This is a genomic window from Pseudomonas sp. WS 5532 (assembly GCF_012985445.1).
Taxonomy (GTDB): Bacteria; Pseudomonadota; Gammaproteobacteria; order Pseudomonadales; family Pseudomonadaceae; genus Aquipseudomonas; species Aquipseudomonas edaphica.
In genome coordinates, this window is sequence record NZ_JAAQWK010000003.1 from 287,230 (window position 1) to 343,138 (window position 55,909).

56 protein-coding genes, 1 tRNA gene and 2 pseudogenes (2 of these 59 running past the window's edge) are annotated in these 55,909 nt (G+C 59.6%); 31 read left to right on the forward strand and 28 right to left on the reverse strand.

Features of this window, described 5'->3' with window-relative positions:
* Nucleotides 1–171 carry the 5' portion of an EAL domain-containing protein gene (locus HBO23_RS07985; RefSeq protein WP_017138861.1) on the reverse strand. 1,167 nt of this gene lie to the left of the window's left edge, so the window shows 171 of its 1,338 coding nt (coding positions 1–171); its start codon is at nt 169–171; its stop codon lies off the left edge, out of view.
* 90 nt (nt 172–261) lie between these two features.
* Nucleotides 262–1,980, reverse strand: coding sequence for a hydrogenase maturation protein (locus HBO23_RS07990; RefSeq protein ID WP_170037527.1), 1,719 nt, complete (start codon nt 1,978–1,980; stop codon nt 262–264).
* Between the two features lie 211 nt (nt 1,981–2,191).
* Between HBO23_RS07990 and HBO23_RS07995 the strand changes: the two genes are divergently transcribed.
* The 3 genes from HBO23_RS07995 to HBO23_RS08005 are packed head-to-tail and all read left to right on the forward strand — an operon-like array spanning nt 2,192 to nt 3,766.
* The gene (locus HBO23_RS07995) at nt 2,192–2,806 is read left to right on the forward strand and encodes a 2OG-Fe(II) oxygenase (protein WP_170037530.1); all 615 of its coding nucleotides are present in this window, start codon (nt 2,192–2,194) and stop codon (nt 2,804–2,806) included.
* Entirely contained in the window at nt 2,799–3,068 is a 270-nt protein-coding gene (locus tag HBO23_RS08000) for a metal-binding protein (protein WP_099549701.1), read from the forward strand. Before HBO23_RS07995 ends, HBO23_RS08000 begins: the two co-directional genes overlap by 8 nt.
* Complete coding sequence (locus tag HBO23_RS08005) at nt 3,065–3,766, forward strand: 2OG-Fe(II) oxygenase (RefSeq protein WP_170037533.1); 702 nt, start codon at nt 3,065–3,067, stop codon at nt 3,764–3,766. Before HBO23_RS08000 ends, HBO23_RS08005 begins: the two co-directional genes overlap by 4 nt.
* 6 nt (nt 3,767–3,772) lie before the next feature.
* Here the strand turns inward: HBO23_RS08005 and HBO23_RS08010 are convergent, their stop codons facing one another.
* Nucleotides 3,773–4,642: an alpha/beta fold hydrolase gene (locus HBO23_RS08010; RefSeq protein WP_170037536.1), complete on the reverse strand. Its 870-nt coding sequence runs from the start codon at nt 4,640–4,642 to the stop codon at nt 3,773–3,775.
* 228 nt (nt 4,643–4,870) lie between these two features.
* Between HBO23_RS08010 and HBO23_RS08015 the strand changes: the two genes are divergently transcribed.
* Complete coding sequence (locus tag HBO23_RS08015; protein ID WP_170037539.1) at nt 4,871–5,476, forward strand: cysteine hydrolase; 606 nt, start codon at nt 4,871–4,873, stop codon at nt 5,474–5,476.
* 48 nt (nt 5,477–5,524) lie between these two features.
* On the opposite strand, the gene HBO23_RS08020 is transcribed toward HBO23_RS08015, so the two are convergent.
* The 3 genes from HBO23_RS08020 to HBO23_RS08030 all read right to left on the reverse strand — a co-directional run bounded on the left by HBO23_RS08020 (nt 5,525) and on the right by HBO23_RS08030 (nt 9,000).
* Nucleotides 5,525–5,917 carry a tautomerase family protein gene (locus HBO23_RS08020; protein WP_169986173.1) on the reverse strand — a complete coding sequence of 131 codons (393 nt, stop codon included), beginning with the start codon at nt 5,915–5,917 and terminating at the stop codon, nt 5,525–5,527.
* Between the two features lie 185 nt (nt 5,918–6,102).
* Nucleotides 6,103–8,169, reverse strand: a complete 2,067-nt coding sequence (gene treS / locus HBO23_RS08025; protein ID WP_170037542.1) for a maltose alpha-D-glucosyltransferase — start codon at nt 8,167–8,169, stop codon at nt 6,103–6,105.
* Between the two features lie 72 nt (nt 8,170–8,241).
* Nucleotides 8,242–9,000, reverse strand: a complete 759-nt coding sequence (locus HBO23_RS08030) for an AraC family transcriptional regulator (protein ID WP_017138870.1) — start codon at nt 8,998–9,000, stop codon at nt 8,242–8,244.
* A 321-nt stretch (nt 9,001–9,321) separates the two neighbouring features.
* On the opposite strand from HBO23_RS08030, the gene HBO23_RS08035 reads away from it, so the two are divergent.
* Genes HBO23_RS08035 through HBO23_RS08055 form a run of 5 tightly spaced genes read left to right on the forward strand, consistent with a single transcriptional unit; the run spans nt 9,322 to nt 15,763 of the window.
* Complete coding sequence (locus HBO23_RS08035) at nt 9,322–10,947, forward strand: APC family permease (protein WP_017138871.1); 1,626 nt, start codon at nt 9,322–9,324, stop codon at nt 10,945–10,947.
* An 11-nt stretch (nt 10,948–10,958) separates the two neighbouring features.
* A complete protein-coding gene (locus tag HBO23_RS08040) occupies nt 10,959–11,885 on the forward strand; it encodes a 4-hydroxyproline epimerase (RefSeq protein WP_170037545.1) in 927 nt (308 codons plus the stop codon).
* 38 nt (nt 11,886–11,923) lie between these two features.
* Entirely contained in the window at nt 11,924–12,871 is a 948-nt protein-coding gene (locus tag HBO23_RS08045) for a dihydrodipicolinate synthase family protein (protein ID WP_169986179.1), read from the forward strand.
* A 60-nt stretch (nt 12,872–12,931) separates the two neighbouring features.
* Nucleotides 12,932–14,503 carry an aldehyde dehydrogenase (NADP(+)) gene (locus tag HBO23_RS08050; protein WP_170037548.1) on the forward strand — a complete coding sequence of 524 codons (1,572 nt, stop codon included), beginning with the start codon at nt 12,932–12,934 and terminating at the stop codon, nt 14,501–14,503.
* 3 nt (nt 14,504–14,506) lie between these two features.
* Entirely contained in the window at nt 14,507–15,763 is a 1,257-nt protein-coding gene (locus HBO23_RS08055) for an FAD-dependent oxidoreductase (RefSeq protein ID WP_170037551.1), read from the forward strand.
* A 167-nt stretch (nt 15,764–15,930) separates the two neighbouring features.
* On the opposite strand, the gene HBO23_RS08060 is transcribed toward HBO23_RS08055, so the two are convergent.
* The 4 genes from HBO23_RS08060 to HBO23_RS08075 all read right to left on the reverse strand — a co-directional run bounded on the left by HBO23_RS08060 (nt 15,931) and on the right by HBO23_RS08075 (nt 19,802).
* Nucleotides 15,931–16,914: a GlxA family transcriptional regulator gene (locus HBO23_RS08060; protein WP_170037760.1), complete on the reverse strand. Its 984-nt coding sequence runs from the start codon at nt 16,912–16,914 to the stop codon at nt 15,931–15,933.
* Nucleotides 16,915–17,361: 447 nt separating this feature from the next.
* Nucleotides 17,362–17,967 (reverse strand): LysE family translocator, encoded by a 606-nt coding sequence (locus tag HBO23_RS08065; protein WP_170037554.1) that lies wholly within the window; start codon nt 17,965–17,967, stop codon nt 17,362–17,364.
* Between the two features lie 235 nt (nt 17,968–18,202).
* Nucleotides 18,203–18,667 (reverse strand): hypothetical protein, encoded by a 465-nt coding sequence (locus HBO23_RS08070; protein ID WP_017138878.1) that lies wholly within the window; start codon nt 18,665–18,667, stop codon nt 18,203–18,205.
* A gap of 424 nt (nt 18,668–19,091) precedes the next feature.
* Entirely contained in the window at nt 19,092–19,802 is a 711-nt protein-coding gene (locus HBO23_RS08075) for a CerR family C-terminal domain-containing protein (RefSeq protein WP_170037557.1), read from the reverse strand.
* 112 nt (nt 19,803–19,914) lie between these two features.
* Between HBO23_RS08075 and HBO23_RS08080 the strand changes: the two genes are divergently transcribed.
* The 6 genes from HBO23_RS08080 to HBO23_RS08105 are packed head-to-tail and all read left to right on the forward strand — an operon-like array spanning nt 19,915 to nt 25,080.
* Nucleotides 19,915–21,024 (forward strand): HlyD family secretion protein, encoded by a 1,110-nt coding sequence (locus HBO23_RS08080; protein WP_170037560.1) that lies wholly within the window; start codon nt 19,915–19,917, stop codon nt 21,022–21,024.
* Nucleotides 21,017–22,585 carry a DHA2 family efflux MFS transporter permease subunit gene (locus tag HBO23_RS08085; protein WP_099549688.1) on the forward strand — a complete coding sequence of 523 codons (1,569 nt, stop codon included), beginning with the start codon at nt 21,017–21,019 and terminating at the stop codon, nt 22,583–22,585. Before HBO23_RS08080 ends, HBO23_RS08085 begins: the two co-directional genes overlap by 8 nt.
* Entirely contained in the window at nt 22,582–24,003 is a 1,422-nt protein-coding gene (locus HBO23_RS08090; RefSeq protein WP_170037562.1) for an efflux transporter outer membrane subunit, read from the forward strand. The genes HBO23_RS08085 and HBO23_RS08090 overlap by 4 nt, the downstream gene beginning before the upstream one ends.
* 31 nt (nt 24,004–24,034) lie before the next feature.
* Nucleotides 24,035–24,568, forward strand: coding sequence for an N-acetyltransferase (locus HBO23_RS08095; protein WP_170037565.1), 534 nt, complete (start codon nt 24,035–24,037; stop codon nt 24,566–24,568).
* Nucleotides 24,569–24,820, forward strand: a complete 252-nt coding sequence (locus HBO23_RS08100) for a hypothetical protein (protein ID WP_099549685.1) — start codon at nt 24,569–24,571, stop codon at nt 24,818–24,820.
* Nucleotides 24,821–24,846: 26 nt separating this feature from the next.
* Complete coding sequence (locus HBO23_RS08105) at nt 24,847–25,080, forward strand: Pathogenicity locus (protein ID WP_017138885.1); 234 nt, start codon at nt 24,847–24,849, stop codon at nt 25,078–25,080.
* Between the two features lie 202 nt (nt 25,081–25,282).
* Here the strand turns inward: HBO23_RS08105 and arr are convergent, their stop codons facing one another.
* The gene (gene arr, locus HBO23_RS08110; protein ID WP_017138886.1) at nt 25,283–25,699 is read right to left on the reverse strand and encodes an NAD(+)--rifampin ADP-ribosyltransferase; all 417 of its coding nucleotides are present in this window, start codon (nt 25,697–25,699) and stop codon (nt 25,283–25,285) included.
* Nucleotides 25,700–25,817: 118 nt separating this feature from the next.
* Between arr and HBO23_RS08115 the strand changes: the two genes are divergently transcribed.
* On the forward strand, nt 25,818–26,459 hold the full coding sequence (locus HBO23_RS08115) for a hypothetical protein (protein ID WP_170037568.1): 642 nt from the start codon (nt 25,818–25,820) through the stop codon (nt 26,457–26,459).
* 64 nt (nt 26,460–26,523) lie between these two features.
* On the opposite strand, the gene HBO23_RS08120 is transcribed toward HBO23_RS08115, so the two are convergent.
* Nucleotides 26,524–26,865, reverse strand: coding sequence for a hypothetical protein (locus tag HBO23_RS08120; protein WP_225932992.1), 342 nt, complete (start codon nt 26,863–26,865; stop codon nt 26,524–26,526).
* Nucleotides 26,866–27,094: 229 nt separating this feature from the next.
* Here HBO23_RS08120 and HBO23_RS08125 point away from each other — a divergent pair, with 229 nt between their 5' ends.
* Nucleotides 27,095–27,349, forward strand: a complete 255-nt coding sequence (locus tag HBO23_RS08125) for a DUF3077 domain-containing protein (RefSeq protein ID WP_170037571.1) — start codon at nt 27,095–27,097, stop codon at nt 27,347–27,349.
* A gap of 118 nt (nt 27,350–27,467) precedes the next feature.
* Here the strand turns inward: HBO23_RS08125 and HBO23_RS08130 are convergent, their stop codons facing one another.
* The 7 genes and pseudogenes from HBO23_RS08130 to HBO23_RS08155 form a co-directional block, all read right to left on the reverse strand.
* Nucleotides 27,468–27,662 carry a hypothetical protein gene (locus tag HBO23_RS08130; RefSeq protein WP_170037574.1) on the reverse strand — a complete coding sequence of 65 codons (195 nt, stop codon included), beginning with the start codon at nt 27,660–27,662 and terminating at the stop codon, nt 27,468–27,470.
* A gap of 779 nt (nt 27,663–28,441) precedes the next feature.
* Nucleotides 28,442–29,422, reverse strand: coding sequence for an MBL fold metallo-hydrolase (locus HBO23_RS08135; protein WP_217858118.1), 981 nt, complete (start codon nt 29,420–29,422; stop codon nt 28,442–28,444).
* 105 nt (nt 29,423–29,527) lie between these two features.
* Nucleotides 29,528–29,722: pseudogene (locus HBO23_RS33800) on the reverse strand (kinase); the annotation flags it as partial.
* A gap of 116 nt (nt 29,723–29,838) precedes the next feature.
* On the reverse strand, nt 29,839–30,777 hold the full coding sequence (locus HBO23_RS08140; RefSeq protein ID WP_225932993.1) for a DUF481 domain-containing protein: 939 nt from the start codon (nt 30,775–30,777) through the stop codon (nt 29,839–29,841).
* 311 nt (nt 30,778–31,088) lie between these two features.
* Complete coding sequence (locus tag HBO23_RS08145; protein ID WP_017138893.1) at nt 31,089–31,841, reverse strand: alpha/beta hydrolase; 753 nt, start codon at nt 31,839–31,841, stop codon at nt 31,089–31,091.
* A 338-nt stretch (nt 31,842–32,179) separates the two neighbouring features.
* Nucleotides 32,180–33,484, reverse strand: coding sequence for a serine hydrolase (locus HBO23_RS08150; RefSeq protein WP_170037577.1), 1,305 nt, complete (start codon nt 33,482–33,484; stop codon nt 32,180–32,182).
* Between the two features lie 88 nt (nt 33,485–33,572).
* Nucleotides 33,573–33,671, reverse strand: a pseudogene (locus HBO23_RS08155) (hypothetical protein); the annotation flags it as partial.
* A gap of 123 nt (nt 33,672–33,794) precedes the next feature.
* On the opposite strand from HBO23_RS08155, the gene HBO23_RS08160 reads away from it, so the two are divergent.
* The gene (locus tag HBO23_RS08160; protein ID WP_017138895.1) at nt 33,795–34,757 is read left to right on the forward strand and encodes a LysR family transcriptional regulator; all 963 of its coding nucleotides are present in this window, start codon (nt 33,795–33,797) and stop codon (nt 34,755–34,757) included.
* Here HBO23_RS08160 and HBO23_RS34095 read toward each other — a convergent pair.
* From HBO23_RS34095 to HBO23_RS08175, 3 genes are all read right to left on the reverse strand, one after another.
* Nucleotides 34,737–35,153: a hypothetical protein gene (locus tag HBO23_RS34095; RefSeq protein ID WP_026013832.1), complete on the reverse strand. Its 417-nt coding sequence runs from the start codon at nt 35,151–35,153 to the stop codon at nt 34,737–34,739. The two genes, HBO23_RS08160 and HBO23_RS34095, sit on opposite strands and share 21 nt — an antisense overlap.
* Nucleotides 35,154–35,447: 294 nt before the next feature.
* Nucleotides 35,448–35,521: transfer RNA gene (locus tag HBO23_RS08170), tRNA-Cys, on the reverse strand.
* 212 nt (nt 35,522–35,733) lie between these two features.
* On the reverse strand, nt 35,734–38,013 hold the full coding sequence (locus tag HBO23_RS08175) for an acylase (protein WP_170037580.1): 2,280 nt from the start codon (nt 38,011–38,013) through the stop codon (nt 35,734–35,736).
* A gap of 239 nt (nt 38,014–38,252) precedes the next feature.
* Here HBO23_RS08175 and HBO23_RS08180 point away from each other — a divergent pair, with 239 nt between their 5' ends.
* Nucleotides 38,253–38,630 (forward strand): fe2+ zn2+ uptake regulation protein, encoded by a 378-nt coding sequence (locus HBO23_RS08180; RefSeq protein WP_099549681.1) that lies wholly within the window; start codon nt 38,253–38,255, stop codon nt 38,628–38,630.
* Between the two features lie 27 nt (nt 38,631–38,657).
* Here the strand turns inward: HBO23_RS08180 and HBO23_RS08185 are convergent, their stop codons facing one another.
* On the reverse strand, nt 38,658–38,852 hold the full coding sequence (locus tag HBO23_RS08185; RefSeq protein ID WP_017138898.1) for a hypothetical protein: 195 nt from the start codon (nt 38,850–38,852) through the stop codon (nt 38,658–38,660).
* 172 nt (nt 38,853–39,024) lie between these two features.
* Between HBO23_RS08185 and HBO23_RS08190 the strand changes: the two genes are divergently transcribed.
* Nucleotides 39,025–39,168 (forward strand): hypothetical protein, encoded by a 144-nt coding sequence (locus HBO23_RS08190; RefSeq protein ID WP_169986206.1) that lies wholly within the window; start codon nt 39,025–39,027, stop codon nt 39,166–39,168.
* Nucleotides 39,169–39,215: 47 nt separating this feature from the next.
* On the opposite strand, the gene HBO23_RS08195 is transcribed toward HBO23_RS08190, so the two are convergent.
* Genes HBO23_RS08195 through HBO23_RS08215 form a run of 5 tightly spaced genes read right to left on the reverse strand, consistent with a single transcriptional unit; the run spans nt 39,216 to nt 43,620 of the window.
* Nucleotides 39,216–39,977, reverse strand: a complete 762-nt coding sequence (locus tag HBO23_RS08195; protein WP_170037583.1) for an ABC transporter permease — start codon at nt 39,975–39,977, stop codon at nt 39,216–39,218.
* Nucleotides 39,974–41,173 carry an ABC transporter substrate-binding protein gene (locus tag HBO23_RS08200; RefSeq protein WP_170037586.1) on the reverse strand — a complete coding sequence of 400 codons (1,200 nt, stop codon included), beginning with the start codon at nt 41,171–41,173 and terminating at the stop codon, nt 39,974–39,976. The genes HBO23_RS08195 and HBO23_RS08200 overlap by 4 nt, the downstream gene beginning before the upstream one ends.
* Nucleotides 41,160–41,963 (reverse strand): ABC transporter ATP-binding protein, encoded by an 804-nt coding sequence (locus HBO23_RS08205; RefSeq protein ID WP_170037589.1) that lies wholly within the window; start codon nt 41,961–41,963, stop codon nt 41,160–41,162. Before HBO23_RS08205 ends, HBO23_RS08200 begins: the two co-directional genes overlap by 14 nt.
* Nucleotides 41,960–43,021 (reverse strand): acyl-CoA dehydrogenase family protein, encoded by a 1,062-nt coding sequence (locus tag HBO23_RS08210; protein WP_169986208.1) that lies wholly within the window; start codon nt 43,019–43,021, stop codon nt 41,960–41,962. Before HBO23_RS08210 ends, HBO23_RS08205 begins: the two co-directional genes overlap by 4 nt.
* Nucleotides 43,022–43,059: 38 nt before the next feature.
* Nucleotides 43,060–43,620 (reverse strand): carboxymuconolactone decarboxylase family protein, encoded by a 561-nt coding sequence (locus HBO23_RS08215; protein WP_170037592.1) that lies wholly within the window; start codon nt 43,618–43,620, stop codon nt 43,060–43,062.
* A 102-nt stretch (nt 43,621–43,722) separates the two neighbouring features.
* Between HBO23_RS08215 and HBO23_RS08220 the strand changes: the two genes are divergently transcribed.
* The 11 genes from HBO23_RS08220 to malQ all read left to right on the forward strand — a co-directional run.
* A complete protein-coding gene (locus HBO23_RS08220; protein WP_017138905.1) occupies nt 43,723–44,634 on the forward strand; it encodes an AraC family transcriptional regulator in 912 nt (303 codons plus the stop codon).
* A 324-nt stretch (nt 44,635–44,958) separates the two neighbouring features.
* Entirely contained in the window at nt 44,959–45,855 is an 897-nt protein-coding gene (locus HBO23_RS08225; protein WP_080593797.1) for a calcium-binding protein, read from the forward strand.
* 161 nt (nt 45,856–46,016) lie between these two features.
* Nucleotides 46,017–48,011: a methyl-accepting chemotaxis protein gene (locus HBO23_RS08230; protein ID WP_170037595.1), complete on the forward strand. Its 1,995-nt coding sequence runs from the start codon at nt 46,017–46,019 to the stop codon at nt 48,009–48,011.
* A gap of 90 nt (nt 48,012–48,101) precedes the next feature.
* Complete coding sequence (locus HBO23_RS08235; RefSeq protein WP_017138908.1) at nt 48,102–48,560, forward strand: SRPBCC family protein; 459 nt, start codon at nt 48,102–48,104, stop codon at nt 48,558–48,560.
* 112 nt (nt 48,561–48,672) lie between these two features.
* A complete protein-coding gene (locus HBO23_RS08240) occupies nt 48,673–49,119 on the forward strand; it encodes a DUF411 domain-containing protein (RefSeq protein ID WP_169986211.1) in 447 nt (148 codons plus the stop codon).
* Between the two features lie 3 nt (nt 49,120–49,122).
* Complete coding sequence (locus HBO23_RS08245) at nt 49,123–49,566, forward strand: YqaA family protein (RefSeq protein WP_017138910.1); 444 nt, start codon at nt 49,123–49,125, stop codon at nt 49,564–49,566.
* Between the two features lie 44 nt (nt 49,567–49,610).
* Nucleotides 49,611–50,627: an alpha/beta hydrolase gene (locus HBO23_RS08250; RefSeq protein ID WP_170037598.1), complete on the forward strand. Its 1,017-nt coding sequence runs from the start codon at nt 49,611–49,613 to the stop codon at nt 50,625–50,627.
* A 26-nt stretch (nt 50,628–50,653) separates the two neighbouring features.
* Nucleotides 50,654–51,604, forward strand: coding sequence for a D-2-hydroxyacid dehydrogenase family protein (locus tag HBO23_RS08255; protein WP_170037601.1), 951 nt, complete (start codon nt 50,654–50,656; stop codon nt 51,602–51,604).
* A gap of 603 nt (nt 51,605–52,207) precedes the next feature.
* Nucleotides 52,208–53,764 carry a glycogen synthase GlgA gene (glgA, locus tag HBO23_RS08260; RefSeq protein WP_169986213.1) on the forward strand — a complete coding sequence of 519 codons (1,557 nt, stop codon included), beginning with the start codon at nt 52,208–52,210 and terminating at the stop codon, nt 53,762–53,764.
* A gap of 39 nt (nt 53,765–53,803) precedes the next feature.
* The gene (treZ, locus tag HBO23_RS08265) at nt 53,804–55,549 is read left to right on the forward strand and encodes a malto-oligosyltrehalose trehalohydrolase (protein WP_170037604.1); all 1,746 of its coding nucleotides are present in this window, start codon (nt 53,804–53,806) and stop codon (nt 55,547–55,549) included.
* On the forward strand, nt 55,546–55,909 hold the beginning of the coding sequence (gene malQ, locus HBO23_RS08270) for a 4-alpha-glucanotransferase (RefSeq protein ID WP_099549667.1). The gene runs 1,721 nt beyond the window's last position; 364 of the gene's 2,085 nt are visible here — the first part of the coding sequence; it begins with the start codon at nt 55,546–55,548; the stop codon falls past the right edge of the window. Before treZ ends, malQ begins: the two co-directional genes overlap by 4 nt.

Genomic DNA, 55,909 nt, shown 5'->3' on the forward strand with positions numbered 1-55,909 from the left:
GGACTCGCGCAGCCAAGCCTCAACGGCGCTCAAGGTGCCAATATTGGCAATCGGAGTTACCCCCATGCTGCTCAAGGCGAAGGCGAGCCGATGCGCACAGGCAGCATCGGATGCCAACGTGACGACACGTAGCGCGCTGAACTCGTTGGGCACGACGGCATTTTGGATCATGACAAAAATTTCCCGAGATTGTTTCAGGAAAAAAGCTTATCAGCGCCAAAACAGAAACAAATAGGACTGGGACTAAAACCGCAGTACCGCTCAGTCGACCAGTTCGCCCTTACGCGCCAACGCCCACGGCGCAATCAACCGTTGCGGCGTCTGGCAGGCTTTACGCTTGAACACAAAGTTGCGGCACTTCTCGGCAAACTGCTGGCGGTTGTGCACCATGTCCAGTTCCATCTGGGCCAACTCGTTTTGGCGGCAGCGATCCATTGGCTCAAGGTCGATAGTGGCTTTGCGCATGCGTTGCGCGGCGTATTTCTCATCGCTCAGCGCGCCTTGGGCCGCTTGCAGCAACCATGCACTGAACGCAGTCGGGCAACGTGGCCCAATGTCCTGCACCATGCCCCACTGCTGTGCCTGAATGGCGCTGATCGGCAGGCACTCTTCAGTGAGCTTATGGGCAATTTCACTGCCCACCGCACGCGGCAGGCTGTAGGTCCAGTATTCGGAGCCATACAGGCCCATGCTCTTGTAATGCGGGTTGAGCACTAAGCCGGCACGGGCGAAGACGATATCGGCCGCCATGGCCAGCATTACACCGCCGGCACCGGCACTGCCGGTCAGGCCGCTGACCACCAGTTGCCGGGCGGTCAGCAGTTCCTGGCACACATCATCGATCGCCTGGATATTTGCCCAAGCCTCCAGCCCCGGCACGGGTGCGGCCTGGATGACGTTGAGGTGTACGCCGTTGGAAAAGCTGCCGCGCCCGCCTTTGATCAGCAGCACCTGGGTGTTCCGTGCCTTGGCCCAGCGCAGTGCAGCGACCAGCCGCTGGCATTGTTCAGTGCTCATGGCGCCGTTGTAGAACTCGAAGGTCAATTCGCCGACATCGCCGCATTCACGGTAGCGAATCGGTTGATAGGCCTGTTCATTGAAGGCTTGGTGGGCAATTGAGCTGTCCAGCACGGGCACACGCGCCAGGCGCCCGGCCAACACGTGACGGGCCGGCAACTTGAAGGTTTCCTCGCCTGGCTGGGCCTTGCGTTTAAGTGAGCCGACCCACACGCTCTGATCGCCGGCTGCGACCAATACCGCATCATCCTGTACCGCGAGCATTTCACCCGGCAGGCCCCGGCGTGCATCCAGGTGCGCGTCGTACAAGTAGTACTGCTCGCCTTGGATGCTGGCCAACACACCCGGCTGGCCGTCGGCGGCGTCGATGCTGCGTTTGATGAAGCCCGCGCAGTCGTGCCAGCTGAAAGCACGGTCTACCTGCTTCATGTTCGGCTGCAAGCGCCCGATAACGTTGGGCTGCGTGTAATCCAGTGGCGCAGGGAGCACACCACGGGTGAATTTTTCCACCACGTCGCGAATACAGGTGATCGCAGCGTCACTCACCAGGCCGTTGTACAACTCGGACTTTCGCACCTCGGCGGGCATGTCGAACTCACAGCTCGACCAGACCGGCCCTGCGTCCATCTCCTCCACCGCCTGCAACGCGGTGACGCCCCAGCGACGGGCCTGCTGGGTGATGGCCCAGTCCAACGCGCTGGCGCCACGGTCACCGACAATACCCGGATGAATGATCACCACCGGGCGGTCGAGGTTGCTCCACAACTGCTGCGGCACGCGGTCCTTGAGAAACGGGCAGATCACCAGGTCGGCGTCCGCCGCCTCGATTTGCCGGCACACCGTGGCTTCATCGGTGAACAGCACCACGCTGGGGTCGAAACCAGACTGGCGCAAATCCAGCCAGGCCCGTTGGGTCAAACCGTTGAATGCAGAGGACAACAAGATGATCTTCAGTGATCGCATGGCAGACTCTTCCTTGAGGTGCACGGCCACAGGCTCGCATTGAGCCGTCCCTGGCCTTTGATGGAAGCGCAAGGTTAAAAGGCCTGTCAGGCGGGGCACCTGACCGAGATCAATCTTCGGTCAGCCAGGGAGAATTGCGTCGCAAGAACCGGAGTTTCAGTGATTTGGCGCCTGCCTACACTGGCGCAAATGCACAGTGACCGAGGCTTTCATGACTCCCCTTGCCGCCACCCTGGTACACCTGGACTGGCAAACCATCGGCCTGGAACTCGACCGCGAAGGTTTCGTCGTGCTGCCCGGCATGTTCGGGCTTGAGGTCCCAGGCTTGTTCACCCACCTACTGAACGGCTTTTATCCGCCATTGGCACAGCTTTCCAACCGGTGGAACGACATCCTGCAACTGCCCTACCGCTACCCTCCCCAACTCACCGACTTTCATGCGCAGTGCCGCGCCGTCGGCCAGCAGCAAGCACTGCCCCAACTGACATGCCTGCGCAAAGACGAGCACCAGGCGCTGGGGCAGGACGCCGAGGGCGAGCACGTATTTCCATTTCAGTTGGCCGGCGTGCTGTCTGCGCCCGGCGAGGATTTCACCGGCGGCGAATGTGTCCTTACCGAGCAACGCCCCAGAATGCAATCGCGGCCGATGGTGGTGCCGTTGCAGCGCGGCGATCTGGCCGTGATCACCACGGCACACCGCCCGTTCAAGGGCAGTAAGGGTTACTACCGGGTGAATATGAAACACGCGATCAGCAGCGTCCGAAGCGGCGAACGGCGCGGTTTTTTGCTCAGTTTTCACTTATGCCCTGGGGCGGCGCATGACTGACGAGCGCATGTGGCGGCTATTGGGCAGCGATGGCCAAGCCTACTCAAGCGCCGAACCGGGCACATTGGCTGGTCATCGACGCGGTAAACGCTACGGCACGCTGGATTGCCGTGCGGCACTGCACGCCATCGCCCGTGGCTGCTATGTGCAGCACAGGGTGTTTTTCCTCAATCAATCCAGCGCCATCGCAGCGGGCTATCGCCCTTGCGCCGTGTGCATGCCGGCCGAGTATCGCCAATGGAAACTTCAGCAGCCTTTATGAACACTCACTTGGAAAATCTCGACTGGCCAATGATCGAAGCGGCCTTGATGAACGACGGCTTCGCCCTGCTGCCAAGGCTGCTGACGCGGCAAACCTGTCAGCAACTGGCAGCACTCTATGCCGATGAAAGCCACTTTCGCAGCCGCATCGCCATGCAGCGCTACGCCTTCGGGCGTGGCGAATACCAGTACTTTCGCTACCCGCTGCCGGCACTCGTCGACAGCCTGCGCTCGCATCTTTACGCGCGCCTCGCACCAGTCGCCAACCGCTGGCACGCGGCGCTGAAGATGAATCAACGATTCCCCGACACCCATGTGGAATTCAAAGCGCTATGTCACCAGGCCGGCCAATGCAGGCCCACGCCGCTGATGCTGCGCTATCGGCAAAATGACTACACCTGCCTGCATCAGGACTTGTATGGCGAGCAGGTGTTTCCGTTTCAGGCGGTGTTTCTGCTGGATCAGCCAGGTGTGGACTTCGAAGGGGGTGAGTTCGTCCTCACCCACTCCGGCTCCAGCAAACCCGCACGGGCTGAGGTAGTGCCCCTTGAACAAGGCCAGGCACTGATCTTTGCCGTCAACAGCCGCCCGGCACGTTCCGCGCGTGGTTTTTGCACAGTCAGCGTGCGTCATGGGGTGAGCCGCCTGCATCGCGGAGAGCGCCACACGCTGGGCATCATCTTTCACGATGCCAAATGAATGCTGTCAACGGGTTAGCTTCACGCCCTTGATCCACTTAACCGCATCATCAACCGACTGGCCTGCACCGCCGGGCGAGACGTTGTGCCCCAACTCGGGATACAGCCGGTACTCAAAGGGTTTGCCCTGGGCTTTAAGCGTACCCAGCCGTTCGATGGCCATGAACGCCGGGGTTTGCAGGTCCTGGCCGCCCAGCAACCAGAGCCCCGGCACCGAGATGCTGGCGAGTGCGTCGCGTGGGTCGGTAGCGGCAAAATCATAGCGGTCCGGGTCTTGCGCGATATGTTGGCGGGCATCGGCCTCGCTGTGGGTATGCCAGAAATCTGCCTTGCCCTGTGTCAGAAACTGGAACCGTAGCTGCTCAAGTGTCGTCAGCAGTGGGCCGCTGAATAGCACCATGAAGTTGATGCTCCGATTACGCTCGGCGGCAAGGGGAATGATCCAGCCCGCCTGGCTGAAACCCACCAGCCCAACGGGCACTGGGTTGGCCGCAAGCGTGGTGGATAACACCACGAGCGCCGCATTCGCATCACCCGCCAGCGCCGCCAGATTGGAAGCGTCGAGGTTATTGCCGCCGACTTCCGGGCCAGCGTACACACCGCCAGATTGCCCGACGCCGCGTTTGTCATAGGTCAACACCGCGATGCCACGTTGGGCCAGGGTTGTGGCAAAACTACTCATACGCGGCATCTGGCCGGAACCGTGTACCAGCACCACGCCGGCTACTGGATGCTCGGGCAGGTAAACCGTGCCGGCCAGTGCAACATCAGCGTTGGCAAATGTAATGTCCCGCGTCACAAAAGTGGCGGGGGCAGCCAGGGCCAACCCAGGCGTCAACATGAAAAGGCCCAGCCAAAAGCCGATGTTTCGCAGCATGATTCAATCCGCACAAAGGTACGTCCGAGTACCGGTGCGCCACTGTGCCTGGGCAGCGTTACTGTCTTATGACTGGCGGCTTTTATGTGGGATACGCTGTGTCAGACACCTGGGTTTTGACTGACCCACCGCATTCGCGGGCAAGCCCGCTCCCACACGAAGAGTGCGGCCCTTGGATTTGGCGCCTATAACTGCTGTAGTGAAAAAACCACCTGACGGAGCATCACTATGAACCCGACGAAAACCGCATTGGTCCTGATTGAATTCCAAAATGACTTCACCACTGCGGGTGGGGTGTTTCACGACGCGGTCAAAGGCGTCATGCACAGCACCGACATGCTGGCGAACACTGCAACCACCGTTGAGCAAGCCCGAAAACTCGGTGTGAAGATCATCCATATGCCGATTCAATTTGCCGACGGCTACCCCGAGCTGACGCACCGCTCCTACGGCATTCTCAAGGGTGTGGCAGACGGCAGTGCCTTCCGGGCCGGCAGCTGGGGCGCCGAAATCAGCGAGGCGCTCACCCGTGAGCCGGCTGACATCCTCATAGAAGGCAAACGCGGCCTGGATGCGTTTGCCACCACCGGCCTGGACCTGGTGCTGCGCAACAACGGCATCCAGAACCTGGTCGTCGCAGGCTTTTTGACCAATTGCTGCGTTGAAGGCACGGTTCGTTCGGGCTATGAGAAAGGCTACGACGTGGTGACGTTGACCGACTGCACCGCGACCTTCAGTAATGAGCAACAACACGCCGCCGAGAACTTCACCTTGCCGATGTTCTCGCAAACGCTGAAACACACCCAGTTTCTACAAGCGTTGAACGCCCAATAAAAACGGCGGCGACTCATCACTGAGTCGCCGCCTGCTTGCGGGCCTGCCTCACTCGTCGGGCACGTACTGCATCTCTCCGTTGCCAAACGACCAATCCTCGCGTTTCACATCCACCAGGTTGATCCACACATCTTCTTTGCGCAGCCCTGTTTTGGCGTGGATGCCCTCAGCGATACATTTATAAAAAGCCTTTTTCACTGCGATGCTACGCCCGGCGCTCCAGGTCACCTGGATAAACACGATGTTTGGCGTGTAGGTAACCCCCAGATAACCCGCCGCCGGATACACCAACTCATCCTTGGCGTGACGATTGATGATCTGGAATTTGTCGTGCTCAGGCACATTGGCCACGCTGGTCATGGCGGCGTAGACCACATCGCCAATTGCAGCGGCGGTTTCAGTGGAGGTGTCGGCGGCCAGGTCGATTCGAACTAAAGGCATGGGAAATTCCTCGGCAGGTCAGTGGCCGGTGCTCGAAAGTGGCCATTGGCACTACGCTAGCTCGAACAACAAAATTCATCAAGCGCATATTAATTTATTTAATAATGCGTAAATGGCATGTTATTCATTCTCCCGGCAAATGCATAATCAGCGCTGATCGACCAGGCGATCAGCGCTTCGCGCCCCTAAAGCATCGGCGACAGGCTGACCACCCGCAGCGCCAGCCCCTCATATGCGTCCAGCGTGATGGTGAACTCACCTTCAGCGGTGAGATCGCCCTCGACCCGCTCATTGATGATGTCCACCACCGGCCCCGGCGCAATGTCGGGCAGGTGCAGGGTTTCGGTCAGCGCCGTACTGCCGAAGTTGAGCGCAGTGATTTGCGTGCCCTTCCCGGCCGGCAACTCGTGAACCATGATCAGCAGCCCCGGGTGCTCCACATCCGGCACCAGGATCTGGCGGCTGGCGGCGATTCCATAGGCGTTGCGCACCGCGAGAATTTTCTGCAGCTGTGACGCGAACGAATCCGGGTTCTGCAACTGGCTGTTGAGGCTGCCGTAGAGGGTTTTCGCCCTTGGCATCTGGCCGGCGGACAGTTCGGCATCCGGGTTCAAATCCACCAGGTCATAGGCGCCGCGATGAATCCAGCGCGTGTCGCCATCGCCCATCAAATGGGCTACCGCATCGGCCGCCAACGGCAACGCGCCGACCAGGTCCCAGCCAGACAGGGCAAACACCCCAGGCTGCATGGCGTTGTACATCACCAGCAGCACATGGATCCGGCGGATCTGCTCGATATCGGCCGGCGTGATCGCCTCCAGGTCACGGATGCCCAGGGCCGCCGTGATAATGCTGGCGGTGGTGCAGGAAACCCCATTGGTGACGAACTTGAGGTTATACGGCGCATGCTCGCCGGCCAGGCGCTCGTACATCTGCTCGCGGATATGCTCACGCAGGCTGTTGCCGGGGAACGTCTGGCCTTGGTAGAGGTAACTGTCGTGGGCGTGCAGGGTCCAGAAATGCACCAGCTCCAGGGTCAGCTCATCGTGGTTTTGCAGCGCATGGATCAAAGAGCCTGGGTCAATGCCCTGGCTGTGCATCTCACGCAGCATCAGGCGCAGAAATTCGGTGTCGCCCAGCAGTAACGCATGCTGATACGCCGGGCGCGTGATGAAGTCATAGGACAGGTCGGCGCCGCCGTGGGACATGGCGGCAATATCGTCGACAGTGAGGTTCAACTCCTGAAAGCTGAACCCGCCCGCCTTGCGAATCGCCCCGCCCAGCAACTGGTTGCCGGTGATCGACAACGGGTGGCTTTCCGACCAGGCAGTGCCGTCCAGCTTGCGTTCCACGCCGAGGAAGCCGTTGGCGTCCAGGCGCAGGATCTTGGCGCCCATCACATCAATGGCATGCAGGGCGTCGCCGATGATCATCTGCTGCGCGGCAAACGAGGGGTCCAGCCAGTTCAGCGACGGCTGGCCTTCCTTGAAGTAATGCAGGTACACCCAGCGGCGCGGCTTGTCATCCACACCGATGACCACCGGGGTTGCACTCCAGTCAGTTTCCTTGACGCCGGGTTCGAAGAAGATCACCCGCTGCAACTGGCCGACGATGTAATGCTTGTCGCGCAGCGCATCCACCTGCGCGGGGCTGAGGTTCTGCGCATCACGCCCTTCGGCGACGTCAGGTAACAGCGGCCAGTCTTCCTCGCGGATCTCGACCATGTGGTAGAGCCCCGGATAGTCCTCATACGCCATCTCGGCCAGGCGGAAGTCCGCGCCCTTGCCCGTGTGGGAGGGGATCACATCGTCGATGATCACCGCGTTGTGCGCGGCGGCCATGCGCGTCAGGGCCTGCAACTGCGCTTCGGTGCCCAGCTGTGGGTCAATCTCGAAGCTGATGCGGTCGAAATTGCCATCGATGGTCGGCGTATGCCGTGTGCCGTCGAGCCCGCCGGACTTTTTCAGCGGGCCGTTGTGAATGCCCTGGATGCCGATCTTCGACAACGCCTGCCACAGGCTTTCATCGCCCAGGGCTTCGAGCACCGTGCCGTTCTCACGGGTCACAATCGAGGCCGGATAAGCGGTGAACCATACCGACGACAACGCTGAGGCATCACGCGGCCGGGTCTGCGCATACGGCTGCTGCCACAAACGCCCTTGCCCGCTGTACAGCCTTGCCCGCTGACGCGCCGCATTGAGCATGGATTGTTGCACCAGCCAGTTCACATGATCGTTATCCGCCGCCGTCATAAGCCTGTTTCCTATTGCCGTGAAAAGGTGATTGGTAAGCATAGGAGCGGCGGAGGCCTTGATTCGTTGCATTTACTCCAATTGCCGGTACTGCCTGGGCGTAAACCCGGTCAATGCCTTGAACTGGCGGGTAAATGCGCTGTGGTCGGTGTAGCCGCATTGCAGCGCCACCTCGGTGATCGGCAGGTCGGTGTGCAACAGCCGGTGCGCATGCTCCAGGCGCACCTTCTGGATCATCTGCCGGGGTGTGAGGTGGAATACACGTTTGCAGTAGCGCTCCAGTTGCGCCACGGAAATCCCGGCAATGCGGGTCAGCTCGCCGAGGGTGACACGGCGGTTGAAATGTTGGCGAATGTGCTCATCCACGGCGGCCAGGCGCTGGTAGGCCGGATGCTTTTCGCTGGCCGATTGCAGGTCCACCGAAATACCCGCCAGGCCGATGATCGCGCCCTTGTCGTTGTACAGCGGCCATTTGTGCGTCAGGCACCAGCCCGGTTCGCGGCTGCCATACAGGTGCAGCTCTAGCTGGTCTTCTAGCACAAAACCCTGCTGCAGCACGCGCCGGTCCTGCTCGGTGTAGCCCGGCCCCAATTGTGCAGGGAACACTTCGGCGCTGGTCTTACCCAGCAGCGGCTGCAACTGTTTGAGGCCGCAGCGTTGCACCAGGGTGTGGTTGGCGAGGACGTAGCGGGCGTCGATATCCTTGATGAAAATCGCCGCGTTGGGGATTACGTCGAGCAAGGGCAACAACTGCGCGACCCCCGCCAATAGTTGCTCGATGCTGTTGGGGCGGTTGGTCTGTAGAAAGCTCGCAAATGCACTGGGCAGCATGGCCTGCACTCCATTTTTCTTAAGCAGATTGCCCTATGCCAGCCTGAGTATCTACACAAGGTTGTGGCAGCCTTGGAAGCCACACTCGATCAAAAATGTGGGAGCTGGCTTGCCTGCGATGCAGACGCCTCGGTCATTCAGGCAAACCGAGGTGATGCAATCGCAGGCAAGCCAGCTCCCACAAAAAAGCCTGGATCTACGCATTCAAACTGTGCCGAATTCGTCATTCACATCAACGCAAAACATCAATCGCAGCGCCCTTGATCGGTTCAGGATATCGCCACTGCATGCCTATCCAATAACTCACAAGAAGGCGCCGCCATGTCTGCTCAAGGCAAGTTCAAGAAACAACTTTCACTGATGGACCTGACCTTTATCGGGTTAGGCGCCATCTTCGGTTCGGGCTGGTTGTTTGCGGCCAGCCACGTGTCCGCCATCGCCGGCCCGGCGGGGATTATTTCCTGGCTGATCGGCGGTTTCGCCGTGCTGCTGCTGGGCATTGTGTACTGCGAACTCGGCGCCGCCCTGCCCCGCGCCGGTGGCGTGGTGCGTTACCCGGTGTATTCCCATGGCCCGCTGCTGGGCTACCTGATGGGCTTTATCACGCTGATCGCGTTCTCCAGCCTGGTGGCGATCGAAGTGGTCGCCTCGCGCCAATACGCCGCGGCCTGGTTTCCCGAGCTGACCAAGGTCGGTTCCAGCGACCCGACCACCCTGGGCTGGTTGGTGCAATTTGCACTGCTGTGCCTGTTCTTTGTGCTCAATTACCGCAGTGTGAAGACCTTCGCCATCGCCAATAACCTGGTCAGCGTATTCAAGTTCATCGTGCCGCTGCTGGTGATTGGTGTGCTGTTCACCTTCTTCAAACCGGCGAATTTCCAGACCCAGGGTTTTGCCCCGTTTGGCCTGTCGGGCATCGAGATGGCGGTGTCGGCCGGCGGAGTGATTTTTGCCTACCTGGGCCTCACGCCGATCATCTCGGTGGCCAGTGAAGTAAAGAACCCGCAACGCACGATTCCGATTGCCTTGATCCTCTCCGTGCTGCTGTCGACTGCCATCTATGTGCTGCTGCAAACCGCCTTCCTCGGTGGCGTGCCGACCGAGATGCTGGCCGATGGCTGGGCGGGTATCAGCAAGCAACTGGCGCTGCCTTATCGTGATATTGCCCTGGCGTTGGGCGTGGGTTGGCTGGCCTACCTGGTGGTGGCCGATGCGGTGATCTCACCCAGCGGCTGCGGCAATATCTACATGAATGCCACGCCGCGTGTGGTGTACGGCTGGGCGCAGACCGGCACGTTTTTCAAGATCTTTACGCGCATTGATGAGAAGTCCGGCATCCCGCGCCCGGCGCTGTGGTTGACCTTTGGTTTGTCGGTGTTCTGGACCCTGCCGTTTCCGTCCTGGGAAGCACTGATCAATGTGGTGTCGGCGGCGCTGATCTTAAGCTACGCCGTGGCCCCGGTGACCGTCGCCGCGCTGCGCCGCAATGCGCCCGGCATGGCCCGGCCGTTCCGGGTCAAGGGCATGGCGGTGCTCGGCCCGCTGTCGTTCATCATCGCCGCGCTGATTGTGTACTGGTCCGGCTGGAGCACCGTGTCGTGGCTGCTTGGCCTGCAAATCCTGATGTTTGTGGTGTACCTGCTGTGCGCACGCTGGGTGCCGACCGCGCACCTGAATCTCAAGCAACAAGTGCGCTCGTCGGCCTGGCTGATCGGCTTCTACGCGGTGACTATCCTGCTGTCCAAGCTCGGCAGTTTCGGCGGTATCGGCGCGATCAGCCACCCGTTTGACACGCTGGTCGTCGCCCTCTGCGCCCTGGGCATCTACTACTGGGGCGCCGCCACCGGCGTGCCCGCGCACCTGGTGCGCCTGGAACACGAAGACGACGAAAGCGAAGCGGTCAGCGACGCGCATTACAGCGCGCCACTGTCGCCAGCCACTCACTGATGGAGCCTGTTATGAAGCGCCTGCATGTTATCGACTCCCACACCGGCGGCGAACCGACGCGCCTGGTCATGGACGGCTTCCCTGCGCTCGCCGGCGCTACCATCGCCGACCAGTTGCACACCTTGCGCAGCGAACACGATCAATGGCGCCGCGCCTGCCTGCTGGAGCCACGTGGCAATGACGTGCTGGTCGGCGCGCTGTACTGCGCGCCGGTCACGCCAGGCGCCACCTGCGGGGTGATCTTTTTCAACAATGCCGGGTATCTGGGCATGTGTGGCCACGGCACCATCGGCCTGGTCGCCTCCTTGCACCACTTGGGCCGCATAACGCCCGGCGTGCACACCATCGACACGCCGGTCGGCCCGGTAGCCGCCACCTTGCACGACGACGGCGCGGTGACCTTGCGCAACGTACCCGCCTACCGTCATCAGCGGCAGGTGCCGGTGGACGTGCCGGGCTATGGCGTGGTGCATGGCGATGTTGCCTGGGGCGGCAACTGGTTTTTCCTGGTGTCGCAGCACGGCCACAGGCTGGCGATGGACAACGTCGACACCCTCACCGACTACACCTGGGCGATGCTCAAGGCCCTCGAAACCCAAGGCATCCACGGTGCGGACGGTGCAGTGATCGACCATATCGAACTGTTCGCCGACGACGCCCACGCCGACAGCCGCAACTTCGTCATGTGCCCCGGCAAAGCCTACGACCGCTCGCCGTGCGGGACCGGCACCAGCGCCAAACTCGCGTGCCTGGCGGCTGACGACAAACTCGCCCCCGGCGCCACCTGGGTGCAAGCCAGCATCACCGGCAGCCAATTCGAAGGCCGTTATGAGTGGGATGGCGAGCGCATTCGCCCCTTCATCACCGGCCGCGCCTTCATGACCGCCGACAGCACCTTGCTGATCGACGAACAGGACCCTTTTGCCTGGGGCATCTGAGCCCGGGCCTTATTTAACTGAACGCTGGAGTTAGAACAATGAGCGACAACATCTTCACCGGTTGCATCCCTGCACTGATGACCCCGTGCACGCCTGAACGCAAACCGGACTTCGACGCCCTGGTCGCCAAGGGCCGTGAACTGATCGATATCGGCATGAGCGCCGTGGTGTATTGCGGTTCCATGGGTGACTGGCCGCTGCTGACCGAAGCCGAACGCCAGGAAGGCGTGGCCCGTTTGGTTGCCGCTGGCGTGCCGACCATCGTCGGCACCGGCGCGGTCAACAGCCGTGAAGCGGTGGCCCACGCCGCCCACGCGGCCAAGGTCGGCGCCCATGGCTTGATGGTAATCCCGCGCGTGCTGTCCCGTGGCGCTTCGGCCACCGCGCAAAAGGCGCACTTCTCGGCGATCCTCAAGGCCGCGCCGAACCTGCCGGCAGTGATCTACAACAGCCCGTATTACGGCTTCGCCACCCGCGCCGAGCTGTTCTTTGAACTGCGCCGTGAACACCCCAACCTGATCGGCTTCAAGGAATTCGGCGGCGGCGCCGACCTGCGCTACGCGGCAGAGAACATCACCTCCCAGGACGATGCCGTGACCCTGATGGTCGGCGTAGACACCCAAGTGGTACACGGCTTCGTCAACTGCAACGCCACCGGCGCCATCACCGGTATTGGCAACGCACTGCCGCGCGAAGTGCTGCAACTGGTCGCCCTGAGCAAAAAAGCCGCCAAAGGCGACGCCAAGGCCCGGCGCCTGGCACGTGAGCTGGAAGCCGCGCTGGCCGTGCTGTCGTCCTTCGACGAGGGTTGCGACCTGGTGCTGTATTACAAGCATTTGATGGTGCTCAACGGCGACCAGGGCTACGCCCTGCACTTCAACGAAACCGACGCACTCAGCACCGCCCAACAGCGTTACGCCGAAAACCAGTACGCACTGTTCCGCCAGTGGTACGCCAATTGGTCGGCTGAACAGAACGTGGCCTGACACCCTCGCGCGCCGCTGTGGTTCTCACAGCGGCCAACCCTCATTTTTCAAGGACACCCCATGACTCTGACGGGCAAGATGCTGATCGGTCAGCACGCAGTCTGCGGCCATCGCGAAGCGATCCAGGCCATTAATCCCGCCACCGACCAGCCCCTGGCGCCCGCCTACCCAGGCGGCGCTGGCGAGCATGTCGAACAGGCCTGTGCCTTGGCTTGGGCGGCGTTTGACAGCTATCGCGACACCTCGCTGGCAGCACGCGCGGCCTTTCTTGAAACCATCGCGGACAACATTGAAGCCCTCGGCGATGAGTTGATCGAACGCGCCATGGCCGAAACCGGCCTGCCACGCCCGCGTATCCAGGGCGAACGCGGGCGCACCTGCGGGCAATTGCGCACATTCGCCCGCACGGTGCGCGCCGGTGAATGGCTGGACGTGCGCGTCGACACCGCGCAACCGGCGCGTCAGCCATTGCCACGTGCAGACCTGCGCCAGCGGCATATTGCGCTGGGGCCGGTGGCAGTGTTTGGTGCGAGCAATTTCCCCTTGGCGTTCTCAGTGGCGGGCGGCGACACCGCCTCTGCACTCGCCGCCGGTTGCCCGGTGATCGTCAAGGCCCATGGCGCGCATCCCGGCACCAGCGAACTGGTCGGCCGTGCGCTGGCCAAGGCCGTTAAAGACTGCGGTTTGCCCGACGGGGTGTTTTCGCTGCTGTATGGATCGGGTCGCGAAGTCGGCATCGCATTGGTCACCGACCCGCGTATCAAGGCCGTGGGGTTTACCGGCTCACGCAGCGGCGGTATCGCCCTGACCCAGGCGGCGCAAGCGCGGCCGGAGCCGATTCCGGTGTATGCGGAAATGAGTTCGATCAACCCGGTGTATCTGTTTCCTGCGGCGTTGCACACGCGTGCAGAGGCGTTGGCCCAAGGTTTTGTCGCCTCGTTGACCCAAGGCGCCGGGCAGTTTTGCACCAACCCTGGCTTGGTGGTTGCGGTCGCAGGCCCGGCACTCGAGCGCTTTGTCGCCACGGCGAGTGAGTTGCTCCCGGCGTGCGCCGCCCAGACCATGCTGACGCCAGGTATTTTCCAGGCCTATGAAGCGGGCGTCGGCAGCTTGACTGAACACGCACAAATCGCCGCCAAAGGCTTGGCGGCGCAAGGCCCGAATCAAGGCCAGGCGCAGCTGTTTGTGACCCAGGCCAGCGCGTTTTTAAGCAATGAGCATCTACAGGCGGAAGTCTTCGGCGCGGCCTCCCTGGTGGTGGTGTGTGCCGACGACGAGCAAGTGCGTCAGGTTTCCGAGCATTTGGAAGGCCAGTTGACCGCCACACTGCACCTGGACGACGCGGACCTGGCACGCGCCCAAGCCCTGCTGCCGGTATTGGAGCGCAAGGCCGGGCGCCTGCTGGTCAACGGCTGGCCCACCGGCGTGGAAGTGTGCGACGCCATGGTCCACGGCGGCCCGTTCCCGGCCACCAGCGACTCGCGCAGCACCTCGGTCGGCACCGCAGCGATCCTGCGTTTTCTGCGCCCGGTGTGTTACCAGGACTTCCCGGACAGCTTGCTGCCCGCCGCGCTGCAACACGCCAACCCGCTGCTGTTGCGACGCTTGCTCGACGGCCAGAGAGAGGCCTGAACGATGAGCGACAGCAACCGTGCTGATTTCGCTGTGATTGGCGCCGGCATCATTGGCGTCGCCTGCGCCCTGCAATTGGCCCGTCAAGGCCAACGCGTGGTGGTCATCGACCCACAGGCGCCGGGCATGGGCGCGTCCTATGGCAACGCCGGGCATTTAGCCACCGAGCAAGTGTTCCCGATTGCCGACGCATCGATCCTCAAGCGCCTGCCCGCCATGCTGATGGACCCTATGGGTCCGTTGCGCCTGGACTGGAAGTACCTGCCACGCGCCCTGCCCTGGTTCGTGCGCCTGTTGCTCAACCTGCGCCCGACGAACTACCGGCGCACGGTGGCGGGCATTCGTGCGCTCAATGAGGCCAGCCTGGGCGCTTGGCAGCGTCTGCTGCAGGCCATTGAGCAGCCGCAGCTGTTGCGCGCCGAGGGTTCGTTGCTGGTATTTGAGCGTGCCGCGTCCGGGGAAGCCATCGACGCATTGCGCCAACGCATGCAGCAGCAGAATGTGCCGGTGGATTTCTGGTCGGGCGAGACAATACGCAAGGCCGCGCCGCAACTGAACGAAGCGATCCAGGGCGGCCTGTTCTTCCCAGGCACCGGGCATTTTATTGATCCGTACAGCGTGGTGTGCGCACTGGTGAGCGCGGCCAAGGCTTGCGGTGTGCAGTTTGTGCAGCAACGCGTGCTCGATGGGCGCCTGGAATCGGACGGCGTATCGCTGCTGACCGATCAAGGCAGCCTGACTGCCCGCCAGGTGCTGATCGCCTGCGGCGCCCATTCGGCCAAACTCACCGCTGCACTCACCGGCAAGCAGGTCCCGCTGGACACCGAGCGCGGCTATCACCTGATGCTGCCCCACGAACACCAGCGCTTGCCCTTTGCCGTGACCTCGTTCGAGCGCAAATTTATCATGACCCCCATGAACGATGGCTTGCGCCTGGCCGGCACGGTCGAATTCGCAGGCCTGGAGCGCCCCGCCAATATGCAACGCGCCTGGCAGTTACACCGGTTGAGCCAGGGCTTGTTTCGCCAGGACTTGAGTACCCGGGACGCAACCCCATGGATGGGCTTTCGCCCGTCGCTGCCGGACTCGCTGCCGATCATTGATCGGGTGGCGGAAGGCAAGGTACTGCTCGCGTTTGGGCATCAGCATTTGGGGTTGACGCAGGCGGCGGTGACGGCGGAGATGGTCGTGCAACTGGCCACGCCAGGTAAGCGCATGGCGCTGCCGGACCTGGCCCCTTACCGATTGGCGCGCTTTTAGGTCTTTGGCGTTATTGTGGCGAGCAGGCTTGCCCTGCGTTGGGCTGCGCAGCAGCCCCATACCGTTACACCTGACGCACCGAGTCGTCTGAATGAGGGGCGGCTTCGCCACCCAACGCAGGGCAAGCCTGCTCGCCACAGTGACAATCACAGTGCTCGCGCTCAACGCTACTTGACCAAGCGCTTCTCTTTGGATGGCCGATAGCCGAAATACGCGCTGTAGCACTTACTGAAATGGCTCGGCGACACAAACCCGCACGCCACCAGCACATCCACCTGTGACAGTTCGGTGTGCTGTAACAAACGCCGCGCCTCGGTGACGCGTAACTCCATGTAATAGCGTTGCGGCGTAGTGCCCAGTTGCTCCTTGAACAGGCGTTCGAGCTGGCGCCGCGAACGGCCGGCGTAGACTGCCAATTGGTCCAGTTCCAAGGGTTCTTCGAGGTTGGCGTCCATCAGTTTCACCACTTCACGCAGTGGCGCGCTGACGCTGATGTTCTCCGTGGGTTTGATACGCCGGTAGCGTGACTCTTCAAACGCCAGGATGTCTTCGATACCTTCGACCAAGGCCTTGCCATGCAGGCTTTTGATCCAGTCCAGGGCCATATGGAACGCGCCCGATGGGCTGGAGGCGGTGAGGCGATCGCGGTCAACCACGTAGGGTTCGCTGGTGACCTGCGCAGCTTTGGACACTTCCGACAGCGCCGGGCGATGTTCCGGGTGGATCGCGCAGCGGTAACCCTGCAACAGCCCGGCGCGACCAAGGAACCAGGCGCCGTTCCATAGGCCGGCGAGGCTCACACCCTGTTCGGCGGCGCTGCGCAACAGCTGGATGAAATCCTCGCCGGCTTTGAGTTCGGTGCGAAAACCGCCGCAGATCACCAGCAAATCCAGGTCGGGCAATGCCGACGCTTGCAGGCGGGCATCCGGGCGGATCACCAGGCCCAGGTCGCTGATAACTTCGCCCTCGTCACACCCGAAGGTACGCGTGGCAAACAGCTCGGGGCGCAACAGGTTGGCGGTGATCAGGGTGTCGAGGGTCTGGGTGAATGCCGGCAGGGAAAAGTGTTCGAGCAGCAAAAAACCAACGCGGGTGACCGGCGACGGCTGCTGGAAGTTTTCATTCAGGTAGCGCAGGTTCTTGCCTTTCATGCCACCGCTGAACTGGCGTCTTTCCATCGAGGGTTGGCCCACTCTTTTTGTTTATGCAATGGGCGCTATCTTAGGGGCAAATGCGCCGGCTGTCGTGCCGCATTCCCACGAAGAATAATGACTATGCTGCGTGGCCGCCGCCACGATGGAGGACGCTTGCCTGTTGATAGTCAACACGACCTTTAAGCCTGATCTTTACAAAAGCAACCGCATCCCAGGCCCGCAGCCTGGCAGCTGCGGGACCATCTGATACGGTTTTTTCTTTGCTATCTGCGTCTGTATCGAAACGCCAGTGAAGCGGACAATGGGCGCCATTCCGACACTCCTGTCGACTCCCTTCCCTTCGGAGGCCTTATGACCAAGATGGCAATTTTCCTGTTCGGTTTTCTGGTGCTGACCATCGGTATCGGCTTGCTGGCAACCATCTCGCCGGTGTGAGGCACTGCTTCACACAAAAAACATCGGGTACAACGACAGCACCAACAGCGCCGCCATCGACCCGTTGAATACCCGCAACCAACGCGGCTCGCGCAGCACGTTGCGCAATCCACTGCCGCAGCCCACCCACACGCACACACTGGGCAGGTTGACCACCGCAAATACCAGCGCAATCACCAGTACATTGGTCACATAACCTTCGGCCGGCGTATAGGTGGTGATTGCTCCCAGCGCCATGATCCATGCCTTGGGGTTGACCCACTGAAACGCGGCCGCGCCAAGAAAGGTCATGGGTTTGCCACGCTCGTCAGGGTTCTCGGACATGCCGCCAGCGGTGGCAATCTTCCACGCCAGGTAGAGCAAATAGGCCGCTCCCACATAGCGCAACACCGTGTAGGCCCACGGGAATACCTTGAACACTTCGCCCAGGCCCAGGCCTACCGACATCACCAACAGCATGAAGCCGATGCTGATCCCCAGCGCGTGGGGCATTGAGCGGCGAAAGCCAAAATTCACCCCCGAGGCGAGCAACATGGTGTTGTTCGGGCCGGGCGTGATCGAGGACACGAAGGCAAACAGGACAAAGGCGGACAAGAGGCTGGTGGACATGAACATGGCGCGGCATCCAGGCGGTAGTGGTATGCCTGCGACAGTAGTGGGTTACAGCCCTTGCCGCCCCGTACAGCTAGGGGCGGATCGAGGCATACACTTTGGCGTTATCGAGCTGATCGGTAGAGTTGCGCGCCTTGCTTGAGTCTGCGCTGAACACATCACAACGGCTTACCGCGCCGACTACGGTTCCCGCTGAGCCCGCCGGGAACCGTTGGTGTTGGCAGACAACCCACGCGTCTCAGTTTTGGGGCCGTTGCTTGGTCGAGTCCAGCTCAGCCTTTTTGCCCGTGGAGATCTCGGTGATCTGCGCGGACTTGGCGATGGCAAAGTCGAAGGTGTCCTGCATTTTGGCGATGGCGTCGGTCGAGGTGCCATCGAGCCCACCCTTGGCCGCCCAATCAAAGTTCCACACGCCGGAGAGGTTGTCGGCCCCCGCCACGTCGTGGGTTTCAATCGCGGTGAACACGTCCGGGTGGCGCTCCATGTACTTGGCAGCGTCGGACACATCCGTGGGCACTTTGCCCGAAGCGTTGTTGGCCAGTTGCGTGAGCTCCTGCTTGGTGATCGCTGACTTGCCCGTTTGGCGCATGTAGTCGGCAATAACCTTGCTGGACTTGGCAATGTTCAACTTGTCGTCGAACGTGGAAGGCGAAGACTTTGGCGTATTCGACCCGCCAGACGCGGGCGTTACGGTAGTAGACATCGGCGCTGCTCCTTCAATGGAACGAATGAAATCGTCAAGCTGACGATACCCCGACGCGGACGTTAGCATGGGCAAAGGGCCATTCCGCACGCTTCACAACATTTCACAACGCCAGGCGGGTTTTGCCGGTGTTTTCGAAGCGCCGTTACCCTGTGCTAGCTGACAACCTCTAGTATGAGTGGGCTGTTGTGGCGAGCAAGCTTGCTTGCGCTGGGGTGCGAGCGGCCCCAATAAAGGCACTGCAATGTTCCTGAAAGAACTCAGCGAGTGGGTTTGGGGCTGCTTCGCAGCCCAACGCAGGCGGTGCGACGATTCGACAAGCCTGCTCGCCACAGGAGAAACTGGCTGCCTTGAAAAGTTGTGTAGGTACCTAGGGCCATCGCAGGCAAGCCAGCTCCCACATACAAGCAATTCGAAAAAATCATCAAGCCGGGCGCACATCCCGCTGCCTGGCCAACCCTTCCAGCGTAAACCGTGCCTGCATCAGCACCACATCGCGCACCGCCTCCATCTCCTTCTGATTCACCTCGGTCCACTTCAGCGCTTCCAGCAACTTGGGCTTCTGCACCCGAAACGCCAAGCCCTGGGTGAACAGCGCCATGGAGTGAATCACCGTGCGCTCGTCTTCCACGGCAAAGCCGGAAAGGCGCGCGATCAGTTGGCGTATGACCCGACCAATGCGTGCCTTGAAGCGGTCTTCAAAGGCGGTGGTTGCGCTTTGCGGGCACAGGCCGGCCTGATGACGATCCATAAATGCGCGCCAGATCGTGGTCTGGGGGCTGTCCTGGATGGTGGAGACCACCGTACCCAGAATGCCCAGCGAGACGTCGATCAAGGTTTTATCGCTCGCCTTGGCATCCGCCAACGCGGCCTCGGCCGCTTCCACGCACGGCGACATCTTGCGCCACAGCAGCGTGACCAAGTGCTCGACACACTCCAGGTACACGCCTTCCTTGCCATCGAAGTAGTACTGGATCGCGGGCGCATTAACCCCGGCAGCCGTGGCGATGTCACGGGTGGACGCGCGGTCATAGCCGCGTTCGCCAAACACCTCGACCGCCGCTTCGACGATACGTGCGCGGGTTTCTTCACCGCGCTGGTAACCACCTTCGGCAGCAGGTTTATGTCGTGCCATGTGCAGCTCCTCTCGAATACCGGACCAAAATATACCAGTTGACAAAAATTCGCGAAAAATAGAATTTATTCCATCCGATATAAAACCGGCCCTCACAAACAGGAATGACCCGATGTCCGCTGCAACACCCTCCCCTCAGGTCATTCCTGAAGACACCGTTAACGGCCAGCGCAGCAAAGCGCGCCGCATTCTCCTGAGCATCGCCACCCTCGCGCTGCTGGGCGGCCTTGGCTGGGCCGCGTGGTGGTGGCTGGACGGGCGCTTTATCGAGACCACCGACGATGCCTACCTGCAGGCCGACAGCATCAGCGTAGCGCCCAAGATCAACGGCTATGTGGCCGAGGTGCTGGTCAGCGACAACCAGAACGTCAAGCGTGGCGACGTGCTGGTGCGCCTGGATGCGCGCAAATACCAGGCGGTGAGCGACGAAGCCTCGGCGACGATAGCTGCGCGCAATGCCGACTACGCCAAAGCCCAGGCCGACCTGGTACAGCAAGATTCCACCATTGCCGAAGCCCGCGCCCAATTGCAAGGCGCCCAGGCCGACGCGCAACACGCACAAACCGAAGTGGCCCGTTATGCACCGCTGGCCCGCTCCGGCGCCGAGCCAGAAGAACGCCTGGCGCAACTCAACAACCAACTGGCGCAGGCACGCAGCACCGTGGCCGCCAAACAGGCTGCGCTGCGCTCCAGCGAAACCCGCTACGGCACCCTGCAAGCCCAGCTCAAGCAGGCCCAGGCGCAACTCGGCGTGGCCAAGGCCAGCGAAGCGCAGAGCCAGCTGGATGTAGATGATGCGGTGATCCGCAGCCCGCTGGAGGGTCGGGTGGCCGACCGTGGTGTGCGCGTCGGCCAGTATGTGCAGCCCGGCACGCGCTTACTGACGGTGGTGCCGATCAGCGCGATCTACCTGACCGCCAACTACAAGGAAACCCAGATCGGCGCCATGCGTCCCGGCCAGGCCGTCACAGTGCACGTGGATGCACTACCCGGCCGCAACCTGCAGGGGCATATCGACAGCCTGTCGCCCGGTACTGGCGCGCAGTTCGCCTTGCTGCCGCCCTCAAATGCCACCGGCAACTTCACCAAAATCGTGCAGCGTGTGCCGGTGAGAATTGCCCTTGATGTACCCGATGATATTCGCGCGTCGTTGATGCCCGGCCTGTCGGCCACCGTCGAAGTCGACACGCGTAGCCACGCGGCGGATGCCAATCATGGCTGAGGCGCTGATGGCCGAGGCCGTCGCCGAAAAACCGCGTAACGCCTCGTTGACCGACTGGATCGCCGTGGCTGCCGGGGCATTGGGCGCGTTGCTGGCGACGCTGGACGTGTCGATCACCAACTCGGCGCTGCCGCAGATCCAGGGCCAGATCGGCGCGACCGGCACCGAAGGCACGTGGATCGCCACCGGCTACCTGATGTCGGAAATCGTCATGATCCCGCTCGCCGCATGGCTGACGCGGGTATTCGGCCTGCGCCGCTTTCTGATCGGCACCGCGCTGATGTTCACCGCGTTTTCGATGTTCTGCGGCTTGTCCTCCAGCCTCGGTGCGATGATCGCCGGGCGCATCGGCCAGGGCTTTGCCGGCGGCGCCATGATCCCCACCGCGCAGACCATCGTGCGCACGCGCCTGCCCCCGCACCAACTGGCGATCGGCACCACCATGTTCGGCATGACCGTGATTCTCGGCCCGTTGCTGGGCCCGGTGATCGGCGGCTGGCTCACGGAAAACATCAACTGGCGCTGGTGTTTCTTTCTGAACCTGCCCATCAGCATTGCGCTGATCACCTTGCTGATCACCGGCCTGCCGACCGAGCGCATGAACCTGCAACGCTTTATCAGCGCTGACTGGTTGGGCATCCTCGGCCTGGCCATGGGTTTGAGTTCGCTGACCGTGGTGCTCGAAGAAGGCCAGCGCGAACACTGGTTTGATTCGCTGCTGATCATCTGGCTGAGCATCGCCACCGTCACCGGGTTCTTCCTGATTGCCGTGGGGCAACTGCGCTCAACAACCCCGATCCTGCGCCTGCAACTGGTGCTCAACAAAAGCTTTGGCAGCGTGCTGTTGATCGGCACAGCGGTCGGCGCCGGCATCTATGGCACGGCGTACCTGGTGCCGCAATTCCTGGGCATTTTGTCGGGCTACAACGCGCAGCAGTCGGGCGCGATCATGCTGTTATCGGGGATTCCGGCGTTTGTGTTGATGCCGATTCTGCCAAGAATGCTGGGCCGCTACGACCTGCGCTGGATGGTCGGCGCCGGGCTGTTGCTGTACTGGGCCAGTTGCTACGTCGACACCACGCTCACCACTGACAGCGTTGGCCATGACTTTATCTGGTCGCAACTGCTGCGCGGGTTCGGGCAGATCCTGGTGATGATGCCTCTAAGCCAATTATCCATGCGCTCGGTGCAAACCCACGAAGCCGGGGACGCTGCCGGGCTGTACAACATGTCGCGCAACCTGGGCGGCACCATCGGCCTGGCCCTGCTCGGCGTGTTGATGGACCGGCGCAGCCACTTTCACGACGACATGCTGCGCGAAGGCGTCCAGGCCAACAGCCAATTGGCCCAGGACCACATGGCAAGCAGCACCGCCAGCTACCTGGCACAAACCGGTGATGCGTCCACCTCACAGCTGCAAGCCTTCGCGCAACTGGCCAATGACATCGCGCGGCAAGCCTCGGTCATGGCCTACAACGACTCGTTTTATCTACTGGGACTGGCGATGCTGGCGTGCCTGCCCCTGATCTTTATTCTGAAAAAGCGCACGGTAACCCGATGATCCCTCGCAAGCTTGCTCTTCTGTTCAACGTTGCGCTGCTGTCCGCCTGCACGGTCGGCCCCGACTACCAGGGTGCCCCCAACGTTGCGCCAAAAACCCTGGCGGCCGGGCGCCTGCCGCATGCCGATAACACCTCCGCTGGCGCACCCGCTGTCGCGCAGTGGTGGCGCACGCTGGGCGACGCGCAGCTCAACGAACTGGTGGACAAAGCCCTGCGCAACAGCCCCGACATCGCCACCGCCCAGGCCCGGTTGAAGCAATCGCGCGCCAGCCTTAGCGGCGCACAGGCCAACGCGATGCCCAAGGTCAGCGGTGATGCTGCGATGCTCAAACTGCGCTCGCCCGACACCTCCGCGCTGGGTGGCAACAGTGGCGGCGGCCGCGGCCCGCTGAACCTCTACCTCGCCGGCTTCGATGCCAGTTGGGAAGCCGACCTGTTCGGCGGCACCCGTCGCGCCGTCGAGGCTGCGCAGGCCGAAGCCGACGCGTCCCAGGCGCAATTGGCCGATGCCCAGGTGCAACTGGCCGCCGAAATCGTCCAGGCCTACACCGACCTGCGCGACCAGCAAACACGCCTGGCACTGGTGGACTCCAGCGTCGACATCGAAAACCAGGCCCTGGACCTCACCCAGCAGCGCCGCGAGCGCGGCGTGGCCTCGCAACTGCAACTTGAACAAGTCATCACCCAAGCCGAAAACACCCAGGCCCAGCGCCTGCCACTGCAAGCCGCCATCGTCGAATCCCTCGACCAACTCGGCCTGCTTTGCGGCCTGGAACCCGGCGAACTGGATGGCCAACTCGCCACTGCCCGCGCCCTGCCCGCCTTACCCAGCGCCGTGCCGTTGGCCGACCCGGCGGCGCTGCTGAAGGCGCGCCCGGATATCCGCATGGCCGAGCGTAAACTGGCCTCCGCCAACGCACAGATCGGCGAAAAAACCGCCGACTGGTTCCCCAAGCTCAGCCTCACCGGCGACCTGTCCTTCTCGGCCAGCGACCCCGGCCACCTTGCGCGTAAAGACAGCGGCACCTGGCTGGTTCTGCCGCGCATCACCTGGAACGCCCTCGACTTCGGCCGCGTCGCCGCCAGCGTCAAAGGCGCCGAGGCCGGACGCGATGAAGCCTTGGCGCAGTACAAGAGCGTGGTATTGAGTGCATTGCGCGATGCGGATGTGGCCTTGGCACGCTATGGGCATCAGCGCCAGAATGTGGTGCTGCTGCGTAACGTGGAATCTTCGGCAGTACGCGCCGCCGACCTGACACGCCAGCGTTATCGCGCGGGCACGGCCAGCACCCTCGATTGGCTGGATGCCGAGCGCACGCGCTACCAGGCGCAAGAGAGCCGGATATCCGGCGACGCTGAACTGCTGAAGGATTTTGCCTCGCTGCACAAGGCGCTTGGGTTAGGCTGGACGCTGTAAAGGGTTCTACGCACATAAACCAAGGAACAACATGATCACCCTTCGTAAAGCGACAACGGCCGATATCGATACGCTGCGCGAGGTCGGTTGCCAGACCTATCGCGAGCATTTTTCGACATTATGGTCGCCTGCCGGTATGCACGGTTTTCTTGAGCAGGATTTTTCATCCAGTGCGCTGCGCCAGTCACTCGAGTTGCCAGGCAAGCATGCGTGGTTCACTGCTTTCGATGAACAAGGCAACGCCGTCGGGTTTGCCAAAGTAAATTGGTCGGTGCCGGCGCCGTTAACCGGTGAAGTGGGCGCGGAGCTGCAGAAAATCTACCTGCTCAAATCCGCCGCCGGCAGGGGTTACGGCAAACAACTGTTGCAGTGTGTTCGCGATGAAGTGGCGCAACGTGGTGAGCATTTACTGTGGCTGGACGTGCTCAAAACCAACGTCAGTGCACAGGGCTTTTATGAGGCATTCGGGTTTCGGCGCATGGGCGAAATCCCCTTCAGCACGGACCTTGCCGACATAGGGATGGTCGTCATGGGACTTCAATTGAAACAGCAGGCGCAGCGCTAAATGGCCGAACTGATAGAGGGGCTCGACGGGCCCAGAACCGCACAACAAGAACTGTTTTACGACCTTGACGATGCACGCGCAGTTATCGGCTGGTCGGTGGTGGAGCTGACGGCGATGGCCGCGAACGGCCGAACACCCGATGAAGCGGTGGCGCTAATGAAAATGTGTGCATTGCTGGCTGCGCAGCAGGAAAAGCTTGGCGTGTACGCCGAAGAGGTGAAGGCACAGCGTATTGTCCGCGCTGAGGCCTAGCGAGTAATAAAAAAAGGAATATATACATGCCGTTTTCATTGGAAGAAAGAACCGCTTTGCTCGCTCTCAAGGGCGTAGGCCCCACCGTGATTACACGGCTGGAGCAGTTGGGCATTGACTCATTGGAAGTGCTTGGAAAGTCGAACGTGAGCGACATTCTGGCGCAAGCATCGGCAGCAGTCGGGTCGACCTGCTGGAAAAACAGCCCTCAAGCGCGGGCGGCCATTACTGCAGCTGTGGCGCTGGCGCAAAAAGCCTGACAAGAAGGTCTAAACCACTGCCGGAATCCTGCACGTTGGTTAATGGCCGTTACCCATCACTTAAAGGCGAACACCGTTACTGTGGCGAGCAGGCTTGCCCTGCGTTGGGCTGCGAAGCAGCCCCAGTTCACTCTAACTGACACATCACGTCGCCTGAATTGGCTTGCACCGGGCCAAGCCCGCTCACCACAAGGCCACTCAATCAGTCGATAATCACATCGCGACCTTCCGCCTTCAAACGGGCAAGGTTGTCCTTCATCTGCTGCAACCGCTCAGGCGCATGCCCCTGCCACTTCGTCACCTCAGCCACCACCCGTAGCGGCTCCAACGAGCGATAGGACAGCGTCGGGTTACCGGCAAATTTCTTATCCGTCACGTTGGGGTCATCCAAGATTGGCCCGGTGGCCTCTACCACGTAAATCCGTTCTGGACCGTCACCCAACGCCAGCTCAGCGCCCCAAATCGCAGCGTCCAACGTGCCCGCGAAATACACCCAGGACAGTGGCTTGCCCGTTGTGAAGTTGGAGGGGTAGCCGACGCGGACGGTGTCGCCTGGCTCAAGGTCAGCCCGGGTGCCGTGGAAGAACTGGCGGGTGAATACGCCGGCAGTAGTGGACATGGCTGGGTGCTCCTTGGAGGAAGGGAGTTGGGGGTAATAACACAAAAAATGGATGAAATGGAGAAGCCAAAACAGTGATGGCACTGTAGCATCACTGCTTTTCTTTTGAGGCCCCCGCGTGAACAAGAAATTTCTATATTGCACTGGCGCGTTCATTCCGTTGGCCGCTGTCGTTTATGCCTTCCCCCTTTACGTCCGTGTTGACCCGTCGATTAAATTCTGGCTTTTCCTTGGGGTTCTGGCGCTCATCGTGATGATCATGCACGTGGCTGCGCACCTTGGCGCACTCGCTGATAACAAAGCGTTTCTGGAGGCAATAAATCGCCTTCCCACCGTGCGCATCACCCACCGACTGACTCGGGAAAACCTGATCAAGAAAATGCAGGCTGGCGTATTGATGCCCTACCCGGCAAAGCGCGGGCGCCTGCCAGAATGGTTCGCCCATTGGATGGATGGCAAACACCCCGCCACCTGGGTATCCATTGGCAAACCTGAAGACGTCAGCCCTGCTCTGCTGGGGTCCGTTCGTCAAAAAGAATGGCCCATGGCAATTTCGTTCCATGTGCCAAGTACAGACATCGTGATGCCACCTGGTTTTCTGAAACACCTGTATGGCTGCTACCAACAGCGGCTGCTCAATACGGTGAAGATCCCACACAACGCCGATCTGTATAAACGCGTCGGGAAAAATTGGCAGTTGCTGAGCCTTCTGGAACGCCAAGCACTGTACGCTCCGGTTGCTACGGCGGTGGCGGCTTAACAAAAGAAAGGGATGGATTCATGTCACTGAACATAGGTCCGTCCCTTCTCTCGGCAGCAGAGCATCAGCGCTGGTCGATTTCGATTTTTTGAGTTGGATCGGGGCTGTACTTTTGGCGTTTTAATTGCGGGTCGCCTTTGGCCAGGCAAAAGAAGAATATCTCCGCCTCCCCGCAGCCGCCGTGCAAGGCGCATTCGCTTGACTGCATGTGGTCTAGAAGAATTTCCCGGCCTTGAGACTCACAAAACTGATTCGCTTCTTTCAGCGCCTGGCCTTTCGCCGAGGCCGGCCCACCAAGGGGAACTCGCGTTGAGATGGTGTAGGTGTCAGGCCCCACTTTTATAGGACCGCTGTCGGCGCAGGCCGTGAGCATCGCAGTGACTAAAACCATTAGCCAGATTTTCATTGTTATCCCCCAGGAAAGGCATGAGGGTACATGGCAGCTCGCCAGCTCGCCTTATAATTTTACTTTCTGAACATCGCTAACGCTGCTCTGCTTGGTCTCGGACGTTTCCCACAAACTAACGAGGTTGAGCCATAGGAAGTGACTTGGTTAGGATTTGCCGTCGCAGTAATTACTGTGACCGGGCGTCGCAACCTGAATTATCTGAGTATTGCCCTTTGGAGCATCACTCTTGAAAACACCCACACCTGGCAACGACCATTCGACTAACGCGTTTAAAGTGAGGACAGAATTAAGCACGGAAGATGCGCTAGTGAATGCAAGTGAAATTTTGGCTTCGGCATCGGTTATGGCGAATGAACAAGCGTTCGGATCAACTGGATCTCGACGGTTTCAAATATTTGGGTTGGCGCAGCTGATTGAGAACGCGCAACTGCTCGTGGATGATGCGTTGGAGAAATTGAGCCCAATAGCCGCTGACCATTGACCGCCTAGCAATTGAACATGGGAAGACCACCTTTTTTAACATTCAGAAATTGTGGCCTGACCCCTTTTAGTCAAAAAAACCTCGCCGAAGCGAGGTTTTGACCGTGGCACAACAGCAATCAACTATTCGCCTGCGCTAAAAACTGCCGAATTTCCTCGTCGGTCTTGCCCTTCAACAGTTCTTTTAAGAGTTTGAATTGCTCTTCATCAGTAGGCTTAAAAAAGTCTAAAACTTCAAGCGACTGCTCCTTATCTAAAATGTTGTCTTTATCTTCCGATAGCGTGTAAGCATAAACCATATGATCAATAGACATAACAATCTCCTTTACATTAATATTTAATGGAGATGAAATCATCCATCGTCATTGATTTTTGTGAACCTGTGAAAATTAGCAGTTTCTTATACTGATTTGTAATTAAAAAGCGCATTCGACCGACATGCAAAATTATCAAAGTGCATCAGCAAAAGCCCTGGATAAAATCGCCCCAACATCCGAAATGAAGTCCTGCAACGCATTGTTCATGTAGTTGGCCCGAGGCTCAATGCGCGAGACATGCGCGGGGTTGCGGAACGGCTTTCAAATTGCAGGCATTAAAAAACCCCGTAGACCGTTGATCTACGGGGCTTCCAAGAGTGGAGGCCGAGGTCGGAATCGAACCGGCGTAGGCGGATTTGCAATCCACAATTAAAACTCTAAAAATCAATTAGTTAAATAAATTACTTTTCCGCATTTGTGATGTATTTAAACGGCCGGAGACCTTTGTTTGCGCGACGTTGATTTTTCATTGCGGAACTGTTTTTCGCTCCAATCTTGGCTGATCAGCATCGCCGCCGTCGCTTCACCCACTCCCTGAGCTGGCCCTCGACACAACGGCAAGACAGGCAGCTATCGGCCCAAAACATTCCTTCACGAAGAGCAGGAATTGGCTGATTCCTGCTGCCTGCAACCGACACAAGACCGAGCGCATGGGGCTATTTTTTGGGCGCCATAGATCACTCCCCCCATATTTCTTTGAGAAAATCGGGTCCTTGCGTTTTCTTAATTTACCGGTGGCTTCTTTAGGCCAACCGAGTCGCCGGCCTATTCGATGGCTACAAGGCATCTAGATCGATCGGGGCGAAAGCGACAGGCAGTTGCACCTTCACAGCGTCCCGTTGTGCCAGGGGTATCAACATGCCCATGCTCTGATCGAAAGAGTCCAATATGCGCGGCATAGCGGTCAACGGTTGGTCCAAGGGCTCAAAAAAATTATCCCAATGGATCGGGATCACGATTTTAGCGCCCGTCTGGACAACCGCCTCTTGCCAATATTGCGCGACAAACTCCGGGGTTTGTTTACCTAACGTTCCGATGCCAAGGAACACCACATCTGCCCTGACATCCTTGAACTTGCCTGGACTGTAATTACCACTGGCGATCACCAGAAGACGACGGCTGCCATGAGTAATCAGGTACGAGAAGTTTTCGCCAACTTTGAAATCCTCCTGCCGGGCAGGAGTGTGCAGCGGATGATCGATGAAACCTGGTGAGGTGGGATGTGGTGAATGCGGGGTCTCGAAGGCTTTGATTTGAAATTGACCAAACGAAAAAGAATCTCCGTCTTTGATTACCTTGATACGCTCAGGAGGTAATCCGGCACCCATAACGGCGTTGGCAGTCGATGCTGTACCCAATACCGTAGCGCCTGTTTTGAGAGCAACCAAGCCACTGTCCAGGACATGGTCGTAATGCGAATGCGCGACGAATATCGCTGCAAGCTTGGAAATGCCAGCGCTGCGCAAACTTGCATCAATGCGCTGCTCATTAGGCTGTATAGCCGTCAGTAGCACCGAATAAATACTTGGCCGTGAGAAAAAACCGTCCTCCATGATCGCAGTCTCCCCATCATCGAAGCTCAATGTGCCAGCGCCCAGAAAACGCACCGTCAAGTCCGGAGATCCTTGACCGACTTGCGGTCTTAGCGAAGCAAAGGGTTGAACCGAGGGTGATGAGAATTTCCATGCCCCCCAGAGCGCCCCTGCCAACACTGCCATAACAAATGCACAGCCCAACACTTTTTTGCTACGACTCACGCTACATCTCCTGATATTGATATTGAAATGGATAGGCATCGCTGCCCTCCATAGCCGGATCTAGTTTTTTATCTAAGCTGCCCGCCTCATATAAGACGAGACGCATTAAGCTACGCTGTAAGCGCCCGCTAAGTAAGCGTTGCCAATCACACTTTGCGATGACGCCAAGACTGTGTCTATATTAAACGGATCGTTTCCCCACGTCTCATATTCGTAATCCAGTCCAGATTGCCAGGTCGGCGGAGTCAGCCCAAGAATATCAATTTCCCTGGTTACTACCCGGCGCTGGTGTCCATGTTTGCAGTAGCGCTACAGCGCTGCCCAGAATTTCAGGCTGTCATCGATTGCTTTGCTGATGGCCGAACCTTCGGGCTCGAGGTCGCACTGGGCGCTCATCCAGGCATGCAAAATATTCATCACCAATTCACACCAAAACCGGCTGTATATCTAGCACTGTCCAAGTTGCTATTATCGGATTTACCCGCGACTACCGCGTGTTCATATTTCAGATTTAAGGAAGCCCATTCCGTGACACTGTAACGCAAGCCTAGCTCAGAGTCATAAGCATAATATGCTATATCGCTGAGTGGCCTTCCCAACTCACCCGATGTAAAAAATTCAAACTTTTTTCCAACCAGATATCGTTTGAAGTCCCAGCGGGCAGACGTGAAGTAAAACGTACTACTGCTACCGTCTGAGTACCCGAAACGCATACGATTCAACAGCGCTACGATGGTAAGCTTGCCTAATTGATCGTCCCAGAATTGGTAACCGGGACCGGTGCCAATTTTTCGCCTGGTTATTAGGTCTTCGAACTGATCCTTTTTGTAATTGAAGCCTCCTTCCCAAAGCCAGTTATCGGTTAGGAAACGATCCACGGAGTACTCGGCACTCCAGTTTGCCGTACTTGCAACCTCTGCGTCATCTTCGCGGACGTGAGCAGTCGCGCTATGCCGCCAAGAGCCACTGACAAAACTTGTTTGTGCCGCAAGTTCAACATTTTCACTCTCTGCCTTAGCCTTTTCGGCATGAAGCGCAAGGTCAATGTTCCCCTTCCAAATTGCAGCCGTGAGGTTGGGTTGGGGCTTCATAATCTGGTCGATATTGTTAAGGTCGACAAGACTCAAACCAACGCCCACACCAACTCGCACGTTGCCTTGCGGACCGGTTTGAATCGATTCAACAGTTCCTTGCAACTGGCCCACTTGCTTTACCATGAGCGGCTGTTTGCTTTCCAAAGTTTGAATCTGGTCCTTACTGATCGTTATATCGCCTCCGTAATTCGTACTCAGAACAAGATTTGCGCCCTCCATCAAAATGATGTCTCCGCTAACACGGTCACCATTTTTCAGCATTACATTGTCCGCAGATGCGCACAGTGAAAGAACGCTCACGTAGACAGAGCACGACAATATCACCGCTGTTAATCGCATGACGAACCCACCGGGCTTGAGAAACCTGCCATATGTCACAATTACCGTGTTTTACATTATGAAGAACCGCCCTCCGTTCGCTTTGCAGCGTGAAGTCAGCATCGCAATCTCAATGCCGTCGTTAGCCGCGAGATCTAAGTTTCTAAATAGAGCTATTTAGCTTGACCGATTCGAAATCATACAGGACTGCTGCGCATCACTTATTTACTTGACAGTTGACGCTCATACCAGCATTAAAGAAAACAAGCTATTTTATCCATAGCTTGTTTCGCTTCAGGTATCGGAAGGATTGGCCACACGTGAATCATTCCTCTCCCGATATGCAACTGAACCTCACCTCCAAGCGCCAACGTTTTCTCACAGAAATTAATTGCATCGTGGTGAATAATGTCGCGGGTGCCAGCGAAAATAAGGATCGGAGGTAGATTTTCTGGATCTCCGTTAATCGGACTTACGTAGTTGTGGTCCGTACCAAGATCTCCCGCATACATCATGCCGGCCGCTCTTAAACCTCTCGCGGAGAGCATTGGATCTGACTTCTCGGTTTTTGAAATTAACTCGTTACTCAACGTGACATCCATCCAAGGGCAGATCAATACTAGCTTAGTAGGTTGCACATATCCGATATCTGTTAACGCGAAGCAGAGGGCAACTGCAAGGCCGCCGCCAGCTGAGTCGCCCATTACATTCATTGCGTGACATCGAGCGTTAAAACAAGCAAGCTTATATATAGACAACATGCGAAAAATAACGGTTTTACATTTAGTCTCTGGTGCAAGGGGATAAAGCGGCACTATGATAATATAGCCATATCTTTCGACTAACGTTTGAAGAAAGCGCCAGTGCAGAAACGTAATAGGCCAAACGTAAGCTCCACCATGAAGATAGAAAATATGTTTGGAGCTTGCTTGGTCATCTTTAGGGGCTAGCCTGTAGACTTCGATACCATCAACCATTTGGAGTTCGATGGAGATTTTCTTTTGCATTTTAATAGTTGGTCTTGCAGGGCCCTGCTCTCGTGATTTCCGAAAACTCTTCAGCACTCTATCCAAGGAGCCATAAACTGATTTTCGCCTGACCAGCAAAAGATATGCTATAAGTGCGCGACTTCTAAAACTAGGTTTTTGAGGATTAGTTAGCGAGCCCACAATATATTCCAGTATAAATATTATTAAAAATTAAAATAAGTAATCGTTCAAACCAGCGTTGGTCAACCGGTCTAAGCAGTATTCGTTATTGCGAAACGACTCAACATTGGCGAATGGTACATCGCGGAACACTGCCGCCCACTCTCCAATGCCTGCTATTACCGCTTTTCATCGCACTATAGCGAGTTGGCCATCAGATGATTGGCCACCGCTCGATAGGCGGGCAAGGTAGTCGGATCGAAGTTCGAACTGCTAGCCAAGGGGTGCGAGGCATAACGCACAATGACCATTTTCGCCTTGGGGTCGATATACATGCTTTGTCCGTGGAGCCCACGTGCCGAGTAGACGCCATGAGTGTCGTGGGACACCCACCACATGTTGCGATAACTCCAGTTTGGCAGCAGCTCATAGCCTGCCTTGGCGAAGTCTTGCTGGCTGGCGCCCCCACGAATATTCGCGATCACGCTCTTGGGCACTATCTGCTGGCCATTAAACTTGCCGTCCAGGCGCATCATCTCGCCGAAACGGGCCAAGTCGCGCAACGAGGTGTTGAAACCGCCACCGGTAAACGCGGTACCCACCTCATCGACGATCAAGTAGGCGTCCTGCTCGGCCCCCAGCTTGCTCCAGATGCGCTCTTGTAGATTGACTGCGATGGGTTTGCCCGTCGCGCGCTGGATCACCCAGGACAAAACGTCGGTATTGACCGTCTTGTAAGCAAAGGCCTGACCGTGCTCGCCCTCTTTGCGCAGTTTCATCAGGTATTCGGTCACCGCGGTTGCGCCGACGTATCCCTCCGGTCGCGATGTCATATGGGCGGCTCGTAAGTACTCCCAGATTTCCGCTTTGGGGTCGGCGTAGTCTTCCGAGTAGCGAACACCGACTGTCATATCCATTACTTGGCGTACCGTGGCATCGCCAAATGCACTGTCCCTCAACTCCAGAACGTAGTGGCTGACCTTCGCCTGTGGGTCGATACTACCTTCCTCGACCAGCATCGCCGCCAAGGTGCCGATAAAAGATTTGGTGACCGACATGGCAATGTGCTGGCCCTGATCAGTCAACGCGCCGAAGTAGCGTTCATAGACCACTTGCCCGCGGTGCAGTACCAGGATCCCATCGGTGTAGTTGGCCTTCAGTGACTGTTCCCAGGTCATAGTGCGGTCGCTGCCCAGTAGGGTGAAGACCAGGGCGTCGATGTCTCCGCGTTCGGCGCGAGGTAACGGGCTGGCTGCTCCCTTTCCACGCGCGACCTGCACGCTTGGCAACAGCTCGCGCAGATGCGAGAACGACCAGCGCGTCTGGGGGAACTGCAGGATGTTGCTGAATCGCACGACCTTTTCCGGCACCGGCGGTGAACCTTGCATCCAGCCTATGACCTGCGGATCGCTGGCGTCGGCGCTGAGGAACTGCGGCTGGACGTCAGACTGGGCTATAGCGCTGCCCGGCAAGGTTTGCAGAGCGTCTATTTTCACTTGCATTTTAGTCTCCTTCGCACGCTTGATTACTCGGATTGCGTCGCAATCGGGTGGCCAGCAGGCCTTTTCTGTTCACGGCAACCAATTAGACCTAAGGCCGCAAGATCACACGGAGCTCTGTACTCAATTGCAGGTCGTGAATGCCTTTGAAGATCTTCGAGAAGGTCTCACCCTTTTTAAAGTTGAGCCGGCCGTCATCGTTTCAGGGCATCGAAACGCAAACGCACAGGTTGCCAGCCAAGCGCAAACTCTGGCGAATTTTCTGGGAGTGAGGTACAACCGTCCAATGCAAATATGAAGAGCGATTGATGCATTGAGCGACTTAATTGACTTGAAGCGAATTCGTCACCTGGTCTTGCTTGGAGAGGAACTGCACTTCTCCCGGGCTGCGGAGCGAGCCCATCTTTCGCAGACGGCGTTCAGCCGTAGCATCCAATCGCTGGAAAAAGACCTAAAGGTGCGCCTGTTTGATCGGGACACCCGCTCAGTGACGCTGACATGCGCTGGTCACCAGCTCATTGCTCGGGCGCGCGAGATGCTGGCGTGCGCCGACAAGTTGGTCGCGGAGGCCAGCGACATCGCCGGGGGGCAGGGAGGTGAACTCAACTTCGGCGTCGGCATGATGACCGCCAACACCACCCTTCCCAACGTGCTGCTGGCCTTGCGCAAGAGCGCGCCCAAGCTGGTGGTGACCCCTGAAGTCAATTACTGGCATCACTTGGCCAACCAACTGGCACAGGAAGACATCGAGTTTGTCGTAGCGAGCGTGCGGGTCGAGCAGGGGGTAGACCCACGCTTTGACGTTCGGAGTTTGCCGCCACAACCGGCCTCTATCTTCTGTCGCCACGAGCACCCACTGGCTCGACAGGCCGAGCCGGTGACGCATCAGCAACTACTCGCCTACCCGTGGGCTGCTGTGACCACGGACGACGTGCACGCCCGGGCGCTATTCGGAATGCCCTCGACGACACTACTGCCGTGGAAGTTGGTATGCAATGAGCTGAACTGCCTGCGTCAGGCCACGCTGACTAGCGACGCGCTACTGCTCACTTGGCAATCTTGGCTAGCGCCTGATTTGGAGAGTGGCGTGCTGATCGATCTAATCGAAAAAATCCAGCCTGCGATCCCCATACATTTGCGCTCTATCCCGGAAACCATCGTGTTTCATGCCGGCCGTACGTTGTCACCCATCGCCAGAAAAACCATCGCACTGATTATCGACGAGGCAGAAAAACGCCTGCCTGTCGTAACTCAGTCAGCGGCCATCTCGGACTAACTTCAGACTACGGTCGAGCTCCATCTGAGCAAACGAAGCGCTGGTCAGCATGAGAACCGAACTTTCTCTCTTTCCCCTCCGTTGTATGCAGGGCTGACTGACAAAGCAAACCCTTGCTTTGACGTTCGCCGAAACAAGGAAAAGCCACGGGACTATTATGCCGGTGAAACCGTATGGAACGCGGTATACGCGGAAGCGGTACAGGAGTTCAAGGACGCGATGGATCTGGCCTACCTGACCGGCCAACGTCCCGCCGATGTGCTCAAGATTGCAGCCACCGACTTGAACAATGGCTTTTTGCTGATTGGCCAGGGCAAGACCGAAAAACGCCTCCATCTTCGTTTGGAGGATGCCGGAATCCAATCCGGCCTGAGTAGCTTTATCGACGACCTGCAAGAACGCAGAGCCGTCAATGGAATCCGAACGTCAACCTTGATAACAAACGCGTCTGGACTTCGGATGAGCCAGCAGATGCTACGTATGACCGCTTCCGGCCGTTGTGGGCGCTTAGGCTCCTTAGTCTCAAGCACAATCCCACGTCCAATCGAGGAGAGGCATAACGATAACGGCGTCTTGAATTTCCCGAAAAAAGGCAGTGTTGCGGAAGTGATCCGAAAAATTGCGAAAGCGATGAGCAAATCTCAGACAATAAAAAACCCCGTAGACGTTAATCTACGGGGTTTTCAAGAGTGGAGGCCGAGGTCGGAATCGAACCGGCGTAGGCGGATTTGCAATCCGCTGCATAACCATTTTGCTACTCGGCCTCAAACGATCAATGCCCTGACTGCTGACATTCACCGCATAAAAACTTGAGTGGGCTGTAAAACCCTGTCTCTACTCTAACTCATTGAATGCATTGAAGTTTTAAATGCTTCGTTGCGTTCGATGGGCGCCATTATGTACGCATTTGCTTTTACCTGCAACCCCTTGATTTCAAAAATATTTCGTATAGTCATCAAGGAGTTGCGGGCCTGCCCTACTCCTGGATGCGCTGTTGCTGATAGTGCGGGTCGGCCTTGATCTGGGCTTCGGTGAAAGGCAGCGCGCGCAGCTTTTTCTCGGAGAAGGCTTGGGTCTGGTCCTTGGCGTGTTTGGATGCGGGGTTGCTGGATTCGGAGAAGGCCAGCACGCCCAGTGCCTGGGGGCCTTTGTCGTCGAAGGTGACGATTTGCAGGTAGCTGGTGCCGCTGACGACTTCGCGTTTGCCATCGGCGCGGGGCACGGTTTGCATGGCGTTGTAGATGCCCAGCTGTTGCGGGCCGCCGTGCATGGGGGTTTGGCCGCTGACCTGGATGTCGCCCCAGCGGGTGGCCTTGAGTTTACTGACCTCTTCACTGGAGGCCAGCATGGCTTCGCGCAGGGCTTTGGCCACCTCGATGTGGTCGATGGCCAGGCCACGGGGTGTGGTCAACGGCTGCGCCGGGTCGAAGGCAACGCGCCAGGCGTCGGGGATTTGTTGCAGGTGTTCGACCAGGTTAATGAAATGCACCAGGCCGATGCCACTGTCGAGGTTGGCGTGCTGGTCCCAGGCTTTCAGGCTGGTACACAACGGTTGCAGCGCGGCGGCGTCAGTGCCCAGATGTTTGGCGCAATATTCGAGCAGGTCTGGCATGACTTGGCTGGCGAGGTACACCTCGTTGTCCATGACCATGTTTTGCAGGTCGGCCACGCTGATCGGTTGCTTCTCCAGGGATTGCAGGCGCTGCACGGCGAAGCGTGCGCGCGGGCCGAGGCCGATGTGGTCCTGGCTGATCACCGGGGAGAAGCCGGTGAGTGGCGACTTGGGGTTGGCCAGCCACGCCGAGTCGTTGGAGTGTTGCACGTAGTCGGTGCGTTGCAGTTGCGGCAACTGGTCGGCAGCGAAGATGCCAGGTTGCGCTGCACGCGGGTCAACGTCCCAGGCGCAGGCGCTGTGGGCGCCGTCGAGCATGATCATTTGCAGGCCCGCGCGAGGGTCGCTGCATTGCGCCAGTTTGGCTGCGCTGACGTTGGGCACCACCGACAGGTTCATGTAGAGGCTCTGGCCCTGGTCGTCGGCGGCCACGGTATTGACCCACGGTATGCCTTGCAGGGTGTGCACCGAGGTTTGCAGTTCTTTAAGGCTGGTGGCGCGGTTCATCGCGTACCACTGTTGCAGCACGCGGTCGTTACCCAGGTTGGCGTCGCGCAGGCTGAAGGCGTAGTGGCTGTCCCAGTCGAGCTTGCCGGGCCATTGCACCACGGGGCCGAATTGCGAACTGTAGACCGTATGAGTGACCTCTTTGAGGCTGCCATCGGGTTGTTTGACTTGGACCTTCACCGCACGATGCTCCATAGCGATGGATTTCCCATCCAGCAGATAACGCGTGGAATCCTTGGGATCGAGGGTCAGCCGATACAGGGTGAAATGCTTGGACGTGTCCACCGTGTGGGTCCAGGCCACGTGCTGGTTAAAGCCGATATTGATCACCGGCAAACCCGGCAGTGCTGCGCCCATCACGTCCAGTTGGCCCGGGATGGTCAGGTGCATCTCATAAAAACGCATGCCACCGACCCACGGAAAATGCGGGTTGGCCAGCAGCATGCCACGGCCATTAAATGAACGATCACGGCCCACGGCCACGGCGTTGCTGCCACGGTCGAGGCTGAAGCGTTGCTGATTGGCTGCTGCCAGTTCAAAGGCCTTCATGCTCAACGGCACAGCGGCAGTGGCGTTAGGCGGCGTGGCGCCGACCAGGGCTTCGGCGAATTGGCCGACACCGCCTTCCACCAGCAGCCTGCGGGTCAGCTTGACCAGGTCTTCCACCACCAACGGGCGCACCCAGGTGGCGTGGCACTGGGTCGGTGCGCCCTGCTCTTTCAGATAACGGTTGTAGCCGGCGACATAGCCTTCGATGCGCTGCTGCATCTGTGGGGTTTGCGCCTTCCAGAATGCGGCAACCGCCTGGGGCGTATTCAGCCAGTTGAAAAACACATCACTGGCCAGGTTGTTGCGCTCTTCGAGGGCCGCCTGGTCCGGGCCGAAAAACCGCGCACGCTCGCCGTTCACCGTGACCACTTCATTGGCCAGCAGGCACAGGTTGTCTTGCGCATACGCGTAACCAATACCGTAACCCAAGCCACGCTCATCATTGGCGCGGATGTGCGGCACGCCGAAGGTGGTGCGGCGAATATCGGCTGAAGCCTGTGTCACCTGTTCACGCGCTGAAGCGTTCAGGCTCAGCCCCAGCAATAGCCCTGCCACGCACGCCTTGGACAACCGGTTGGAAATAATCACGCAAGCTCCACAGTCAATTTGGACACCCTTACAGGGGGCAACGACCCCACCGTAAGAACGCAGGCAACCGGGAATAATTTAGCCGCAGCGGGTGTTTTTTAAGGGCGGTCGACGTGTGACAAAGCGGATACCGACAAAATTTCTACATCCAGGACTTCATGATTTCGCTCGCTCGTTCGTCTTATTCAAATAAGAGCGCCATCATTTTCCTGATCAGGCTCTGATAAGGAGTTTTTTGCATGTACAACCCGCAACCGCCCATGGATGGACATTCACCGGCTGCCGACGCCAATTACGGCGGCGGCGCACAAGCGTTCGGCAAAGCGCCGGAGCACGGCAACCAGCGTATCCGCCATTTGCTCAAGTGCTTCGGTTTGCGCACCAGCCTGATCCGGCTGAAGGTCATTGACGCCCTCCTCACTGCTGCCGACAACCAGCGCACATTGGGCGTGCGCGGTGTGCACAGCCATTTGCTGGAGCTGGGCATTCCGTTGTCGTTTCTCAGTGTGCGCGAGGTGCTGAAGCGCCTGTGCAGCGAGGGCGTGATCACCCTCAATGCCGATAAGAGCTACAGCCTCCATGCAGAGGCTGCCAAAGTGCTCGACAGTCGCGCCTGACGCTTTCGCTCGGCGCTCCAGCAGGCATCAGAAGTGAGGCTTGACCTTGCGACGCATGATGCCGTTGATCACCACTACCACGACGGCAATCGCAATCGCCAGGTACTGGAACGTTTTTTCGCTGATCACGCCGGTGTTTTGCAGATAAGACAGGCCAAACATCGACGCCAGTACTGTCAGGGCGATCAGAATCGAATATTTCAAACGTTGCTTTTGGGTCATGACGGGTTCCTGAAGCTTAAGAATGTATCCACTTTGTATCGCCGAGCATGCCAAGCACATACCCGGTTACGGGGATGGCACCGGTTCGGCAGGGTCATATGTTACAGGCGCTGAGAAATTTTGGCTTGTTCCGCGCCTGATTGAACCTGTCGGTACTTTAGAGGATTTGAAAATGCTCCGTCGAATCACACTGTTGATTCCATTGCTGATCATGTTGACCATGAGCGGCTGCTTCTTTTTCCCACGTGGCGGCGGTGGCGGCTGGCACGACCACGACCATCGCTACGATGGCGGCCGTGGCTACGAGCACCGCTGACACCACGCGCGTCTCGCTTTGCAGTGAGCAAAGCGAGACGCCTGCAGTCAGCCTGCATGCACCCAACGTTGATATAGCCAGCGCGCAAAGGCATCCAGCGCAAACCCCAGCAAGCCGATCACCACCACCATCGCCATCAACTCCGAATACGCCAGGCGGTCACGCGTGTCGAGGATGTAATACCCCAGCCCCGCGCTCACCCCGAGCATTTCGCACGGCACCAGCACGATCCACAAAATGCCAATGGCCAGGCGCACGCCGGTCAGCACATGCCCGACTACGCCGGGAATGATCACCCGTCGCAGGGTTTCCCAGCGCGTGGCGCTCAGGCTTTTACTCAGTTGCAACCAACGCGGGTCCAACTGGCGTACGCCAGCGGCGGTGTTGAGCATGATCGGCCACACCGCCGCAAACGCCAGCAGGAAGTAAATCGGCTGGTCACCCACGCCCATCAACATCACCACAATGGGCATCCAGGACAGTGGCGAGATCATCCGCAGAAACTGGAACGCCGGTGTGGTGGCGGCCTCCAGGTTGCGCGAACTGCCCACCAGCAGCCCCAACGGCACACCGACCAACAAGGCCAGAAACAGCCCAACGAATATGCGCTTCAGGCTCACCGCGATGTGCAGGTACAGCTCGCTGCGCCCGAGCAATTCCCACAAGCTGCTTGCCGTTGCCGCCAGCGAAAAGCGCGCCGACAAGCCATCGGTATCGCCAAACACTTTCACACCCAACCACCACAGCAACAGCAAGCCGGCCAAACCACTCAGCCCCAGCCACCAGCCAGGGATTCTGCCGTTGTTCAAACGCCGATCTCCTCGTGCCGTTCGTAACCGTCGGGCAAACCGAAGGTTTTCATGCCGCCCACGGATTCGATGGCATTGCGCACGAAGCGGTCGTCCACCAGGTCCTTGGCCACGAACGTTGGGTCCAGGTCAGCGAGGAATTTCTTGTCGCCTTCGATCAAAGTGTCCTTCAAGCGCCGTACCAATTCCTCGGTGTAGCTGGGAAATGGGTACGGCTGGAAGTCGATGCGATGCTCGTCCCAGTTGGCATGCTGGATCGCGCCGTCAGCCAGGTACGCGGCACGGTCGGCGGCGGCCGGGGCCAGCACCTTGCTCAACACCGGCTCGGCGTGCGGTGTATAGCGGTTCGGGCCGTCCTTGGACAGCAGCTTCACCGCCTCTTCGCGGTTCTCGCGAGTCCACACCTGCGCCTTGACGATGGCATTGACCACCTTCTGCGACCACTCCGGGCGGTTGGTCAGGTCATGCTCGTGCATGAACACCACGCAGCAGGCGTGGTTGCGCCACACATCGCCGGTAAAGCGCTGCACGCGGCCGACCTTGAGGTTTTCCGCCAGGGCGTTGAACGGCTCGGCGACGATGTAGCCGTCAATGCGTTTACTCGCCAATGCCGGCGGCATATCCGAAGGCGGCAACACGATCAGGTTGACCTCATTGGCCGCAATCGCAGCCCCGGCGGCACGCGCTACTGGCGTGAGGCCGTTGTCGCGGAACAGTTGCTGCACCACTACGTTGTGGATCGAGTACCAGAACGGAATCGCCACCGACTTGCCGCCTAATTGCTTCACCTCGGTAATGCCCGGCGAAACCGTCAGGCCCGAACCGCCGACATGGTTCCAGGCCACGACTTTGGCCGGCACCTTGCTGCCGTAGCGCGCCCATACCGTCATCGGCGACAGCAAGTGAATCACGTTGACCTGCCCGGAAATAAACGCCTCGATCACCTGCGCCCAACTGCGCAACAGCACCGGGCGCTCGGCCTTGATGCCTTCGGCCTCGAACAAACCGTTGTTATGCGCCACCAGCAAGGGCGTGGCGTCGGTGATCGGCAAATAGCCGATGCGTACCGGCGCGTCCGGCTCGCTGGCGGCGCGGGCTTGCAGGCTGCTGAGCAGCGGCAAGGCACCGGCGGCACTGAGCACCGCCGAGAGTTTGAGAAAGTCACGGCGCGAGTGCGTAAGGTCATCCAGACACATGTGAAAACTCCTGTTGATCAATGGGGTTGGGTTGAGGGCGGCTCGCCTGCCGTAAGGTTTTCAGAATCTCGATACGCAACGCGCCGATGGCTTCAACCTGCTCTTCGCGCGGTTGCGGCAAATCTATGCGCCATTCGCCCAAGGTCCGCGCCGGGCGGTTGCCCAGTAGCAGGATGCGGTCGGATAGCAGCAGCGCTTCGTCGATGTCGTGGGTGATCAATACCGCCGCCGAACCCTGCTCGCGATTGACCTTGAGCAGCAGGCGCTGCATGTCGGCGCGGGTGACTTCATCCAGCGCGCCGAACGGCTCATCCAGCAGCAACACCTGCGGCTGGCGGGCGAGGCAACGGGCCAACGCGGTGCGCTGGGCCATGCCGCCGGACAACTGCGCTGGAAACTGCTGGCGCGCATGTTCCAGGCCGACCGCCGCAATGGCGTGGTCGACGCGCTGGCGGCGCTGCTCAAGGCTCAAGTGCGGCTGACGGGCGAAATCCAGGCCAAAGGCGACGTTCTTTTCCAGGTTCAGCCAGGGCAACAGGCTGGGGTCTTGAAACGCCACTGCCACCCGTGGATGCGGCCCGGCCAGCGGCTCGCCCAGCACCTGCACGCTACCGCCATGCGGCGCCTGCAAACCGGCCAGCACGCGCAGCAGGCTGGATTTACCCACGCCGCTGGGGCCGAGGATCGACACCACTTCGCCCGGCTGCAGCTGCAAATCAAACCCTTGCAACACCGGCCCGCTGGCATAGCCCAGGCAAATACCCTCGGCGCTCAGTACCGCCTGACTCATAGGTTGGCCTGACGGTGCAGCTCGGTGCGCAGCTGCACCAGGCTTGGCGTCACGATCGGCACAAAGGCCGACTCGCGCCAGCGCCGTGCAAAGCCACTGCCATGGGCTGTGAGGTAGGCCTTGCCACCACTGGCTTGCAGTTCCAGCTGCACCGCGCTGGCGGCGGTTTCGGCCAGGGCGATGCGCAGTTTGAACAAGGGCACCGGCTCGACGGCAAAACGACCGGCCAACAGGCCGCCTTTAAGTTCTGTGACCAGGTGATCGAGGGTCGCTCGCAAGGCTTCCAGCTCGTCACGCAACACCGTGCGTGAGGAGCCCAAATGGTTGGCCACTTCCGCCAGTGAGCGCCTCGCCAGGCCAATGGACATGCCGCACTGCAAACCCAGGAACGCCGGGCGTACGGCCGGCAGAAACTTGCGTGCATCTTCATGCAGCAACCAGTCGCGGCTCAGCTCCACGCCTTCCAGGCCCAGGGCCGCGGTATTGCTCGATTGCAGGCCCATCAGTTCCAGGTCACGCGAACGCTGCAGCCCTGCGACCGAATCCGGGATGGCCAGAATAAACGGCGCGCCGCCGCCGGCATGCTCAATCGCCGCCGCCGCAACAAAACCGTTCTTGCGCAGGTTGGTCACCCAGTGCAGGCGGCCATTAAGGGTCCAACCGTCTTCGGTCGGCTCCGCGCTGATTTGCAGGGTCTCGATGCCGGACAAAAATTTCATCGCGTTCGACAGCCCGGTCGCCCCGGCCAGCTTGCCGCTGAGCAGGTCCGGCAACAGTTGCTCGCGCAGCCGCTCATTCGGGCTCTGCAACAAATATTCGATAAAAGAGCGCTGGCCCCAACACACAAACGCCGCCGCCAGGGAATGGCTGGCCACGTTGGCAATGGCTTCCACCGCGCCGGTCACATCACCGCCCAAGCCGCCCAGCGCCTTGGGCACGCCAATGCTTAATACATTCGACTCTGCCAGCCTTGGCAGCACTTCCTGTGGATCGCAACTGCCCACATCCAGGGCCTGCGCTTGAACATCGAGCCAACGGCTCAAGATAGGGTCAAGCATTCGTTTCTCCTTTTTACAGCAGGTGGACCATCGCCGATTCAGCTTGCCGGTTTTTCCCAACGGTATTGCGCCAGCTCCGGGTTCAGCGGGGTACGGGCAAACACGTTAGCGAAGTTGCACAGGGTTGCCAGGCTGACGCCCAAAATAACTTCCAGCGCCTGGCCCTCGGTATAACCGGTGGCGCGGAACGCTTCAAAACCCGCGTCGCTGACATCGCCACGGGTAGCGATCACTTCGCGGGTGAAGGCGGCGAGTGTCTCATAACGGGCGTTGGGCAATTCACCGCGCTGGCGCAGGGCGTCAATCACGTCTTCGGGCAGCTTGGCTTTATTGCGCGCGACAGCGGTATGGCCGGCCACGCAGAAATCGCAGCCGTGGGTGGTGGCGGCAATCAGCTGCACCACTTCGCGGTCGGCCAGGCTCAGCTCAGACTTGGCGTTGAGCCCGGACACGGTGATGTAGGTTTCCAGCGCCGCCGGTGCATTGGCCAACACGGCGAGCAGGTTGGGAATGAAACCCGAGCCTTTGAGGGCATTTTCCAGGAAGGGCTTGGCCGCTTCCGGAGCGGTTTCGGGGGTGAGCAACGGTACACGGGACATGGAGTGGTCTCCTGATGGGTTCATCGCCTAAGTCTGTTGGTTATAAAAAAACGCCTCAATAGGCTAAAGTAGCGATTACTTGCTCTAGAGTCTTTCCGTTAGATGAATTCGTCCAGTGCGCTCGTTGATTGGTTATTAGACAGCCTCGAACTCAACACCAGCCTGTTCCATGTCGGCCGCTATTGCGGCGCGTGGCATGCCAGCACCCATGGGCTGGCCAGCGCGAGTTTCCACCTGATTGTGCAGGGCCAATGCTGGTTGCATATTGACGGCGAACCCCTTCCCCATCACCTGAATAATGGTGATGCGGTGTTTCTGCTGCGTGACCTCGAGTATCGGCTGTCTGGCGAGGCCACGGCCGCGGCAGCGCAGGAATGCCCGCGCCGACCGATGCTGGCGCTGGACAGCAACGCCGAAGATGGCGTCGGCCTGGTCTGCGGTTTTTTTCACTTCCATTCCGGTTTGTCGGCGATGATCGTCGACGGCTTGCCCGCCTGGATCATCCTGCGCGCCGGCGACCCATCGCTTACTGCCGCGCGTAATCTGTTCGAATTGATCCTGCAAGAGTGCGAGCGCGTCCCGGCGCCCTCCTCGGCATTGCTCGAGCGTTTGTGCCATTTATTGTTTCTGTATGTGCTGCGTCAGCAAGTCATCGATAACAGCGAACTGGGCGGTCTGGCGGCACTGGGCCGACAACCGGCATTCGCCGAGTTGCTCGAGCAATTGATCGCCCGACCGGCAGACCCATGGACCCTGGAAAGCATGGCAGCCTGCACCGGTTTGTCGCGCTCGGCATTTTTCAAGCGTTTCAGCGAGCTGTGCGGGCAATCGCCGGGGCAGGTGCTGTTGATGATGCGCATGCGCCATGCCTGCCGCCTGTTCAAAGAAGACATGACCGTGGCCGATGTGTCACTGGCGGTGGGTTATCAGTCGGTGGCAGCGTTTACTCGGGCGTTCTACAAGACCACCGGCCAGCAGCCTGGGGCTTATCGCAAAGGTCAATGGCGGAATTAGCAACCAGGAAAGCCGGAAATCGCATGAAAACGCACCACACAACAGGCCCGGCTCACGTGCCGACGCGGCAGTGGTGTATTGCGATCCGACCGTTTTAGGCGATGAGAGAGGCTTCCTGTTTATACCTGCAGTCGTGAAATGGACCGGCCTTTGCGCAAGCGCTACCTGGTCTGACCCTCTACGGCCGATCATCACCGGACGAACGACATATCCAGTCGCAAGCTCTGCGCGGTTGCCAGGAACGCTCTTGCATCGATCGCCCACGTAAGAGGAGCCCTGACATGCGGTCAGGTTTATACCTTGGTTATCGAGAAGGACATCACCATGCTCTCTCCCTACGCTCACGCCCCAGCAACCGCGCGTCACCTTGTGCCAAGCGTCGAGCCGGTCAAGCCCAAACCTTCACCCTATGATCCACCCGCCGACCTGTCACCGGGCGCGCGAGACGTCAGGACACACATACTGCTCCAAAAAGGCGATGTGACCTTTAGCCGCGAAATCACCTGGAGCACGGCGTACCCCGGTAAACCTAAGATTGTTGCCAATCAACTTAAGGTTGAAACCGGTAACGACGACGACATCATTCGCGTGCGCAGCTGGCCAGGTGACAAGTTGCAGTTCATCGTCAACGGACAGTCGTATGTGGTCGATATCCCACCCCAACAAAGCTTGAACAACAACCTGTTGATCAAGACCAATGGCGGTAATGACACAGTCATCGTCGAGGATGACGTCAAGCATTACGTGTTAATCGAGGGGGGTGATGGCGACGACAGACTCCAGGCCGGCGCAGGCCCGACCGGACTCCTTGGGCAAGACGGCAACGATACGCTGCGCTTGGGCAGTGGCTTTGGCGTTGCACAAGGTGGCGACGGCAACGACAGGCTGTACGGCGGCAGCGGCCCTACCATTCTGTTCGGCGAGGCTGGCGACGACCACCTCCAGGCCGGGTTCAGCAGCGCGCATAAATGGAACCTTCTCAATGGTGGTCCCGGCGACGACACGCTCTTGGGTGGGAGTGGGGACAACTACCTGCACGGAGAAGGCGGCGACGACGAATTGGTGGGGCATGACCGTACGTCGTTCTTCACCGGCGAAGGTAATGACCGCATTCGGAATAATCGGAGCAAGGACCGTATTTTCGCTGGCGCCAATGATCACTTCGACACCACGCAAGGCTCGGCTTTCACTGAGGTGAAACCGAGCACCACTGGCCAATAAGGTCAGCTCAAGGGGTGACCTTGCAGTGGCGAACACCGGCAAGGTCACCGTTGCCCACTCACTTTGCACCATCGTACCTAAAGCTCCTTCTCTCCAAGCCGATAGCCCTACGAAGCTCTAACAAAGCCGCGTCGATAATAACGCTTCGTAAGGACGATCCCATGCCCCCTCTGCGCTCCATCCAAACCCGCTACACCTTGTTTCTGGTGCTGTTCGTCCTGCTGATATTGGTGTTGACCGTTGTCGGTATCGGCCAGTTGGTGGCCCCCACGCTGCGCCATACCGAAGAACAGGTGGTGCTCAACCGCGTCGCCGAAGTGGCTGAGCGCATCCAGGGCGAACTGAACAAGGTTCAAGCCCAACAACGTAGCATCACCCAAACCATTCCCCTGCTCGACAGCGATGCCATCGACAAGGTGCTGCCCGGCCTGGTGGACCAGTATGGCGAGCTGAAAGTCTTCGGCGGCGGTATCTGGCCACTGCCCAACCAGCGCGCTCCAGGGCGCAACAAGTTCAGCACCTTCTGGCACCGTGATGCGTCGGGCAAACTGGCGGTCAACACGTTCTGGAACAGCGACGCTGCGCCCAACTACTACGACCAGAGCTGGTACAAAGGCGGCCTCGCCTCGCCGCGCGGCCAGTGCGCCTGGGCCGCCGCCTACAAGGACGACGCCAGCCAGGAGCCACGCACCAACTGTGCCATGGCCATTCAGCGCGATGGCGCAGCCTATGGCGTGGCCACCATTGACGTAACCCTGGGGTTCTTCAATGAGCTGGTGGCCAGCAAGGAAAAAGACATCGGCGGCCAGATGCTGATCGTTGAAGGCGACGGCAAGATCATCAGCAACAGTTCGCGCATCAGCGGCCCGGTGGTGTTGAAGAACATCAGCGAGCTGGCCAGCACCTCGGCGTTTGCCGCCCAAGTGAGTCAAGCCCTGGCCCATCGTGACCAAGGGCTTGTGCGTAACGAGTTCGACAACCAGGGCGTGGCCAGCACCTTCTACCTGCGCCCGATCGAGGGCACGCCGTGGTTCCTCGCCACCGCCCTGCCGACCTCGTTGATCACTGCCCAGCGTGATGACGTGCTCGGCAGCCTGGCCCTGCTGCAAATTCCCATGGTGTTGCTGCTGGTGCTGCTGGCCGCCTATGCGATCCGCCAACTGGTGCAGCGCATGAAGTCGTTGAAGACCAATATCGATGCCTTGTCAGCCGGCGACGCCGATCTGACGCGACGCATCACCATTCGCGCCGAAGACGAACTGGGCGCCATCGGCCATTCGGTCAACCACTTTATCGTCTACTTGCAGAACATGATTGGTGAAGTGACCCAGGCCACGGGCGCCATGTCGTCGAGCCTGGCGCAACTGCAGCAGACATCGGCCCACACCAACCAGATCCTGGTGCGCCACGCCTCGGAGACCGACCAGACCGTCACCGCCATCACGCAAATGAGCTCGACTGCCGACACCGTCGCGCAAAACGCGGCGGAAACCGCCTCGTTCACCCAGCGCGCCAACGAGCATGCCGACCGCTCCCGCGTGGTGGTGGGCGAAGCGTCCACCAGTGTCAGCGCCTTGATCGGCGAAGTCGCCAGCGCCACCCACACCGTGGAGGCCATGCGCCAGGACGCTGCACGCATCACCGAAACCCTCGGCGTGATCGGCGCGATTGCCGGCCAGACCAACCTGCTGGCCCTTAACGCAGCCATTGAAGCAGCGCGGGCTGGCGAGCAAGGCCGTGGTTTTGCGGTGGTGGCCGATGAAGTACGGGCGCTGGCGGCACGGACCCAGGCCAGCACCTCGCAGATCAACGAGATGCTCGCGCGCCTGACCACCGGCGTGAGTTCGTCGGTGGCGGCCATGGAAAACACCCAGGCCAGTTGCCAGTCGGCGGCGGATGCCACGGCACGGGTGAACACCGGGCTGGATGAGATGGCCGGTTCCGTCAGCCATATCAATAACCTCAGCACCCAGATCGCCACGGCGGCCGAGCAGCAAAGCGCAGTGACCGAGGAGATCAACCGCAGCATGGTGCAGATCCGACAGATGGTCGATGAGTTGGTAGAAAGTGGCCACGCCACCCAAACCAACACTCAGAGCCTGTTGGATGCCAATGGCCGGGTCATTGCATTGATGGGCCGCTTCAAGGTGCGCTGATAAAAGACTGAGACACTCCCGTGCAATGCGCGGGAGTGGGACTATTCTGACAGTTCTCAGGACAAACTCTCGCCACACAGGAGGTGTGTCATGCATGCAGCTGAGCATTCGGCCCGCTTGGAGCGGATCAGTCAGGAACGCTTTATCCAGGCGCCAATCGAGGTCATCTACGACTATGTGACCCAGCCGGATCGCTGGCACGAGTGGCACCCCACCTCCCTGAGTGCCGACACCGGCACCACCGGCTCACTGCCGGCCGGCACGCGCTTTACCGAAATCATCGACCTGCTGGGCGTGCGCGTCCCCATGAGCTATCGCGTACAAATCGCCCGCCGCCCCAGTGAATTCAAGACCGTGTTCACCTCCCTCGCGGTAGACGGTTCGATTCACTACTTCCTGCAACCCCACCGTGGCGGCACGCTGTTCAAACGGGTGCTCACCTACGAAACCGAATTGCAATTGGCCACCTTGCACGCGCGCATGATCGACCTGTCGACCATTGCGCTGGACCAACTCAAGCACCGCCTTGAAAACGCGGCTTTCGTATAATTTAGAAACATTACTGCCACCCCGCTCACCCTGTGGGAGCTGGCTTGCCTGCGATGACGTCGTCATGATCGCCGCAAAATCCCGACGCCGTCCTCTTGCCCACGAGCCCCACATGAAAAACCCCCTGCGACTGGCCCTACTTTGCGCCCTGTTCACCACCACACTGGCCCAGGCGGCCGACCTGATCCCAATCGACGTGCACCGCGATGCCAACTGCGGTTGCTGCAAAAAATGGATCAGTCACCTTGAAACCAACGGTTTCAAGGTTAATGACCATGTCGAAGCCGATATGAGCGCCGTCAAGCAGCGCCTGGGCGTAGCGCCGCGCCTGGGCTCGTGCCATACCGCCGTGATCGACGGCAAGTTCGTCGAAGGCCATGTGCCCGCCGAGCAGGTGCTGGCACTGCGCGAACGCGATGATCTGCTAGGCATTGCCGCGCCCGGCATGCCCATGGGCTCGCCCGGTATGGAAATGGGTGACCGCCGCGAGGCCTACCAGGTCATCGGCCTGACGCGCGACGGTCAGGATGTGGTGGTGGCTGACTACCCGGCCCACTGATTAATGCTCGCCGGTTACCTGGGGCTGTTTTTTGCCGCCTTTGGCGCAGCAACCTTGTTACCACTGCAATCGGAAGCCGTGCTGGTTGGCTTATTGCTCAGCGGCCACTACAGCCTGTGGCTGCTGCTGGGTATTGCGACGGTGGGCAATGTCCTGGGGTCGGTGGTCAATTGGTGGCTGGGCCGCTGGGTTGAACACTTCAAGGATCGCCGCTGGTTTCCGGTCAGCGCAAAGCAACTCGACAAGGCCAGTCGCCATTACGAACGCTGGGGGCACTGGACGTTATTGCTCAGTTGGGTGCCGATCATCGGTGACCCGCTGACCTTGGTCGCTGGGGTAATGCGCGAACCGCTGTGGCGGTTTTTGCTGTTGGTCACGCTGGCCAAGAGCCTGCGTTATGGCGTGCTGGCGGCGCTGACCCTGCACTGGGTGTTAATCCCCACTTAATCCCCTCGCAACAGCATCCGGGCATTCCTTCCGGAGCCCTGTTCATGTCGCTAATCCGCGCCTTTTGCATCACCGGCCTGCTCACGGCGAGCGCCGCTCCCGCCCTCGCCGCTGCTCCCCTTGCCACTACCTATGGCCCCGAGCTGCAAGGCTTTCAATACCCTCACCCGGTCGAACATTTCAGTTTCCAGTCCCAAGGCAAAACCCTGCACATGGGTTATATGGACGTGCCCGCCAAGGGCCGTGCCAATGGCCGCAGCGTGGTGTTGATGCACGGCAAGAACTTTTGCGGCGCCACTTGGGAAGATTCGATCAAGGCCTTGAGCGAAGCGGGTTACCGTGTGATCGCGCCGGACCAGATCGGGTTTTGCACCTCCAGCAAACCGGACCACTACCAGTACAGCTTCCAGCAACTGGCGATCAATACCCACCAACTGCTGGAGAAACTCGGCATTCAGAAGGCCACCCTCATCGGCCATTCCACCGGCGGCATGCTCGCCACCCGTTATGCACTGTTGTATCCGCAACAAACCGAGCAGTTGGCACTGGTCAATCCCATCGGCCTGGAAGACTGGAAAGCCTTGGGCGTACCGTATCGCAGCGTCGACCAGTGGTATGAGCGCGAGTTGAAACTCAGCGCCGACGGCATTCGCCAGTATGAACTCAACACTTACTACGTCGGGCGCTGGAAACCGGAATACGAACGTTGGGTCGACATGCTTGCCGGCCTCAATAATGGCCCGGGCCATACCCAGGTCGCATGGAACTCGGCGCTGATTTACGACATGATCTTCACCCAACCGGTGTACTACGAGTTCAAGGATTTGCAGATGCCCACGCTGCTGTTGATCGGCACGTCCGACACCACCGCCATTGGCAGCGATATCGCGCCGCCGGCGGTCAAGGCCAGGCTCGGTCACTACGACGTGCTGGGCAAGCAGGTGGCCAAGCTGATCCCCCATGCGACCCTGGTGGAATTCCCGGGCCTGGGCCACGCACCGCAGATGGAAGAACCGGCGCAGTTTCATAAGGCACTGTTACAGGGGTTAAACACCCTTTAATCCAACCTTTTTCGAGGCACTCCTGAATGTCGGTACAGATCGCAGTCATTGATGATTGGCAGAATGTGGCCAGTGGTGTGGTGGATTGGTCGGCATTGGCGGCGGTGGGCCAGGTGCATTTTCTGCACGATTACCCCGCCGATACCGCCACGATGGTTGAACGTTTGCAGGGGTTCGACGTGATTTGCCTGATGCGCGAGCGCTCGACCTTCGATCAGGCCCTGTTGCAAGGCCTGCCCAAGCTGAAACTGCTGGTGACCGGCGGCATGCGCAACGCGGCCATCGACATTGCCGCGGCTAAAGCCCTGGGCATCCAGGTGTGCGGCACCGACAGCTACAAGCAGGCGGCGCCGGAGTTAACCTGGGCGCTGATCATGGCCTCGACCCGCAACCTGCTGGCCGAAGCCAACTCACTGCGCGCCGGCGGCTGGCAGGTCGGGCTGGGTGGCGATCTGTATGGCAAAACCCTGGGGGTTCTCGGACTGGGCAGCATCGGCCAGAAGGTTGCGCAGTTTGGCCAGGCATTTGGCATGCGCGTGATTGCCTGGAGCGAGAACCTTACGCCGGAGCGGGCCGCAGAGGCGGGTGTGAGCTGGGTCAGCAAGCGTGAGTTGTTCGAACAGGCGGATATTCTGAGCGTGCATCTGGTACTCAGTGAGCGCAGTCGCGGCCTGGTGGATACGCAGGCGCTGGGTTGGATGAAACCGAGTGCGCGCCTGGTCAATACCTCACGTGGGCCGATTGTGGATGAGCAGGCGCTGATCGAGGCGTTATCGGCCGGGCGACTGGCGGGGGCCGCATTGGATGTGTATAGCGAAGAGCCACTACCGGTTGATCATCCCTTCCGGCGCTTGCCGAATGTGTTGGCCACGCCCCACGTCGGGTATGTGAGTGAACAGAATTATCGGCAGTTTTATCAGCAGATGATCGAGGACATTCAGGCCTGGGCCAGCGGCACGCCGATTCGCAGCCTATAAGCGGCATCGCAAGCAAGCTTGTCTTGCCATGCAGGCTTGTTGTGGCATGCAAGCTTGTTGTGGCGAGCAGGCTTGCCCTGCGTTGGGCTGCGCAGCAGCCCCATAATGAGCACACCCGGTCTATCTGATGCACCGATTGAGCGATTTGGGAGCGCTGCGCGCTCCAACGCAGGGCAAGCCTGCTCGCCACAACAAGCCTGCTCGCCACACCAGCTCTTTTCACTTCAATTACCCGCCGTTCTCCCAGAATCACCGCAAGTTCCGAACGGTGCATATCGTTACAAGTTTTTTGTCCTACAAAAAACCCCTAGAAACCGTACAGTCTCTGGGATCTGTCCTAGACTGATGACCGATGGGTCCGTTTCAAAACAAAAACCCCGCAAAAAATCGAAACTTTACAACTCTGCCGCAGGTCAAGTTTTTAAGGGAGACGAGCGCAGGCGCTTCAGCCGAACGCCCGTCCATCCACTCTTTTTTCGCAATGGGTGCAACTGGCATACGCCTTGCCAGCTTGTACTGTGCTTGTGCGCCTGGCCGCAGGATGTGGCCAATCGGAGCCGATGGCAGCGGGCCATCAGCCGACCAAACATGTAGGAGAGAACTATGATCAGTGCTGCAGTCGATACTCAGGGAGAGCGTTTTAGTCAGCCGGCAGGGGGACCGACTTCGTTGGCCGACCTGCCCAACACTGTGCGGCCGATCGTGAGTCAGAACCCTAATCGTAAGAAAGTCCTGTTTGTGACGTCCGAATTCGCCGACCTGGTGAAAACCGGCGGCCTGGGCGACGTCTCCGCTGCCCTGCCCCGCGCCATGGCGCACCTGCATGATGTGCGCGTGTTGATCCCGGGCTACCCGCAGGTAATGGAAAGTGACAACCCGATCCATATCATTGGCGAGCTGGGCGGGCACGCAGCGCTGCCGCCGTGCAAGATCGGGCGCATGGACCTCAAGGATGGCCTGGTTATCTATGTGCTGATCTGCCCCGAGCTCTACGAGCGTGAAGGCACGCCCTACGGCGCCAACAATGGCCGCGACTGGCCGGACAACCATATCCGCTTCGCTCGCCTGGGCCTGGCCGCCGCCGACATGGCCGCCAACCTGGCGCAGATCCACTGGTGCCCGGACCTGGTGCACGCCCATGACTGGCCGGCTGGCCTGGCGCCGGCTTATATGCACTGGCGTGGGTCGCGCACCCCCACGCTGTTCACCATTCATAACCTCGCCTACCAGGGGGTGGTCAGCCTGGCGTCGACCCCGGAATTGGGCATTCCACCCCATGCCCTGCAACAGGAAGGCATGGAGTTCTACGGCAAGATGTCGTTCCTCAAGGCGGGCATGGCGTATTCCAGCCATATCACCACCGTGAGTGCGACCTACGCCCAGGAAATCACCACCCCGGAATTCGGCTGTGGCCTCGACGGCTTCCTCGCCAGCAAGACCCAGCAAGGCCTGCTCAGCGGGATTCCCAATGGCATCGACGAAAGCTGGGAAACCTCCACCGACACGCATCTGACCCATAACTTCAATATTGGCGACTGGGAGGGCAAAGCCGTAAATGCCGCCCATGTGCGCGAGCTGTTCGGCCTGCACGAGTCCAGCGGCCCGCTGTTCGCGGTGGTATCGCGCCTGGTGTACCAAAAAGGCCTGGACCTGACCGAAGCGGTCAGCAGCTTTATTGTCGAGAACGGTGGCCAGATCGCCATCATCGGCCGTGGCGAGCCGGAAGAAGAACACGCCATGCGCGAACTGGCCCTGCGCTTTCCTGGCCAGGTCGGGGTGCGCATCGGCTTCAACGAAACCGATGCACGGCGCATGTTCGCCGGCAGCGATTTCCTGCTGATGCCCTCGCGCTATGAGCCGTGTGGCTTGAGCCAGATGTACGCCCAGCGTTTCGGCTCGCTGCCGGTGGCGCGCAATACCGGCGGCTTGGCGGACACCATCGAAAATGGCGTCACCGGCTTCCTGTTCAATGAGTCCACTGTCGAGAGCTATAAAGAAGCACTGAGCCGCGCGTTCAGGGTGTTTGCCAATAAAGGCCTGCTTAACGCCATGCGCAGCCGCTCCATGACCCAACCGTTCAACTGGTGCCAGGCGGTGGAACCCTACGCCGAGCTTTACGAGCAACTGGTGGCCAAGGCCCTGGGGAAACCCACGAAGTAATTTTTTGGTTGTTGTTTCAAAAAAGGGAGGTCTTCATAGATGCCGTCACGGACTCTGGAAACCTGGCCCCACGGCGCAATCATGCTGGACGCGCAACACACGCGTTTTGCCTTGTGGGCGCCAGACGCGTTTTATGTCAGCGTTGAATTGCAAGACGGCAAGTCCATCGCCATGCTGCCCCAGGCAGATGGCTGGTTCGAGGTAGAAACCGAGTGCCCGGCGGGCACTTGTTACCGCTACAACATTGATGGCGAACAGGACGTGCCGGACCCGGCATCCCGGGCCCAGGCACTCGACGTGCACGGCTGGAGCGTGGTCGTCGACCCCCTCGCCTACGAATGGCGACACAGCCAGTGGCAAGGGCGCCCTTGGCATGAGGCGGTGATCTACGAACTGCATGTGGGCGTACTGGGTGGCTATGCCGGCGTGCAAAAGCACCTGCCACGCCTGGCCGAACTGGGCGTGACCGCCATTGAACTAATGCCGCTGGCGCAATTTCCCGGCGAGCGCAATTGGGGCTACGACGGGGTTCTGCCCTACGCCCCGCAAGCCTCCTATGGCTCCCCCGAACAACTCAAGGCCCTGATCGACAGTGCCCACGAACACGGTTTGGCGGTGATCCTGGATGTGGTCTACAACCACTTCGGCCCCGATGGCAATTACCTGGGCCAGTACGCCCAAGGCTTCTTTGAAGAAGACGTGCACACGCCGTGGGGCGCCGGAATTGATTTTGATCGCCGTGAGGTGCGCGACTTTTTCCTCGACAACGCACTGATGTGGTTGCTCGAGTACCGCTTCGACGGCCTGCGCCTGGACGCGGTCCACGCCATCGACAACCCCGGTTTCCTCAAGGAACTTGCGCAACGGGTACGTCAGCAGGTGGACACCGGCCGGCACGTGTGGCTGGTGCTGGAAAACGAACTCAACCAGGCCCGCCTGCTCAAGCACGACTTTGATGCGCAGTGGAATGACGACTTCCATAACGTACTGCACGTACTGCTCACGGGCGAAACGGATGCGTATTACAGCGACTTCGCACAAGACCCCACCGAGAAGCTCGCGCGCTGCCTGGGCGAAGGTTTTATCTACCAAGGCCACACCACCCGTCACGGCCATGCGCGCGGCGAACCCAGTGGTGATCTGCCACCCAGCGCCTTCGTGGCGTTTTTGCAAAACCACGACCAGGTCGGCAACCGCGCCTTGGGCGAGCGCCTGCACCAACTGTGCTCGCCCCAGGCGTTGAAGGCGGCCACCACCTTACTGCTGATGTCGCCGATGATTCCGCTGATGTTTATGGGCGATGAAGTCAACGCCGAGCAGCCGTTCCTGTTTTTCACCGATCATCACGGTGAGCTGGCCGAAGCCGTGCGCGAAGGCCGACGCAACGAATTTGCCGATTTCGCCGCGTTTAAAGACCCTGAGCGGCGCGAACAGATCCCCGACCCGAATGCGCTGCCGACTTTCCTGCAGTCGGCGCCCCTCTTCACTGAGAACGAACACGCGCAGCTTTACCGTCAGCTGCTGAGCCTGCGCCATCGGCACATCGTGCCGCACTTGCCCGGCAGCGTGGCCCTGGGCGCGCAGGTACTGGCCGACGGCGCCGTCACCGCGCGCTGGCGCCTGGGCAACGGCAGCCTGTTGCAGATTGACCTGAACCTGGGTGCCACGCCGCTGGATCACCCGGCGCCGCCGCACCTGCTATTCGAGACGTCTGCCCATGAAGGCGCGCAACTGGCGCCGTTCAGCGCACGCGTCGCCTTATCCCCTGTTGGAGATCACCCTTGAGCGAAGCGAACCTGGAAATTCTCGCCAGCCGCGCGGGCCTGGCCGTCGATTGGATCGACGCAAACGGCCGCCCGCAACATGTCGAACCCGCCGCCTTGCGTGCCGTCCTCAAAGGCCTGGGCCACCCGGCCGATACTGACGCCGAGATCAATGCCAGCCTGCTCGAAATGGAACGGGTGCAACAAGACAAGCACCTGCCACCGCTGATGACCGTGGACACCGGCGTGGGTCTGGACCTCGCGCATTACTTCGCCCCGGACACACCGTGCCGCGTCAGCCTGGAACAGGGCGAAACCCTGGAATTGCGCCTGGACGGCAATGCCGAACTGCCCGGCGTAATCGCGCTGGGTTATCACCAGG

Bases quoted from the DNA above. Each gene is read 5' to 3' on its own strand.
- HBO23_RS07990 (WP_170037527.1), bottom strand. From the start codon at position 1,980: ATGCGATCACTGAAGATCATCTTGTTGTCCTCTGCATTCAACGGTTTG.
- HBO23_RS07995 (WP_170037530.1), top strand. From the start codon at position 2,192: ATGACTCCCCTTGCCGCCACCCTGGTACACCTGGACTGGCAAACCATC.
- HBO23_RS08000 (WP_099549701.1), top strand. From the start codon at position 2,799: ATGACTGACGAGCGCATGTGGCGGCTATTGGGCAGCGATGGCCAAGCC.
- HBO23_RS08005 (WP_170037533.1), top strand. From the start codon at position 3,065: ATGAACACTCACTTGGAAAATCTCGACTGGCCAATGATCGAAGCGGCC.
- HBO23_RS08010 (WP_170037536.1), bottom strand. From the start codon at position 4,642: ATGCTGCGAAACATCGGCTTTTGGCTGGGCCTTTTCATGTTGACGCCT.
- HBO23_RS08015 (WP_170037539.1), top strand. From the start codon at position 4,871: ATGAACCCGACGAAAACCGCATTGGTCCTGATTGAATTCCAAAATGAC.
- HBO23_RS08020 (WP_169986173.1), bottom strand. From the start codon at position 5,917: ATGCCTTTAGTTCGAATCGACCTGGCCGCCGACACCTCCACTGAAACC.
- treS (WP_170037542.1), bottom strand. From the start codon at position 8,169: ATGACGGCGGCGGATAACGATCATGTGAACTGGCTGGTGCAACAATCC.
- HBO23_RS08030 (WP_017138870.1), bottom strand. From the start codon at position 9,000: ATGCTGCCCAGTGCATTTGCGAGCTTTCTACAGACCAACCGCCCCAAC.
- HBO23_RS08035 (WP_017138871.1), top strand. From the start codon at position 9,322: ATGTCTGCTCAAGGCAAGTTCAAGAAACAACTTTCACTGATGGACCTG.
- HBO23_RS08040 (WP_170037545.1), top strand. From the start codon at position 10,959: ATGAAGCGCCTGCATGTTATCGACTCCCACACCGGCGGCGAACCGACG.
- HBO23_RS08045 (WP_169986179.1), top strand. From the start codon at position 11,924: ATGAGCGACAACATCTTCACCGGTTGCATCCCTGCACTGATGACCCCG.
- HBO23_RS08050 (WP_170037548.1), top strand. From the start codon at position 12,932: ATGACTCTGACGGGCAAGATGCTGATCGGTCAGCACGCAGTCTGCGGC.
- HBO23_RS08055 (WP_170037551.1), top strand. From the start codon at position 14,507: ATGAGCGACAGCAACCGTGCTGATTTCGCTGTGATTGGCGCCGGCATC.
- HBO23_RS08060 (WP_170037760.1), bottom strand. From the start codon at position 16,914: ATGAAAGGCAAGAACCTGCGCTACCTGAATGAAAACTTCCAGCAGCCG.
- HBO23_RS08065 (WP_170037554.1), bottom strand. From the start codon at position 17,967: ATGTTCATGTCCACCAGCCTCTTGTCCGCCTTTGTCCTGTTTGCCTTC.
- HBO23_RS08070 (WP_017138878.1), bottom strand. From the start codon at position 18,667: ATGTCTACTACCGTAACGCCCGCGTCTGGCGGGTCGAATACGCCAAAG.
- HBO23_RS08075 (WP_170037557.1), bottom strand. From the start codon at position 19,802: ATGGCACGACATAAACCTGCTGCCGAAGGTGGTTACCAGCGCGGTGAA.
- HBO23_RS08080 (WP_170037560.1), top strand. From the start codon at position 19,915: ATGTCCGCTGCAACACCCTCCCCTCAGGTCATTCCTGAAGACACCGTT.
- HBO23_RS08085 (WP_099549688.1), top strand. From the start codon at position 21,017: ATGGCTGAGGCGCTGATGGCCGAGGCCGTCGCCGAAAAACCGCGTAAC.
- HBO23_RS08090 (WP_170037562.1), top strand. From the start codon at position 22,582: ATGATCCCTCGCAAGCTTGCTCTTCTGTTCAACGTTGCGCTGCTGTCC.
- HBO23_RS08095 (WP_170037565.1), top strand. From the start codon at position 24,035: ATGATCACCCTTCGTAAAGCGACAACGGCCGATATCGATACGCTGCGC.
- HBO23_RS08100 (WP_099549685.1), top strand. From the start codon at position 24,569: ATGGCCGAACTGATAGAGGGGCTCGACGGGCCCAGAACCGCACAACAA.
- HBO23_RS08105 (WP_017138885.1), top strand. From the start codon at position 24,847: ATGCCGTTTTCATTGGAAGAAAGAACCGCTTTGCTCGCTCTCAAGGGC.
- arr (WP_017138886.1), bottom strand. From the start codon at position 25,699: ATGTCCACTACTGCCGGCGTATTCACCCGCCAGTTCTTCCACGGCACC.
- HBO23_RS08120 (WP_225932992.1), bottom strand. From the start codon at position 26,865: ATGAAAATCTGGCTAATGGTTTTAGTCACTGCGATGCTCACGGCCTGC.
- HBO23_RS08130 (WP_170037574.1), bottom strand. From the start codon at position 27,662: ATGTCTATTGATCATATGGTTTATGCTTACACGCTATCGGAAGATAAA.
- HBO23_RS08140 (WP_225932993.1), bottom strand. From the start codon at position 30,777: ATGCTGAAAAATGGTGACCGTGTTAGCGGAGACATCATTTTGATGGAG.
- HBO23_RS08145 (WP_017138893.1), bottom strand. From the start codon at position 31,841: ATGCAAAAGAAAATCTCCATCGAACTCCAAATGGTTGATGGTATCGAA.
- HBO23_RS08150 (WP_170037577.1), bottom strand. From the start codon at position 33,484: ATGCAAGTGAAAATAGACGCTCTGCAAACCTTGCCGGGCAGCGCTATA.
- HBO23_RS08180 (WP_099549681.1), top strand. From the start codon at position 38,253: ATGTACAACCCGCAACCGCCCATGGATGGACATTCACCGGCTGCCGAC.
- HBO23_RS08185 (WP_017138898.1), bottom strand. From the start codon at position 38,852: ATGACCCAAAAGCAACGTTTGAAATATTCGATTCTGATCGCCCTGACA.
- HBO23_RS08190 (WP_169986206.1), top strand. From the start codon at position 39,025: ATGCTCCGTCGAATCACACTGTTGATTCCATTGCTGATCATGTTGACC.
- HBO23_RS08200 (WP_170037586.1), bottom strand. From the start codon at position 41,173: ATGTGTCTGGATGACCTTACGCACTCGCGCCGTGACTTTCTCAAACTC.
- HBO23_RS08205 (WP_170037589.1), bottom strand. From the start codon at position 41,963: ATGAGTCAGGCGGTACTGAGCGCCGAGGGTATTTGCCTGGGCTATGCC.
- HBO23_RS08210 (WP_169986208.1), bottom strand. From the start codon at position 43,021: ATGCTTGACCCTATCTTGAGCCGTTGGCTCGATGTTCAAGCGCAGGCC.
- HBO23_RS08215 (WP_170037592.1), bottom strand. From the start codon at position 43,620: ATGTCCCGTGTACCGTTGCTCACCCCCGAAACCGCTCCGGAAGCGGCC.
- HBO23_RS08220 (WP_017138905.1), top strand. From the start codon at position 43,723: ATGAATTCGTCCAGTGCGCTCGTTGATTGGTTATTAGACAGCCTCGAA.
- HBO23_RS08225 (WP_080593797.1), top strand. From the start codon at position 44,959: ATGCTCTCTCCCTACGCTCACGCCCCAGCAACCGCGCGTCACCTTGTG.
- HBO23_RS08230 (WP_170037595.1), top strand. From the start codon at position 46,017: ATGCCCCCTCTGCGCTCCATCCAAACCCGCTACACCTTGTTTCTGGTG.
- HBO23_RS08235 (WP_017138908.1), top strand. From the start codon at position 48,102: ATGCATGCAGCTGAGCATTCGGCCCGCTTGGAGCGGATCAGTCAGGAA.
- HBO23_RS08240 (WP_169986211.1), top strand. From the start codon at position 48,673: ATGAAAAACCCCCTGCGACTGGCCCTACTTTGCGCCCTGTTCACCACC.
- HBO23_RS08245 (WP_017138910.1), top strand. From the start codon at position 49,123: ATGCTCGCCGGTTACCTGGGGCTGTTTTTTGCCGCCTTTGGCGCAGCA.
- HBO23_RS08250 (WP_170037598.1), top strand. From the start codon at position 49,611: ATGTCGCTAATCCGCGCCTTTTGCATCACCGGCCTGCTCACGGCGAGC.
- HBO23_RS08255 (WP_170037601.1), top strand. From the start codon at position 50,654: ATGTCGGTACAGATCGCAGTCATTGATGATTGGCAGAATGTGGCCAGT.
- glgA (WP_169986213.1), top strand. From the start codon at position 52,208: ATGATCAGTGCTGCAGTCGATACTCAGGGAGAGCGTTTTAGTCAGCCG.
- treZ (WP_170037604.1), top strand. From the start codon at position 53,804: ATGCCGTCACGGACTCTGGAAACCTGGCCCCACGGCGCAATCATGCTG.